Genomic DNA, 57,671 nt, shown 5'->3' with positions numbered 1-57,671 from the left:
CGAGCACGGCGGGGTAGGCGAGGTGCATCAGCGCTCCCCCTGGTCGGTGGCGTCGGCGGGTGCGGCGGCGGTGTCCGCCGTGTCCTTGCGGGAGAGCACGATGGCGCCGATGAGGGCGGCGAGGAGGAGGACGGACAGGGCCTCGAACGGCAGCACCCAGTGCCGGAAGAGGACTTCGCCGGTGACCTGGGTGGAGCCCTGGACGGGGCCGTCGAGGTCGATCCAGGTGGTGCGGAAGGCGTCCACGACCACCCAGACGAGAGCGGAGGCGGCGACCGCGGCCACGCCGAGGGCGACCCACCGGTTGCCGGAGTCGGCGTCCGGGGAGCGACCGATGGGGGCCTTGGTGAGCATGAGGCCGAAGAGGAGGAGGACGATGACGGAGCCGAGGTAGATGAGGACCTGGACCCAGGCGATGAACTCGGCGGTGAGCAGCAGGTACTCGACGGCGATCCCGCCGAGCGCCACGACCAGCCACAGGGCGGCGTGGACGAGTTGGCGGGTGGTGACGGTGACGACGGCCGCGCCGAGGGTGGCGAGGCCGACGAGGACGAAGGCGATCTCGACGCCGGTCGGGGAGAGGAAGCCGCGCTCGGCGGCGCCCGCCGCCGCGGTGGCGAGGGCCGTGGATGCGGGGGTCACGCGTCCGCCTCCCCGGGGGTGCCGGTGCCGGGGGCGGTGCCGCCGGAGGCGGGACCTCCGGCGGCCTGCTCGGCTGCGGCGGCCGCCGCTGCGGCAGCGGCTTCGGCCTTGTCCGCCGCCTTGCGCGCCGCGGCGAGCTCCTTGGGCTCCTCCGCGGCGGGGTCGAGGGCGGGCGGGGCGGGCACCGTCCACATCCACTGGCGGAGCTTGTCGCGCTCGTGGGTGAGGTCGAGGATGTCCGTCTCCGCGTACTCGAACTCCGGCGACCAGAAGAGGGCGTCGAAGGGGCAGACCTCGATGCAGATGCCGCAGTACATGCAGAGGGAGAAGTCGATGGCGAAGCGGTCGAGGACGTTGCGGCTGCGCTCGCGGCCGCCGGGGGTGGCGGCGGGCACCGTCTCCTTGTGGGAGTCGATGTAGATGCACCAGTCGGGGCACTCGCGCGCGCACAGCATGCAGACCGTGCAGTTCTCCTCGAACAGGCCGATGACCCCGCGGGTGCGGGGCGGGAGCTCGGGCTGCACCTCGGGGTACTGGGCGGTGTGCGAGCGCTTCGTCATCGTGCGCAGGGTGACGGCGAGGCCCTTGGCCAGGCCGGATCCGGGGATGGGCATCAGTTCATCGCCACCTTCACGATGCCGGTGAGCGCGATCTGGGCGAGCGCGAGCGGGATGAGGAGGGTCCAGGCGAGCTTCTGCAGCTGGTCCTCGCGCAGGCGCGGGTAGCTCACGCGGAGCCAGATCACGACGAAGGCGAGGACGGCGGTCTTGAGGAGGGTCCACACCCAGCCGTCGGCGACGGGCCCGTGCCAGCCGCCGAGGAAGAGGACGGTGGTCAGGGCGCAGAGGACGACGATGCCGGCGTACTCGGCGAGGAGGAACAGGGCGAAGCGGAGGCCGGTGTACTCGGTGTACGCGCCGAAGATGATCTCGGAGTCGGCGACGGGCATGTCGAAGGGGGGCCGCTGGAGCTCTGCGAGTCCCGCGGTGAAGAAGACGAGCGCGCCCACGATCTGCCACGGCAGCCACCACCACTCGAAGGCGTCGACGATGCCGGGCAGGGACACGGTCCCGGCGGCCATGGCGACGGAGGCGGCGGTGAGCAGCATGGGCAGCTCGTAGGCGAGGAGCTGGGCGGCGGTGCGCAGGCCGCCGAGGAGGGAGAACTTGTTCGCGGAGGCCCAGCCGGCCATGAGGCTGCCGAGGACGCCGACGCCCATGACGGCGAGGACGAAGAACACGCCGGCGTCGATGACCTGCCCGACGGCGCCCTCGCCGGGGCCGAGGGGGATGGCGATGAGGACGAGGAGGTAGGGGAGCAGGGCGACGGCGGGGGCCAGTTGGAAGATGCGGCGGTCGGCGCCGGCCGGGACCACGTCCTCCTTCTGCGCGAACTTCACGCCGTCGGCGACGAGCTGGGCCCAGCCGTGGAAGCCGCCCGCGTACATGGGGCCGAGGCGGCCCTGCATGTGCGCCATCACCTTGTGCTCGGTCTGCCCGACGATGAGCGGGAGCACGAGGAAGACGGCGAAGACGACCAGCAGCCGCAGGGCGACGTCGAGTGCGTCGTTCACGCGTCGCCTCCGTTGTCGGGTGTCGGGTCGGGGGTGGTGGTGCCGGCGGGGCCCGGGCCGGTGTCGCCGGCGCCGTCGCTGCCGCTCCGGGGGCCGGCGGCCGGGGCGGGGCCGGGTTTGCGTTCCGGGGCGGCCGGGGGCTCGGCTTCGTCGAAGGCGGGCTTGGGGTCGTGCCAGGGGGCGTCCGAGCTGCGCCGGGCGGGGGCCTTGGGGGCGGGCCGCTCCTCCCCTGCGGCTGCCGGAGCCTCACCCTCGCGGGGCGGGGTCGCGCCCGCCGCCTGGCTCGCCGAGCCCTCCGACGCCGACCGGGTACGCCGCGCCGGACGCACCGGAGCCTGCGCACCCTCCGCCGGAGCCGGAGTGGCGGCCGCCTGGCTCGCCGAGCCCTCCGACGCCGACCGCGTACGCCGCGCCGGACGCACCGGAGCCTGCGCACCCTCCGCCGGAGCCGGAGTGGCGGCCGCGGCTGCCTGGCCCGCCGAGCCCTCGGCTGCCGTGCGGGTGCGGCGGACCGGTGCGCCCTCGCGCGGGGTGCGGGCGGGCGCGCCCGCGGCGCGCGCGGTGCGCGCCGGGCGGGCGGGGGCGGGCGGGAGCTGGCCCTTGAGGGGGCCCCAGTCGTTGGGGTCGGGGACGCCCGGCGGCAGCATCTGCCGCCGCTTGGGCCCGTCGGCCTCGGCGCCCTCGCCCGGCTCCTTGGCGCCCGGCCAGGCCTTCGCGACGCGCGCCGCGAGCACGAAGTCCTTGCGCAGCGGGTGGCCCTCGAAGTTCTCCGGCAGGAGCAGCGGCGCCAGGTCGGGGTGGTCGGTGAAGACGACGCCGAACATCTCGTGCGTCTCGCGCTCGTGCCAGCCGGCGCCCGCGTACACGGCGACGGCGGACGGCAGCGAGGCCGCCGCGTGCGGGACGGTGGTGCGCAGCAGCAGGCGGCGTACGCGCCGGTTCTCCAGCGCGACGACGTGCGCGCAGATCCGGAATCCGGTGCCCGGCTCGTCGACGGCGCTCAGCCAGTCGAAGTAGGTGCAGCCCAGCTTGTCGCGGGCGGTCTCCAGCGCGGAGATCCAGCTGCCGGCGGGGACGTCGACGGTGAGGACGCCGTACGAGGTCTCGGCGACGGCTTCGGCGCCGAAGACGGTGGCCGCGGCGTCGGGCAGCGCGTCGTACGGGTTCATGCGCCGCCTCCCGGGGCGGGCGGGGGCGTGACCAGCCCGCTGGTGAGCTGCGGCACCGACGGCGCCTGCGCGTACCGCTCGGCGAGCGACTCGCGGGCGATCTTCTCCTGGAGCTTGAGGATGCCCTGGAGCAGTGCTTCCGGGCGGGGCGGGCAGCCGGGGACGTAGACGTCGACGGGGATGATCTGGTCGACGCCCTTGGTGACGGAGTAGGAGTCCCAGTACGGCCCGCCGCAGTTGGAGCAGGCGCCGAAGGAGATGACGTACTTCGGCTCGGGCATCTGCTCGTAGAGCCGCTTGACGGCGGGGGCCATCTTGTCGGTCACCGTGCCCGAGACGATCATCAGGTCGGCCTGGCGGGGGCCCGGCGCGAAGGGGATGACGCCGAGCCGGATGAAGTCGTGGCGGGCCATCGACGCGGCGATGAACTCGATCGCGCAGCAGGCGAGGCCGAAGTTGAAGACCCACAGGCTGTAGCGGCGGCCCCAGTTCAGGACCACCTTCATGGGCTCGGGGGCCAGCCGGGAGAGGACCCCGAGGCGCCGGGGCTCCGGCAGCATCCGGGGCTCGGGTGTCACGTCCATTCGAGGACGCCCTTCTTGTACGCGTAGAGCAGGCCGACGGCGAGGAAGCCCAGGAAGACGAACATCTCCACGAGCGTCGTGGCGCCGTAGCCGGCGGCGGCGAACACCGTCGCCCACGGGAAGAGGAAGATCGAGTCGACGGCGAAGATGACGTAGAGGAACGCGTAGACGTAGTAGCGGACCTGGGTGTGTGCCCAGCCCTCGCCGACGGGGTCGACGCCGCACTCGTACGTCAGCAGCTTCTCGGGGGTCGGGACGACGGGGCGCAGCAGGCGGCCCGCGCCGAAGGCGACGGCCACGAAGAGCACGCCGAGGACCGCCAGCAGGCCGACGACCGAATAACTCCGGAAGTAGTCCGCGGCGAGCACGGTCACGGTCGACACCGTTGGTTCGGGCACGTCCGTTCCTCGCTCCTTGGCCACTGTCGACGATCTGGTACGGACGGGAGTCTAGGGCCTGCCCCGAGCGGGGTGGGGTTATCCCCCGTTCACCGCGGCCCGGCTCCCCCATGGCACCGGCCGCGGGTGTCTTGGCAGGCTGTGCGGCATGACCGCACTCCTCGCCGCCACCGACGACGACCGACCGCCTGCCGTGCGCCCCGCCCTGGGGGCGGTGGCGTGGAAGGAGATCGCCCATCTGCTGGCCAACCTGCCGGCCTCCCTCTTCGGGTTCGTGTGGACCCTGACGATGGTGGCGACGGCGGGCAGCCTGTCGATGACGGTGGTCGGTGCTCCGCTGCTGGCGGCCGGCCTGGCCGTGTCCCGGGTGGTGGGGCGGATGGAGCGGGCGCGGGCGCGGCTGCTGCTGGGTGTGCGGGTGGAGGAGCCGTCCGCGCTGCCGGGTCCGCGGCGGGCGGGCGGGTTCCTGGCCTGGCTGTGGTCCGCGGTGACGGACCCGGTGGCCTGGCGGGCGGTGCTGTACGAGCTGGTACGGCTCCCCTGGGGGGTGCTCACCTTCACGGTAGCGCTGACCGGCCTGTGCGTGCTGTGGCCGGTGCTGCCGTATGTGGCGCGTGCGCTGACGAACGTGGACCGGGTTCTCGTACGGGTGCTGCTGTCGCCGTCGGACGAGCTCGAGCGGCGGATCGCCGAGCTGGAGTCGGACCGCGGGGTGGTCGTGGACACGGCGGCCGCGGACCTGCGGCGCATCGAGCGGGACCTGCACGACGGGGCGCAGGCCCGGCTGGTGGCGCTGGCGATGGGCCTGGGCCTGGCGAAGGAGAAGCTGGAGGAGGACCCGCGGGCGGCGGCGGCCATGGTGGACGAGGCGCACGGCGAGGTGAAGCTCGCGCTGAAGGAGCTGCGGGACCTGGCGCGCGGCATCCACCCGGCGGTGCTGACGGACCGCGGCCTGGACGCCGCCCTGTCCTCGGTGGCCTCGCGCTGCACGGTGCCCGTCGCCGTCGCCGTCGACCTGCCGGAGCGGCCCGCCCCCGCCGTCGAGGGCATCGCCTACTTCACCGTCTCGGAGCTCCTTCAGAACGTCAGCAAGCACGCGCAGGCCTCCTCGGCCCGCGTCGAGGTGTGGAAGTCGGGGCCGCGGCTGCTGATACGCGTCGCCGACGACGGGCGCGGCGGGGCGTCGCCCTCCGGGGGCACCGGCATGGCGGGGCTCGCGGAGCGGCTGGAGGCGGTCGACGGGGTGTTCGCCGTGGACTCCCCGCCGGGCCGGGGGACGGTCGTGACGGCCGAGCTGCCGTGGCGGGCGCGCGGCTGACCCCGCGGGGTGGGGTTAACCCCCGGCCGGGGAGGCCGACGCACCTCATGGCCCGGCCGAGGCCCCGGCGGGCAGGGTGAAGGGGCGGATGAAGCGGACTCGACGGGAAGGCGGACGGGACATGGACGGCGGCGGCGCGGTGGCCGGCAGGGCAGGCGGGGCGGGCTGGACGGGCAGGCCCGAGGGGGCCGGACGGGAAGGCGGGACCGGCCGGGCCGGCCGGGGGTTCGGCGGTGTGCTGCTGGCCCCGGTGTCGGCGCGGGCGTGGCGGGAGTTCGCGTACGTGCTGCTGTCGCTGCCGCTGGCCGTCGCCTACTTCTCCGCCGCGATCACGGGGCTGAGCCTGGCCGCCGGGCTGCTGGTGACGTTCGTGGGGATCCCGGTGCTGGCCGGGGTGCTGCTGATGTGCCGCGGGTTCGGGTGGCTGGAGCGGGCCCGGGCGCGCGTCATGCTGGGGGCCGAGGTCGCCGACCCGGAGCCCCTGCTGACGGGCCGGCCCGGCGCGGGAGCCGGCGGCCGGCGCGGCGTGCTCGGCGCGGTGGCCGCGCTGCTGAAGAGCGGGAGCGCCTGGCGGCACGCCGTGTACGCGGTGGTGTGGTTCCCCTGGGCCGTGTTCGCGTTCTGCACCGCCCTGACGCTGTGGACGACCGCGTGGTCGCTGCTGCTGTACCCGCTGTGGTTCTGGGTGTTCCCGGTGTTCACGGACCAGCCCGGCCTCCAGCTGTTCCAGGACGGCGACCGCACCCTCCACCTGGACTCGCCGGCGGAGGTCGCGCTGGCCGGCTTCGCCGGCCTGGTGCTGGTGCTGGCCGCGCCGTGGGTCGTACGGGGCCTGGCCGCGGTGGACCTGCTGCTCGTCCGCGGGCTGCTCGGGCCGTCCCTCCTCGCGCACCGGGTCTGCGAGCTGGAGTCGGACCGGGGCGTGGTCGTGGACACGGCGGCCGCGGACCTGCGGCGCATCGAGCGGGAGCTGCACGACGGGGCGCAGGCCCGGCTCTCGGCGCTGGCGATGGGGCTGGGCCTGGCGAAGGAGAAGGCGGCCGAGGACCCGGAGGCCGCCGCCCGCCTGGTCGGCGAGGCGCACGGCGAGGTGAAGCTCGCCCTCAAGGAGCTGCGGGACCTGGCGCGCGGCATCCACCCGGCGGTCCTCACCGACCGCGGCCTGGACGCCGCCCTCTCCTCGGTGGCCTCGCGCTGCGCCGTGCCCGTCGCCGTCGCCGTCGACCTGCCGGAGCGGCCCGCCCCCGCCATCGAGGGCATCGCCTACTTCACCGTGTGCGAGCTCCTCCGGAACGTCAGCGACCACGCGGGCGCCACCGCCGCCCACGTGGACGTCTGGAAGTCGGGGCCGCGGCTGCTGGTCCGCGTCGCCGACGACGGGCGCGGCGGGGCCCGCCCGGGCTCCGGCGGTACGGGGCTCGCGGGGCTCGCCGAGCGGCTGGGCGCGGTGGACGGCGTGCTCGTCGTGGACTCGCCCGACGGCGGCCCCACCACCGTCACCGCCGAGCTGCCCTGGCGCTCCCGCTGACCGGGCGGCGGCCGCCGTCCGCGGCGGCACCGCCCCGGCACCGCCCGCCCCACCGGAATCCCCGACTCCGCTGACTGCCCCTCCCGAACGCGCCCCCAGTGCGCCCCCGTGCGCGCCCCCGGCCTGGAATGCTTGGCCGCGTCGGCACAACGGACGAGTGGACGCGGGAGCTGCGGAATCGTGGAAGACAGGGTGCGGGTGGTCATCGCCGAGGACTCGGTGCTGCTGAGGGAGGGGCTGACGCGGCTGCTGACCGACCGGGGGCACGACGTCGTCGCGGGCGTCGGGGACGCGGAGGCCCTGCTCAAGACGGTGGACGAGCTGGCGGCCGAGGGCGCGCTGCCCGACGTGGTCGTGGCCGACGTGCGGATGCCCCCGACGCACACCGACGAGGGGGTCCGGGCGGCCGTACGGCTGCGCCGCACCCACCCCGGCGTCGGGGTGCTCGTGCTGTCGCAGTACGTGGAGGAGCAGTACGCCACCGAGCTCCTGGCCGGTTCCAGCACCGGCGTGGGCTACCTCCTCAAGGACCGGGTGGCCGACGTCCGCGAGTTCCTGGACGCGGTGGTCCGCGTCGCCCGCGGCGGCACCGCGCTGGACCCGGAGGTCGTCGCCCAGCTGCTGGGGCGCAGCCGCAAGCAGGACGTGCTGGCGGGGCTGACCCCGCGCGAGCGGGAGGTGCTGGGGCTGATGGCGGAGGGCCGGACGAACTCGGCGGTGGCCAAGCAGCTCGTCGTCAGCGACGGCGCCGTCGAGAAGCACGTCGGCAACATCTTCATGAAGCTGGGCCTGTCCCCCAGCGAGGGCGACCACCGGCGCGTCCTGGCGGTCCTGGCCTACCTGCGCTCCTGACCGCCTCCGGGCCCGGCGCCTCCCCGGGGATTCACACCTTTTCCTGAACGCCGCCGAAAAAATCGGAATGGGTGAATCCCCGGGTTTGCCGCGGAATCTCGCGGAATTCTGACCGGAGGCCGCCTTGTGCGGCGATCCGGAGTATGAACGTCCCCGATATGGGCAGGCCCGGCGTCGTAGGGTGGGCTGTGGAGCGGCAACGCCACGCCTCGAAGGAGGTCCAGTTCAGTGACCAGTCAGGTCAGTAGCCCAGCCGAGCAGGCCGACGGGGCCGGCGGCGCCGAGCCGGCAGTCGTCGGCGAGCAGAGGACGCCCCCGGGCCCGGGCGGCGGCGGCAAGGAGGTGCGCCGCCTCGACCGGGTGATCATCCGCTTCGCGGGTGACTCGGGGGACGGCATGCAGCTCACCGGCGACAGGTTCACCTCGGAGACGGCGGCCTTCGGGAACGACCTCTCCACCCTGCCGAACTTCCCGGCCGAGATCCGGGCCCCCGCCGGCACCCTGCCCGGCGTCTCCTCGTTCCAGTTGCATTTCGCGGACCACGACATCCTCACGCCGGGCGACGCCCCGAACGTGCTGGTGGCGATGAATCCGGCCGCGTTGAAGGCGAACATCGCCGATGTTCCGCGCGGCGCGGAGATCATCATCAATACCGATGAATTCACCAAGCGCCCGATGGCGAAGGTCGGCTACGAGACCTCGCCGCTGGAAGACGGCTCCCTGGGCGCGTACAACATCCACCCGGTGCCGCTGACGACGCTCACGGTCGAGGCGCTGAAGGACTTCGGGCTCTCCCGCAAGGAGGCCGAGCGCAGCAAGAACATGTTCGCGCTGGGCCTGCTGAGCTGGATGTACCACCGGCCGACCGAGGGCACGGAGGACTTCCTGCGCCGGAAGTTCGCCAAGAAGCCGGACATCGCCGAGGCGAACGTCGCGGCGTTCCGCGCGGGCTGGAACTTCGGCGAGACCACCGAGGACTTCGCGGTCTCCTACGAGGTGGCCCCGGCCACCCGCGCGTTCCCGACCGGCACCTACCGCAACATCTCCGGGAACCTCGCCCTGTCGTACGGGCTGATCGCCGCGGGCCGGCAGGCCGGCCTGCCGCTCTACCTCGGCTCGTACCCGATCACCCCGGCCTCGGACATCCTGCACGAGCTGAGCCGGCACAAGAACTTCGGCGTGCGGACCTTCCAGGCCGAGGACGAGATCGCCGGCATCGGTGCGGCGCTCGGCGCGGCTTTCGGCGGTGCGCTCGGCGTCACCACCACGTCGGGTCCGGGCGTGGCGCTGAAGTCGGAGACGATCGGCCTGGCGGTCTCCCTGGAGCTGCCGCTGCTGATCGTGGACATCCAGCGCGGCGGCCCCTCCACGGGCCTGCCGACCAAGACGGAGCAGGCGGACCTGCTGCAGGCCATGTACGGGCGCAACGGCGAGGCACCGGTGCCGATCGTGGCCCCGCGCACCCCGGCGGACTGCTTCGCCGCGGCCCTGGACGCGGCCCGCATCGCGCTCACGTACCGGACGCCGGTGTTCCTGCTGTCCGACGGGTACCTCGCCAACGGCTCCGAGCCGTGGCGGATCCCCGACCAGGAGGAGCTGCCCGACCTGCGGGTCGCCTTCGCCGACGGGCCGAACCACACCCTCGGGGACGGAACCGAGGTCTTCTGGCCCTACAAGCGGGACCCCGGGACGCTGGCCCGCCCGTGGGCCGTCCCGGGCACGCCCGGCCTGGAGCACCGCATCGGCGGCATCGAGAAGCAGGACGGCACGGGGAACATCTCCTACGACCCCGCCAACCACGACCTGATGGTCCGCACCCGCCAGGCCAAGGTCGACGGCATCGAGGTCCCCGACCTGGAGGTCGACGACCCCGACGGCGCGCGGACCCTGGTCATCGGCTGGGGCTCCACGTACGGCCCGATCACGGCCGCCGTCCGCCGGCTGCGCTACTCCGGCCTGCCGGTCGCCCAGGCGCACCTGCGCCACCTCAACCCCTTCCCGGGAAACCTCGGGGAGGTGCTGCGGCGCTACGACACGGTCGTGGTGCCGGAGATGAACCTCGGGCAGCTCGCGACCCTGCTGCGGGCCCGCTACCTGGTCGACGCCCGCTCGTACACGCAGGTCAACGGCATGCCGTTCAAGGCGGAGCAGCTCGCGAAGGTACTGGAGGAGGCCATCAATGACTGAGGCGACCGACACGGCGGGCCTGCTCTCGCTGGTCCCCCGGGCCGAGGCCCGCCAGTCGATGAAGGACTTCAAGTCCGACCAGGAGGTCCGCTGGTGCCCCGGCTGCGGCGACTACGCCGTGCTGGCCGCGGTGCAGGGCTTCATGCCGGAGCTCGGGCTGGCGCGGGAGAACATCGTCTTCGTCTCCGGCATCGGCTGCTCCTCGCGCTTCCCGTACTACATGAACACCTACGGGATGCACTCCATCCACGGCCGCGCCCCCGCCATCGCGACGGGGCTGGCCACCTCCCGGCGCGACCTGTCGGTGTGGGTCGTCACCGGCGACGGCGACGCGCTGTCCATCGGCGGCAACCACCTGATCCACGCGCTGCGGCGGAACGTCAACCTCAAGATCCTGCTGTTCAACAACCGGATCTACGGGCTGACGAAGGGGCAGTACTCCCCCACCTCCGAGCTCGGCAAGATCACCAAGTCGACGCCGATGGGCTCCCTCGACGCGCCCTTCAACCCGGTGTCGCTGGCGCTGGGCGCGGAGGCGTCGTTCGTGGCGCGCACGGTCGACTCCGACCGCAAGCACCTCACCGAGGTGCTGCGGGCGGCCGCGGACCACCCGGGCACGGCGCTGGTGGAGATCTACCAGAACTGCAACATCTTCAACGACGGCGCCTTCGACGCCCTGAAGGACAAGGACCGGGCCGAGGAGGCGGTGATCCGCCTGGAGCACGGGCAGCCGATCCGCTTCGGGGCGGGCGGCCGCAAGGGGGTCGTACGCGATCCGGCGACCGGGGACCTGGAGGTCGTCGAGGTCACCGCGGAGAACGAGGCGCGCGTCCTCGTCCACGACGCCCGGACGGCGAGCCCGACCACCGCGTTCGCCCTGTCCCGGCTGGCCGACCCGGACACGCTGCACCAGACGCCGATCGGCGTCTTCCGCAGCGTGGAGCGGCCCGTGTACGACACGCTCATGGCCGAGCAGCTGGAGACGGCCGCCGCGGCCAAGGGCGAAGGCGACCTCGCCGCGCTGCTCGCGGGCAACGACACCTGGACCGTCGTCGGCTGAACCGTCGGCACGCCGCTCCCCCGGCCCGGGGCTCCCTCCCAGGAGCTCCGGGCTTCGTCGTGGGCGGCGCCCGCCGCGTGCCCGATCGGGCTCACCACGCGTTGCACTTTCAAAAAGTTAGCGCTTTCCGTAAGGTGGTGTGTGAGCCGGGGAGACGCCCCGCGCCCCACTGCAAGGGAGCACCCGCCATGAGCATCGTCGTCACCGGAGCCACCGGAGCCCTCGGCCGCCTCGTCGTCGAGGAGCTGCTGCGCCGGGTCCCCGCGGCCGAGGTGGCCGCCGTCGTCCGGGATGCGGCGAAGGCCGCCGACCTGGCCGGGCGCGGGGTGGAGATCCGCATCGCCGACTACGACTCCCCCGAGAGCCTGGCCGGCGCCTTCCGCCGGGGCGACCGCGTCCTGCTGATCTCCGGCAGCGAGGTGGGCCGCCGCATCCCGCAGCACACCGCCGTCATCGCCGCGGCGAAGGCCGCCGGCGTGTCCCTCCTCGCCTACACCGGCATCCTCGGCGGCCCGGAGGCCGACTTCGAGCTGGCGGCGGAGCACAAGGCCACGGAGCAGGCCATCCTCGACTCGGGCCTGCCCCACACCTTCCTGCGCAACGGCTGGTACCACGAGAACTACACGGGCCACCTGGCCGGGGTCCTGGAGCACGGCGCCGTCGTCGGCAGCGCGGGCGACGGGCGCGTCGCCTCCGCGGCCCGCGCCGACTACGCCGCCGCAGCAGCGGCCGTCCTGACCGGCGACGGCCACGAGAACAAGGTCTACGAGCTCTCGGGCGACACCGCCTGGAGCCTCGCCGAGTACGCGGCCGAGGTCGCCGCCCAGTCCGGCCGCGAGGTCGCGTACGCCGAGCTGCCGGCCGACGCCCACCTTTCGGTCCTGACCGGCGCAGGCGTACCCGAGGGCTTCGCGGCGCTCCTCGTCGACGTGGACGCGGCGATCTCCCGCGGCCGCCTCGCCCACACCGGCGGCGACCTGTCCCGGCTGATCGGCCGGCCCACCACGCCGATCTCCGCCGCGATCTCCGCCGCCCTGGCGGGCTGACCCGCCGCGCGCACCGCGCAGGCCGGCCTCCGCCGGGCGGAATTCGTGAGTCCGCCCGGCGCCGGCCGCACAAGGCCCCGGATCTGTCATGAGTATCTCGCCCTTACGGGCATGACATCCGGGCTCCGCGGCGTTAAGTTCGTCGTGAGGTTGGCCGGAATGCGACGGGAGGCCTTCGTGAAGGCGGAAAGCGAGCAGCGCACGGGTCTGCTCTACGGATTCGGCGCGTACGGACTATGGGGCCTGGTGCCCCTCTTCTGGCCGCTCCTCAAGCCCGCCGGGGCGGTCGAGATCCTGGCCCACCGCATGGTGTGGTCACTGGCCGTGGTCGGCGTACTGCTGCTGGCCCTGCGCCGCTGGGGGTGGATACGCGACCTCGCGCGGCAGCCCCGCAAGCTCGGCCTGACCGCGCTCGCCGCCTCGGTGATCTCCGTGAACTGGGGCCTGTACATCTGGGCGGTCAACAACGGCGCGGTCGTCGAGTCCAGCCTCGGCTACTTCATCAACCCGCTCGTCACCATCGCCATCGGCGTCATCCTCCTCGGCGAGCGGCTGCGCCGCGCCCAGTGGGCAGCGGTCGGGATCGGCTTCGCCGCCGTGGTGGTGCTCGCGGTCGGATACGGGCGCCCGCCGTGGATCTCCCTGGTCCTCGCCTTCTCCTTCGCCGCGTACGGTCTGATCAAGAAGAAGCTCAACATGGGCGGCGTCGAATCGCTGGCCGCCGAGACCGCCCTGCTCTTCCCGCCCGCCCTCGCCTACCTGGTCTGGCTCGGCCTGCAGGGGCAGGCCGCCTTCGGCTCCGAGGGCTTCGCGCACTCGGCGCTCCTGGCCTCGACGGGGCTCGTGACCGCTGTGCCGCTGGTGTTCTTCGGGGCGGCCGCGATCCGCGTCCCGCTGTCCACGCTCGGCCTGCTCCAATACCTCGCACCCGTCTTCCAGTTCGCCCTCGGCGTCCTCTACTTCCACGAGGCCATGCCGACGGAGCGCTGGATCGGCTTCTCCCTCGTCTGGGCCGCGCTCGCCGTGCTGACCTGGGACGCCCTGCGCACGGCCCGCGCCTCGCGAGCCCGCCTGATGGCCGCCGGGGCGGCGGCCGCCGATTCCGCGCCCCTGCCGGCCCCCGCGCCCGCGCCTTCCGCTTCCGCGGCCGCGGCGGCGCCGGCCGCCCCGGCACCCGAGCGCGCGTAGGACCGCGCCCCCCGCGCCCCACGGCTCCCGCGATCCCCGTCACGCCACCCGCGTGACGGGGATCGTCCGTTTTCCGAACGACCCTGACCGGATCGCGGTCTTGACGGATGGTCATACCCTCACTCAACATCGGGCTCGCACTGACGCACGACTGCTCACTCGCGCCATCCCCGCACGTTCCGTTCAATCCCCAACGGAATTCCCGGAGCCCCCACATGAGCCTGTCCGTCTCCAGGCGTCTTGCCGCCGCGACCGCGCTCGCGCTCGCCGGCCTGTTCGCCGCCACCGCGCCGGCCGCACAAGCCGTCCCGACCGCGGCGGCCGCGGCCCCCACGCCGCCCGACATCCCGCTGGCCAACGTCAAGGCCCACCTGTCGCAGTTCCAGACGATCGCCACCAACAACGGCGGCAACCGCGCCCACGGCAGGGCCGGCTACAAGGCCTCGATCGACTACGTGAAGGGCAAGCTGGACGCTGCCGGCTTCACCACGACGGTGCAGACCTTCACGTACAACGGCACCACCGGCTACAACCTCATCGCCGACTGGCCGGGCGGCGACCCGGAGTCGGTGCTGATGGCCGGCGCGCACCTGGACTCGGTCAGCTCGGGCCCCGGCATCAACGACAACGGCTCCGGTTCCGCGGCCGTCCTGGAGGCCGCCCTGGCCGTCTCGCGCGCCCAGCTGCAGCCCACCAAGCACCTGCGGTTCGGCTGGTGGGGTGCGGAGGAGCTCGGCCTCGTCGGGTCGAAGCACTACGTCAACAACCTGCCCTCCGCCGAGCGCGCGAAGTTCTCCGGCTACCTGAACTTCGACATGATCGGCTCCTCGAACGCGGGCTACTTCGTCTACGACGACGACCCGGCGATCGAGCAGACCTTCAAGAACTACTTCTCCGGCATCGGCATCCCCACGGAGATCGAGACCGAGGGCGACGGGCGCTCCGACCACGCCTCCTTCAAGAACGTCGGCATCCCGGTCGGCGGCCTGTTCACCGGCGCCAGCCGCACCAAGACGTCGGCGCAGGCGCAGAAGTGGGGCGGCACGGCCGGCCAGGCCTTCGACCGCTGCTACCACTCCTCCTGCGACACCACCTCGGCCATCAACGACACCGCCCTGGACCGCAACAGCGACGCCATCGCCTACGCGATCTGGCACCTGGGCGCCTCCACCCCGGTCCCGCCGGGCCCGTCGTTCGAGAACACCGCCGACGTGAACATCCCGGACTACCCGGGCTCCGCGGCGAACTCGCCGATCACCGTGTCGGGGGTCACGGGCAACGCGCCGGCCACCACGAAGGTGGACGTCAACATCGTCCACACCTACCGCGGCGACCTCGTCGTCGACCTGGTCGCCCCGGACGGCAGCGTCTACAACCTGCACAACCGCAGCGGCGGCGGCACCGACAACATCGTCGGCTCCTACACGGTCAACGCCTCCTCCGAGACGGCCAACGGCGTGTGGAACCTCCGGGTCAGGGACGCCGCCGCGCAGGACGTCGGCTACATCAACAGCTGGAAGATCACCTTCTGACGGCGCCCCCTCGCTCTACGCCTCCCCGCCGCGCGGTCCCGGGGAGGCGTCGAGCGGCTCCCGGATGAGGGCGCGCAGCTCCTCGGCCACGGCCGCGACGTCGGCCCGGCCGAGCTTCGCCGCCTCCACGAGGTCGCCGAGCTCCTCGGGCGAGGGCAGCTGCTTCGCCCCGGCGACGCGCAGGTAGGAGCGGGTGGCGGCGGCCGCGTAGAACTCGTTCATCGGTGATTCGAGCGCCGGGCACACCGCGAGGGTGTGCAGGAACGCAGCGGCCCGCCACGCGGTGTCCGGGGCGGGCTGTTCGGGCACCAGGACGAGGTCGTTCTGGTGGCGGGCGACGGCGGCGGCCACCCCTGAGGGATCCCACACGGCGGGATCCGACGGCAGATGGTGGGCCAGAGCGGTCCAGGCCCACTCCATGGTGATCTTCAATTGCCGAACCGCTCCTGGAAGTAGCCCCAGTGGACGGCGAACTCCTCTATCCCGGAGAGGAAGTTGCTCCGGTCCTCGTCGAGCTCCCGCTCCGTGACCTCGGTGATCAGGGCGGTGACCGTCGTCCCCATGGCCGCCGCTCGCGCCTTCAGGCGGTCGTGGAACTCCTCGTCCAGGCGGATGGTGACGTGTCTCGACATGCCTGACACGGTACAGCGGCCCCGCTGTACGCGGGGCCGGAACGGGCCAGGGGTGGGCGGGGACACAAGCCCCCGCCCACCCCTGGTGTGCGCCCCGCGGCCCGTACGGCTGCCGCTTCCGGTTACTTATCGGCGTTCGCGGCCTTCAGCAGCGCGTCCTTGGTGACGGCGCCCGCGTAGACGCGGCCGTCGTCGGTGATCAGGGCGTTGACCACGCGGGTCTTGAAGATGCGGCCCTCACCGAAGGAGCCCTTCACCTTGTCGCCCAGGGAGTCCAGGAACTGCTTGGCCTCCTTCGGCGCGTTCTTGTCGTTCTCGATGTCCTTCAGGCCCTTGCCCGCGCCGGTGTCGATCCGGGCGATCGCCGACCAGCCCTCGCCTATCACCTTCGAGGGGCCGGCGGCGCCGGCGCCGCCGGTGACGGCCTCCAGGCCGGGGAAGGACTCCAGGCCCTTGAACTCCTTCTCGTGGCCCGGTCCGCGGCCGCCGGGCGCGCCCTCGGTGACCTTGGCGCCCTTGGGCGCGGTGAAGGCGAAGGTGTCCGCGGCGGGCTTGGCGAAGTCGACCTTCGTGAAGCCGGCGTCCAGGATCGGCTTGCCGCCCTCGACCGAGAGCACCTGGACGCGCAGCGGCACGCCGTTCTGCGCGTCGACCGCGATCTTGGCGGAGGAGAGGGTCGAGCCGCCGTGCTTGGGCTTGAGAACCAGCTGGTAGGCGTCGCGGCCGGCGACCTGGGCGCTCTCGCCGACGCTGACCTCGGTGGTCGGGCCGGCGGCCTCCAGCACCTCCTTGGCCACCTGCTGCGGAGAGGCGCCGGCCCGGTCGGCCGTCTTGCGGTGGTCCCGGCCGGACGCCCCGCCCGCCCCGGCGTCCTTCTCGTGCCAGACCTCGTTGGCCTTGCTGTCGTAGGCCCAGACCTCGGCGCCGTTGTGGATCAGGCTGTACTCGTCCTTGCCGTCGACGAACGTCAGCTTCTGGCGGTCGGGGCCGTCGGCCGCGACGCGCAGCGTGTGCGTGCCGTTCGCCAGCTGCGCGAGCTTCTCCTGCGGGTCGGCCGAGCCGCCCGCGACGCCACCGCCGCCGCCGAGCAGGCCGCTCGCGAAGGACGGCAGCCCCAGGTCCGTGGTGATCTTCGCGCTGCCGGAGAACTGCTGCACGTCGGACGCGGCGATCTTCTCGATCAGCTGCTGGGCCGTCACCTGCGGCAGCTCGGGGCTGCCGGCGTTCGCGAAGGCCGGGACCATCGCCACGGTCGCGGCGGCCACACCCGCCACCGCGACCGGTACGGCGTACCGGGCGGCCTTGCGGGTCTTGTCGTTCGTTGCCATGTCTGCCCTGCCTCTTCGTCTACGGGGGCTCTTCGTCGCTGCCGGTGGGGTGTCTCCATATGACCAAACGGGCGGGGTCCGGGGCGTCACCCCTCGGACTCAACTGCGCGTACGCCCAGGGGATGACACGGCGCGGGCTCCCCCTCCCCCACCCGTAGGGGACGGGGGCCGCGGTACTCCACGTGGGTGCTGATGATCCGTTTATGTGTCATATGCCTTCTTCACGGCTTATGGCGTGAGTAAATCTCCACCGGCCCCCGGCGGACGGCGGGTCCGGCGCGACGCCGACGCGGCGCCGCAGTGAGATGTGGAGGACTGATGACCCTGCTCCCACGAGGTGCCTCGCGGCACCGGCTGACGGCTGCGGCCGTCGCCCTGGTCCTGGGGATGACGGGCACCGGAGTGCTGCTGGGCTCTCAGGCCGCCGCCCGGCCGGCCCCGGCGCGGCATGCGGTGGCGGGCACCCCGGCCGACGGCGCCCGGGCGGCGCTGGCGGACTGTCCGCCCAGCCCGCTGTGGGCGAACACCGGCGGCGCCGCCCGCCGGCTCATCCAGTACGACACGGAGGGCAACGTCCTCTCCTCCACCGCGGCGGTCCGCGACTACGGCGACATCGCCTTCAGCGCGGACGGCACCAGGCTGTACGGGGTCGACTTCCCCGGAGCCGGCTCGACCACGCTCCACACCCTCGACCCGGTGACCGGGGCGGAGACCGCGAGCGTCCCGGTCACCGGCCCGATCGCGGACCTGAGCGCGCAGGGCTCGTCCGCGGTCAACGGGCTCACCGCGCGGGCGGACGGCCTGCTGATCGCCGGCTCCTTCGGGACCAGCCGGATCTTCCTCATCGATCCGGCCACCGGCGCGAGCAGCGCGGCGCCGTACGCGTTCCCCGCCGGATTCGTCTCCGCGGGCGACTTCCTGACGCTGGAGGACGGCGACGTCCTGGCCTTCGCCTCGCCCGCGGGCCGCCCGAGCGCGCCGTCCGCGGTGTTCCGCATCCACCCCGACAACACCGTGACCCAGATCGGGACGATCCCCCAGATGTTCGGGGGCGCACTGTCCGGCGGCAGCGTGTACGCGTTCGGCTCGGCCGGGGACGTCTACCGGCTCACCGGCCTGCCGACGGCGGAGTCGGCGGAGCCGCTGCCGGTCACCGTCGTCGAGGCCACCGGCAACCCCTTCTACGGGGCCACCGCGTTCCAGGACGCCGGGCAGTGCCCCGAGCCCGCGTACACGGTGGAGAAGGCCGCGTCGACCGCCGGGCCCGTGGACCCCGGCGACACCGTCGCCTACACCGTCACGGTGACCAACACCGGCGGTGTCCTGGCCAACGCCGCCTTCGGCGACGACCTGTCCGGAATCCTCGACGACGGCGCCGTCGTCCCGGGTTCGGTGACCGCGTCGACGGGGACGGCCGCGCTGAACGGCCAGGCGCTGACCTGGAGCGGGCTGCTGGCCCCGCAGGCCACGGCCACGGTGACCTACCAGGTCCGGGTCGACTCGCCGACCGCCGGCGACCACGGCCTCCGCAACACCGTCACCCCCACCGCCCAGGGCGGCACCTGCACCGCGGCGGGCAGGTGCACGGTCACCGTGCCCGTCACGTCCGCCGAGCCGAGGCTGCGGATCCGCAAGGACGTCGAGGAGACCGCCTTCACGAAGGCCGGCGAGGTCCTGCACTACACCTTCGAGGTGACGAACACGGGCACCGTGCCGGTCGGCGACATCCACCTCACCGACGACGGCCCCGGCACCCCGCCGGTCACCTGCCCCGCCACCACCCTGGCCCCGGGGGCGTCGATGACCTGCACCGCCACCTACACGACGACCGGGGCCGACGTGAAGGCCGGCCGCATCAGGAACACGGCGACCGCCACCGGCCGGGGCCCCGACGGCACGACGGTGACCGCGACGAGCAACCGGGTCACCCTGGTGGCCTGCCCCTGCAAGGACGACTGCTCGCACGTCGAACGCCACAAGGTGAAGATCGCGTCCAAGAAGCCGGTGCAGATCCACAGCGGCCCGGGCACCGACCAGGAGCCCACCGGCACGCTCAAGGCGCACGCCCACACGTCGGTGGTCTGCCGGACGGAAGGCGAGGACGTCGAGGGCGACCCGGTCTGGTACCGCCTCGCCGACGGCCGCGGCTGGATCCCCGCCCGCCACGCCCAGGCCGACTCCGCGATCCCGCCCTGCAGCTGACACCCCGCCGAGCCCCCCCGGACCGCCCCCGGCGGCCCGGGGGGCCGTCCCTGTCAGGACGTCAGATTCAGCACCCGAACCGCCTCACCACTCCACCGTCCGGGCTCGGCCGTGGCGATGAGCGCCCCGTCAGGACGACCGGGCCAGGCGGCGTCCGACTCGCTGTCGGGGCCCGCCCGCGCCTGAGCCTCAGCCCGCGCGGTGGACCACCGCGTCGCAGAGTTCCTCCAGGGCCGACTTCGCGAAGCACTCCGGCAGGGGCGCGAGCGTGGCCCGGGCCTCCTGCGCGTAGCGGACGGTGTCGCGGCGTGCCTGCTCCAGCGCGGGGTGGACCCGCAGCCGGGCGAGGACCTCGGCGTGCCGGGCGTCGTCGGCGAGGTCGCCGTCGAGGAGGCGTACGAGGTCCAGGTCGGCGGGGTCGCCGCCCTGCTCGGCCCGCTCGCGCAGCAGCAGCACGGGCAGCGTCGGGATGCCCTCGCGCAGGTCGGTCCCCGGAGTCTTGCCGGACTCGTGCGAGTCGGAGGCGATGTCGAGGACGTCGTCGGCGAGCTGGAACGCGGTGCCGAGGCGCTCGCCGTACTGGGTGAGGATGTCGACGACGGAGTCGTCGGCGCCGGACATCAGCGCGCCGAACCGGCCGGAGACGGCGATCAGGGAGCCGGTCTTGCCGGCGATGACGTCGAGGTAGTGGGCGACCGGGTCGCGGCCGTCGCGCGGGCCGGCCGTCTCCAGGATCTGGCCCGTCACGAGGCGCTCGAAGGCCTCGGCCTGGATGCGCACGGCCTCGGGGCCGAGGTCGGCGAGGATGTGCGAGGCGCGGGCGAAGAGGAAGTCACCCGTGAGGACGGCGACGGAGTTGCCCCAGCGGGCGTTGGCGCTGGGCACGCCGCGGCGCACGTCCGCCTCGTCCATCACGTCGTCGTGGTAGAGCGTGGCCAGGTGGGTCAGCTCGACGACGACCGCTGAGGGCACGACCCCGGGCGCGTACGGGTCGCCGAACTGGGCGGCGAGCATCACCAGCAGCGGCCGGAACCGCTTGCCGCCGGCCTTGACCAGGTGCTGCGCGGCCTCGGTGATGAAGGGGACTTCGCTCTTGGTGGCCTCCAGCAGACCCGCCTCGACGGCGGCCAGTCCGGCCTGGACATCGGCCTCAAGAGCCTGGTCCCGCACGCTCAGTCCGAACGGCCCGACGACGGTCACGAGGGGTACTCCTGTCTGCTGACGATCACGCTGACGATCACCTGGATTGTCGATGTGTCGCTGCCATCACTCAAGCCAGCGTATCCGGTCTGATTTCGATCACGGAGAGCACCCGTCGCGCCGCCGTCCCCACACTGTCCGATCCGCCCCGGTATGTTCGGAAAAAGCCGAAAGAACCGGAGCGCACGCCTTGCCCAGACCCGTGATCGACACGGCGGAGCCCGCGGAGCCGGCGCCCGCCGGAGCCGGACACCCCGGCCGCCTCCGCCCCCATGGTCCCGCGCGCCCGCGCCCCCGGCGGACGGCTCGCCGACCGGACCGCGGTCCCGCACCGGCCGGGAGCCCGGCGGAGGCCCCCGTATGAGCGTCCGCACCGACTTCCCCTACGGGACCGCGCGCGAGGATGTCCGGATCCCGATGCCCGACGGCATCGCCCTGTACGCCCGCATCTGGCGTCCGGTGACCCCGGAGGCCGTGCCCGCCCTGCTGGAGTACGCGCCCCACCGGCTGACCGACCGCACCGCTCCCCGCGACGCCCGCCGCCACCCCTGGTACGCCGGCCACGGCTACGCCTCGGTCCGGGTGGACGTCCGCGGCCACGGCTGCAGCGGCGGCGTGCCCGGCAGCCCGTACGCGCCGTACGCCAGGGGCGGAGACGGCCCGGAGGCCGCCGACGGGGTCGCGGTGGTGCGCTGGCTGGCGGCGCAGCCGTGGTGCACGGGGGCCGTGGGGATGTTCGGCATGTCCTGGGCCGGCGCGCTGGCCCTGCGGATCGCCGCCCTCGCGCCCGACGCGCTGCGCGCCGTGGTCGCGGTGTGCGCTGCGGACGACGGCTTCGGCGGCGCCGCGCCCTACCTGGGCGGCTCGGTCGTCGCCGCGGACGGGCACGCCGGGTCGGCGGCGCTGCTCGCCCTGGCCGCCCGGCCCCCGGACCCGCTGTACGCCGGCGGCGACTGGCGCGAGCAGTGGCTGACGCGGCTGGACGCGCTCGAACCGCCCTCCGGCAGCTGGCTGGCCCACCAGACCCGGGACGCCCACTGGGCGCACGGCGGGCTCTGCGAGGACCCCGCCGCCGTCCGGGCGGCCGTCCTCGCCGTGGGCGGCCTGCACGACCCGTACCGGGACAGCGTGCTGCGGCTGGTGGCCCGCCTGCCCGCCGACCGGGTGCGCGGTCTGCTCGGCCCCTGGCCGCATGCCTACCCCGACCGCGGGCTGCCGCCGGGGCCGGCGATCGGCTTCCTGCAGGAGACCCTGCGCTGGTGGGACCACTGGCTGCGGGACACACCCAACGGGGTGATGGACGAGCCGCTGCTGCGGGCCTGGATCTGCGCCTCCCGCCCGCCGGCCACCGCGTACGGGGAGCTGCCGGGGAGGTGGGCGGGCGAGTCCGCCTGGCCGCCGCCGGCCGTCACGCCGGTCACGTACGCGCTGCGGGGCGAGCCGGTGGAGGTGGCCTCGCCGCAGCACACCGGGCTGGACGCGGGCCGGTTCGTCCCGCGCGGCGACGACGCCGACCTGCCGCCCGACCAGCGGGAGGAGGACGCGAAGTCCGCGTGCTTCGAGTTCCCGGTCGCGGCCGGGGAGCCGGTGGAGGTGCTGGGCCGGCCGCAGGTGACGCTGCGGCTGCGGATGGACGTCCCGCACGGGCAGGTCGCGGCCCGGCTGTGCGACGTCGCCCCGGACGGCTCCTCGACGCTGGTCACCCGCGGCGCGCTGAACCTGTCCGCGCGGCTAGGGCCGGAGAAGGCGGTGCCGTGGCCGGCGGGGGCGTACGAGGACGTCGTCTTCGAACTCGGCGCGGCCGCGTACGCGTTCCCGCCGGGGCACCGCATCCGGCTCGCCCTCTCCTCCGCGTACTGGCCGTGGCTGTGGCCGCGGGCCGGTTCGGAGGCGGGCTGGACGCTGGACCCGGCGGGCAGCGCGCTGGTCCTGCCGGTCCGCGGCCCGTCGCCGCACACCGACGCCGGCGTCGGTTTCGCGCCGCCCGAGCAGGCGCCGCCGCTCGGGGCCGTCGTCCCGGAGACCCTCGACCCGCCGCGCCCGCCGCGGCTGATCGTCCGGGACGTCGCGGCCGGGACGTGGCGGCTCCAGGCGGCGCCCCGGCCGGAGTGGCGCAGGATCCACCCGGACGGGCTGGAGTACGCGGAGGACGCGGACGAGGAGTACGCGATCCGCGACGGCGACGCCCTGTCGGCCCGCGTCCGCTGCACGTGGCGGATCCGGCTGCACCGGCCCGACCTCGGCTGGGACACCGTGGTGGAGGCCCGCTCGGAGACGTCCTGCGACGCGGAGGCCTTCCACACGGAGGACGAGCTGCTGTGCCGGGAGGGCGGGGAGGCCGTCTTCCACCGCACCTGGCGCCGGAGCCACCCGCGCACGGCGGGCTGAAGCCGTGCGCCCGGCGGCGCCCGGGGCCCGCCGGGCCCCGGCCCGCGCGCCGGCTTTCTGCGCGCCCCCGGCGCGCACCGGCCTCCGGCGCGCGTCACGCGGGCCGCGCGCCGCCCGCCGGAGGATCAGCCGTAGAGGCGCTCCAACACCACCGCGATGCCGTCCTCCTCGTTCGACAGCGTCACCTCGTCGGCGACGGCGACGAGTTCGCGGTGGGCGTCGGCCATGGCCACGCCGTATCCGGCCCACTCGAACATGGGGACGTCGTTCGGCATGTCGCCGAAGGCGATCGTGCCCGGCCCCCCGACCCCCAGCAGCTCCGCCGCCAGCGCCAGCCCGCTCGCCTTGCTGACCCCCGGCGGCTGCAGCTCGACCGTGTGCTCCCCCGCCATCGTCACGTTGACCATGTGCCCGACGACCCCGCGGGCGAGCCGCGTCAGCTCGTCGTCGTCCAGCTCCGGGTGCTGGAGCAGCACCTTGGTGATCGGCGCCGCCCACAGGTCCGCGCGCCGCGGCACCCGGACCGTCGGCAGGTGCGGGTGCGGCATCCGGTAGCCGGGCCCTATCAGCATCGCCGCGTCGACCCCCTCCTGGTCGACGGCCGCGTACACCTCGCCGATCTCGGCCTCGATCTTGCCGAGCGCCACCTCCGCGAGCTCCCGGTCCATTTCGACGGAGTGCAGCAGGGCACCTCGCGCCGTGTCGTACAACTGCGCGCCCTGCCCGCACACCGCGAGCCCCGTATATCCCAACCTGTCAAGAACATGGCGTACCTGCGGTACGGGGCGCCCGGTGACGATGATGTGCTGCGCGCCCGCAGCGCGCGCCGTCGCGAGCGCCGTGTACGAGCGGGCGGAGACGGTGTCTCCGGCGCGCAGCAGGGTCCCGTCCAGATCAGTGGCGACCAAAGAGAAGGGGAGGGCCGAAAGCGGGGCGGAAGTCACGGCGCAAGGATACGGACCCCGTTGGACAAGTCCTACAAATAGCGCCCGAATCCGGCCTCCCGCAGGCCCCACCAGCCACGTAACGTGTCAACCAGCCCCCGGGACACCCCCCGGGCCGCATCGAAAGCGAGGCAGTACCCCATGCCCCAGCAGAGCCCCCTCGATGTCCCCGAGGGCGACCCGTTCGGGCCGCACAACCTCCCGTACGGCGTCTTCTCCACCGGCGGCGACAGCCGCCGCCGGATCGGCGTGCGCATCGGCGGGCACGTGCTCGACGCCGGGGCCGCCGCCGAGGCGCTCGGCTCCCCGTACGCCGGCCTGCTCGGCCACCCCTCGCTGAACCCGCTGCTGGCCGCCGGCCGCACGGCCTGGCGCGACGTACACCGCGCCCTGACGGCCTGGGTGACCGACCCCGGCCACCGGGAGGCCGTGGAGCCGCACCTGCTGCCGCTGGACGCGGTCACCCTGCACCTGCCGTACGAGGTCGCCGACTACGTCGACTTCTACGCCAGCGAGCACCACGCCACCAACGTCGGCCGCATGTTCCGCCCCGACGGCGAGCCGCTGACCCCCAACTGGAAGCACCTGCCGATCGGCTACCACGGCCGCTCCGGCACCATCGTGGTCTCCGGCACGGACGTCGTCCGCCCCTCCGGGCAGCGCAAGGCCCCCTCCGACCCGGCGCCGGTCTTCGGCCCGTCCGTCAAGCTCGACATCGAGGCCGAGGTCGGCTTCCTGGTCGGCACCCCCTCCGAGCTGGGCAGCCCCGTCGCGCTGGGCGACTTCGAGGACCACGTCTTCGGCCTCTTCCTCCTCAACGACTGGTCCGCGCGCGACATCCAGGCCTGGGAGTACGTCCCGCTGGGCCCCTTCCTCGGCAAGTCCTTCGCCACCTCCGTCTCGGCGTGGGTGACCCCGCTGGAGGCCCTGGACGCGGCCCGCACCGCGCCGCCGGCCCGCGACTTCCCGCTGCTGCCCTACCTCGACGACGCCGACGCCGACCGGCCCGGCGGCTTCGACCTGCACATCACCGTCTCCATCAACGGGCAGGAGGTCGCGCACCCGCCGTTCGCGACGATGTACTGGACCGCCGCCCAGCAGTTGGCCCACATGACGGTGAACGGCGCCTCCCTGCGCACCGGCGACGTGTACGGCTCCGGCACCGTCAGCGGCCCCGAGGTCGCCCAGCGCGGCTCCCTGCTGGAGCTGACGTGGAACGGCCGCGACGCCATCGAGCTGGCCGAGGGCAAGCGGACGTTCCTGGAGGACGGCGACACGGTCACCCTCACGGCCTGGGCCCCCGGCCCCGGGGGCACCCGCGTGGGCCTGGGCGAGGTCACGGGCCGCGTGGTGGCCTCCCGCTAGCCCGTCTCCACCGGCCCGCACGGCTGCGGCGGGGCGGCGGCCCGCCCCGCCGCCCCGCCGATTCCGCCGGGAACGGATCCCGCTTGACGCGGCATATGCCGTCCACCCATGACAACGGCACATGGTCAACACGCGGCCGCCCGCTCACACGTGCGGCCGGTCCCACGCCGTTCCCCGGCGATACGCTGGACGGACTGGCGAGACTCCGTCGCATGGGAGCACTACCTATGAGCGTCGACCCCGAGGACTTCGAGCCGACGTATCGCTGGCCCGTCCCGCCCGAGGGCGGTTGGACGGCTGACGACCTCGACCGGCTTCCCAACCTGCCTCCGCACACGGAGCTGATCGACGGGAGCCTCGTCTTCGTGAGTCCGCAGACTCGATTCCACATGCGCGCGGTCAACTTCTTCACCTGGCAGTTGCAGGATCAGCAGCCACCGGGTCTGGAAGTCTTCCGCGAGTTCACGATCGACATCGACCGTCACAACCGTCCCGAACCCGATGTCATCGTCGTGGACGAGAGCGCGATCGGCGATCTGAACCAGACTCGGCTCCCTGCGGAGTCCGTCTGCCTGGCCATCGAGGTCGTCTCCCCCGAGTCCTCCGGCCGAGACCGTGGCGTCAAGCCGGTCAAGTACGCAGGCGCCGGCATCACCCACTTCTGGCGGGTGGAGAACAAGGACGGTCGCGCCGTGGTCTACGTCTACGAACTGGACCCGTCGACGGGAAGTTACGGAACTGCGGGCATCTTCCACGAACGACTGAAGGTGGCCGTCCCGTTCCCCATCGACCTTGACCTCACCGAGATCACCTCGAAGCGTCGCGGCGCCGAATAGACCAGACACACCGGGGCCCGGCTCCCCCGAAGGGAGCCGGGCCCCGGCGCGGCCACCCGACCGGTCAGCGCACGAACGTGCTCGCCTGTCCCGCCAGGTCCAGGAAGTACTGCGGCGCGAGGCCCAGCACCAGCGTGACCGCCACGCCGACCGCGATCGTCGTCATCGTCAGCGGCGACGGCACGGCCACCGTCGGCCCGTCCGCCTTCGGCTCGCTGAAGAACATCAGGACGATCACCCGGATGTAGAAGAACGCGGCGATCGCGGACGAGATGACGCCGACCACGACCAGCGCTCCCGCGCCGCCCTCCGCCGCCGCCTTGAACACCGCGAACTTCCCGGAGAACCCGGAGGTCAGCGGAATGCCCGCGAAGGCCAGCAGGAACACCGCGAAGACCGCCGCCGTCAGCGGCGAACGCCGCCCCAGCCCGGCCCACTTCGACAGGTGGGTCGCCTCGCCGCCCGCGTCGCGGACGAGCGTGACCACCGCGAACGCGCCGATCGTGACGAACGCGTACGCGCCCAGGTAGAAGAGCACCGACTGGACGCCCTCCGCCGACGTCGCGATGACACCGGCCAGGATGAACCCGGCGTGCGCGATCGACGAGTACGCCAGCAGCCGCTTGACGTCGGTCTGCGTCACCGCGATCACCGCGCCGGCCAGCATCGTCACGATCGCCACGCCCCACATCACCGGCCGCCAGTCCCAGCGCAGCCCCGGCAGCACCACGTACAGCAGCCGCAGGAGCGCGCCGAACGCGGCCACCTTGGTCGCCGCGGCCATGAAGCCGGTCACCGGCGTGGGGGCGCCCTGGTAGACGTCCGGGGTCCACATGTGGAACGGCACGGCGCCCACCTTGAACAGCAGCCCCATCAGCACCAGCGCCCCGCCGATCAGCAGGAGCGCGTCGTTGCCCATGGTGTCGGCGAGCGCCGGGTCCATGTGGGCCGTGGTGCCGTCGACCACGTCGGCGATGGCCGCGTACGAGACGGAGCCCGCGTAGCCGTAGAGCAGGGCGATGCCGAAGAGGAGGAACGCCGACGAGAAGGCGCCCAGCAGGAAGTACTTCACCGCGGCCTCCTGCGACATGAGCCGGTGGCGGCGGGCCACGGCGCAGAGCAGGTACAGCGGCAGCGAGAAGACCTCCAGGGCCACGAACAGCGTCAGCAGGTCGTTGGCCGCCGGGAAGATCAGCATGCCGGCGACCGCGAACATCGCCAGCGGGAACACCTCGGTGGTGGTGAAGCCCGCCTTCACGGCGGCCTTCTCGCTGTCGCTGCCCGGTACGGACGCCGCCTGCGCGGCGAAGGAGTCCACCCGGTTGCCGTGCGCGGCCGGGTCCAGGCGCCGCTCGGCGAACGTGAACACCGCGACGAGCGACGCCAGCAGGATCGTCCCCTGGAGGAAGAGGGCCGGGCCGTCGACGGCGACGGCCCCCATCGCCGCGATCTGCGCCTTCTCCCCCGCGTGCCCGCTGACGGCGAGCCCGACGACCGCCGCGAAGGCGGAGGCGAGCGCGGCGACGGCGAGGAACACCTGGACCGGATAGCGGCCGCGGCGCGGCACGAACGCCTCGACGAGGATGCCGAGGATCGCCGCGCCCACCACGATCAGCGTGGGCGACAGCTGCGCGTACTCGATGTGCGGGGCCGGGATCCGGTCCACCGGCGCCTGCGCGGCGAGCGCCCACAGGCCGTGGGCAGCAGTTGCGGTGCTCACTGGCCCGCCTCCCCGTTCTCGGACCCGACCGCCACCTCGGGCTTGGGGTCCTTCTGCTTCACGTCGGACATGGTGTGCTCCACCGCCGGGTTGACGATCTCGGTCAGCGGCTTCGGGTACACGCCCAGCCCGATCAGCAGGGCGATCAGCGGGGCGACCACGAGGAGCTCGCGCGGCCGCAGGTCCGGCATGCGGCGGACCTCCTCCTTCACCGGCCCGGTCATCGTCCGCTGGTACAGCACCAGCGTGTACAGCGCGGCGAGGACGATGCCGAGGGTGGCGACGATGCCGGCGACCGGGTACCGGGAGAACGTGCCGACCAGGACGAGGAACTCGCTGACGAACGGCGCGAGTCCGGGCAGCGACAGCGTCGCCAGGCCGCCGATCAGGAACGTGCCCGCCAGCACCGGCGCCACCTTCTGCACACCGCCGTAGTCGGCGATGAGCCGCGAGCCGCGCCGGGAGATCAGGAATCCGGCGACCAGCATCAGCGCCGCCGTCGACAGCCCGTGGTTGACCATGTACAGCGTCGCGCCCGACTGCCCCTGGGAGGTCATCGCGAAGATGCCCAGGATGATGAAGCCGAAGTGCGAGATCGACGCGTACGCGATCAGCCGCTTGATGTCCCGCTGCCCGACCGCGAGGAGCGCGCCGTAGACGATGCTGACCAGCGCCAGGACGAGGACGACCGGGGTGGCCCACTTGCTCGCCTCGGGGAACAGGCCGAGGCAGAAGCGGAGCATCGCGAAGGTGCCGACCTTGTCGACGACCGCGGTGATCAGCACGGCGACCGGGGCGGTGGCCTCGCCCATGGCGTTCGGCAGCCACGTGTGCAGCGGCCACAGCGGCGCCTTCACCGCGAACGCGAAGAAGAAGCCGAGGAACAGCAGCCGCTCGGTGTTGGTCGCCATGTCCAGGGTGCCCGCGGCGCGGGCGGCGGTGATCTCCTGGAGGGAGAAGTTCCCCGCGACGACGTACAGGCCGATGACCGCGGCCAGCATGATCAGGCCGCCGGCCAGGTTGTAGAGGAGGAACTTGACCGCCGCGTACGAGCGCTGCGCGGCGGCCTTCTCGTCGGTCCCGGCGTGCGCCCGGTCCCCGAAGCCGCCGATGAGGAAGTACATCGGGATGAGCATGGCTTCGAAGAAGATGTAGAAGAGGAAGACGTCGGTGGCCTCGAACGAGATGATCACCATCGCCTCGACCAGCAGGATCAGGGCGAAGAAGCCCTGGGTGGGCCGCCACCTCGGCGACCGGGTCTCCAGCGGGTCGGCGTCCTTCCAGCCGGCGGCGATGACGAACGGCACCAGCAGGGCGGTCAGCCCGATCAGTGCGACGCCGATGCCGTCGACGCCCAGCTCGTAGCGGACCCCGAAGTCGGCGATCCACGCGTGGGACTCGGTGAGCTGGTAGCGCTCGCCGCCCGGGTCGAAGCGGGCCGCGACGAGCCCCGCCAGGGCGAGCGTGGCCAGCGAGAACAGCAGCGCCAGCCATTTGGCGGCGGTCCGGCGGGCGGCCGGGACGGCCGCCGTGAGGACCGCGCCGGCCGCGGGCACCGCGGCCGTCACCGTCAGAAGCGGGAAATCCATCTCACACCGCCCTCATCAGCAGGGTCGCGGCGATGAGGATCGCCGTCCCTCCGAACATCGAGACCGCGTAGCTGCGGGCGTAGCCGTTCTGGAGCTTGCGGAGCCGGCCCGACAGGCCGCCGACCGAGGCCGCCGTCCCGTTGACCACGCCGTCGACCAGGCTGTGGTCGACGTACACGAGGGAGCGGGTCAGGTGCTCCCCGCCGCGCACCAGCACGACGTGGTTGAAGTCGTCCTGGAGCAGGTCGCGGCGGGCGGCCCGGGTGAGCAGGCTGCCGCGCGGGGCGGTCACGGGGACCGGCCGGCGGCCGTACATCGCCCAGGCGATCGCGACGCCCACGGCGAGGACCGCCATGGTGGCCAGGGTGACCGTGAGGGCGCTGACCGGGGGATGCCCGTGCTCGTACCCGGTGACCGGCTCCAGCCAGTTCAGGAACCGGTCGCCGATGGCGAAGAACCCGCCGGCGAAGACGGACCCGAAGGCCAGCACGATCATCGGGACGGTCATGGACTTCGGGGACTCGTGCGGGTGCGGCATCTCGCCGGGGCGGTGCCCGGCGGACGGCTCCACGTCCGCGGCGGCGTCCGCGTCGGGCGCGGGCTGCCAGCGCTTCTCGCCGAAGAAGGTCATCAGCATGACCCGCGTCATGTAGAACGCGGTGATCGCCGCGCCGAGCAGGGCGACCGAGCCGAGGATCCAGCCCTCGGTGCCGCCCTTGGCGAAGGCCGCCTCGATGATCCGGTCCTTGGAGAAGAAGCCGGACAGGCCGGGGAAGCCGATGATGGCGAGGTAGCCGAGGCCGAACGTGACGAAGGTGACCGGCATGTAGCGGCGCAGGCCGCCGTACTTGCGCATGTCGACCTCGTCGTTCATGCCGTGCATGACGGATCCGGCGCCGAGGAAGAGGCCGGCCTTGAAGAAGCCGTGCGTCACCAGGTGCATGATCGCGAAGACGTAGCCGATCGGGCCGAGGCCGGCCGCGAGCACCATGTAGCCGATCTGGGACATGGTCGAACCGGCCAGCGCCTTCTTGATGTCGTCCTTCGCGCAACCGACGACGGCACCGAAGAGCAGCGTGACCGCTCCGACGATCGCCGTGACGAGCTGCGCGTCCGGCGCGCCGTTGAAGATCGCGCCGGAGCGGACGATCAGGTACACGCCGGCGGTGACCATCGTCGCCGCGTGGATGAGGGCCGAGACGGGCGTCGGGCCCTCCATCGCGTCCCCGAGCCAGGACTGCAGCGGCACCTGCGCCGACTTGCCGCACGCTGCGAGCAGCAGCATCAGCCCGATCGCGGTCAGCATGCCCTCGGAGGTCTCGCCGGCAGAGGCCAGCACCGGCCGGAACGCGAACGTGCCGAAGGTGGTGAACATCAGCATGATCGCGATGGAGAGGCCCATGTCGCCGACCCTGTTGACCAGGAAGGCCTTCTTCGCGGCGGTCGCCGCGCTGGGCTTGTGCTGCCAGAAGCCGATGAGCAGGTACGAGGCGAGGCCGACGCCCTCCCAGCCGACGTACAGCAGCAGGTAGTTGTCGGCGAGGACCAGCAGCAGCATCGCCGCGAGGAAGAGGTTGAGATAGCCGAAGAAGCGGCGGCGGCGCTCGTCGTGCTCCATGTACCCGATCGAGTACACGTGGATCAGCGTGCCGACCCCGCTGATGAGCAGGACGAACGTCATCGACAGCTGGTCCAGCTGGAATGCGATGTCGGCCTGGAAGCCCTCCACCGGGATCCAGCTGTACAGGTGCTGCCGCATGGTCCGGTCGTCGGCGCCGCGGCCCAGCATGTCGGCGAACAGGGCGGCGCCGATGCCGAAGGAGGCGGCCGCGAGCAGGGTGCCGAGCCAGTGCCCGGCCCTGTCGAGGCGCCGGCCGCCGCACAGCAGCACCGCCGCTCCGAGCAGGGGCGCCGCCACGAGCAGCGCAATCAGATTCTCCACTGTGTACGCCCCTTACAGCTTCATCAGGCTGGCGTCGTCGACCGAGGCCGAGTGGCGGGTACGGAACAGCGACACGATGATCGCGAGGCCCACCACGACCTCGGCGGCGGCGACGACCATCGTGAAGAACGCGATGATCTGGCCGTCGAGGTTGCCGTGCATCCGGGAGAACGCGACGAACGCCAGGTTGCAGGCGTTGAGCATCAGCTCGACGCACATGAACAGCACGATCGTGTTGCGCCGGATCAGCACGCCCGCGGCGCCGATGGTGAACAGCAGGGCCGCGAGGTAGAGGTAGTTGACCGGGTTCACTTCGAGGCCTCCTCACGGCCGAGCCGCTCCGCCGAGCGCCGCTCCAGCGCCTTGAGGTCGGCGAGCGCCTCGCCGGAGACGTCGCGGACCTGGCCGCGGGCGCGGAGCGTCTTGCTGACGGTGAGCTCCGAGGGGGTGCCGTCGGGCAGCAGGCCGGGCACGTCGACCGCGTTGTGCCGGGCGTACACGCCGGGCGCGGGCAGCGGCGGGAGCTGGACGCCCTCGCGGACGCGCCGCTCGGACAGCTCGCGCTGCGTCGCGGCCCGCTCGGTGCGCTCGCGGTGGGTGAGCACCATCGCGCCGACGGCGGCGGTGATCAGCAGCGCGCCGGTGACCTCGAAGGCGAAGACGTACCGGGTGAAGATCAGCTGGGCGAGGCCCTCCACGTGCCCGGCCGAGTTGGCCCGGCCCAGCCCGTTGAAGTGCTGCAGGGAGGCGTTGCCGATGCCCGCGATCAGCAGGATGCCGAAGCCCAGCCCGCACAGGACGGCGAGCCAGCGCTGGCCCTTGATGGTCTCCTTCAGGGAGTCGGCGGCGGTGACGCCGACCAGCATGACCACGAAGAGGAACAGCATCATGATCGCGCCGGTGTAGACGATCACCTGGACGACGCCCAGGAAGTACGCCCCGTTCGCGAGGTAGAACACCGCCAGAATGATCATGGTCCCGGCGAGGCTCAGCGCACTGTGCACGGCCTTCTTCATCAGGATCGTCGCCAGCGCGCCGATCACGGCGACCGTGCCGAGGATCCAGAACTGGACCGCCTCGCCCGTGGAGGTGGCCGAAGCCGCGGCGGCGACCGCGCTCATGCCCCCACCCCCTCGGCGGGGCCCCGGTCCTGCGGGGCCTCGCCCTTGGAGACGGCCGGCTGCCGCTCGGTGCCGGGGGCCGCCCCCGTCACCTGCCCGCGGTAGTAGTCCTGCTCGTCCGTGCCCGGGTACATCGCGTGGGGCGCCTCGACCATGCCCTCGGTCAGCCCGGCGAGCAGCTCCTCCTTGGTGTAGATGAGCGACTCGCGGCTGGCGTCGGCCAGTTCGAACTCGTTCGTCATCGTCAGCGCCCGCGTCGGGCACGCCTCGATGCACAGCCCGCACAGGATGCAGCGGGCGTAGTTGATCTGGTAGACGCGGCCGTAGCGCTCGCCCGGGGAGTAGCGCTCCTCCTCCGTGTTGTCCGCGCCCTCCACGTAGATGGCGTCCGCGGGGCAGGCCCACGCGCACAGCTCGCACCCGATGCACTTCTCCAGGCCGTCCGGGTGCCGGTTGAGCTGGTGCCGTCCGTGGAAACGCGGTGCGGTCGTCTTCTGCTGCTCGGGGTACTGCTCGGTGAGGCGCTTCTTGAACATGGCCTTGAAGGTCACGCCGAAGCCGGCCACCGGGTTCTGCCACTGTTCGTCAGGCATTCTCCGCACCCTCCTCTCGGTCGCTGTCGTTGTTCGCCCCGCCGCTGGCGATCAGCTCGCGCTCCCGGCGGGGCCGCCGGCGCGGTACGGGGGGCAGGTGCTGGCCGGGCTTGGGCGGTACCGGGAACCCGCCCGCGAGCGGGTCGAACGGCTCGGCCCCGGGGGCGTCGGCCTCCGCGGCCCCGGCGGCCTTCTCCCGCCGGTCGCGGAAGAAGTCCGCGACGAAGGACAGCAGCAGGACCGCGACGACCGCGCCACCGACGTACAGGACGATCTGGGAGAAGTCGTACGCCTCGTTCCGCAGCGCCCGCACGGTCGCCACGAGCATCAGCCACAGCAGCGAGACGGGGATGAGGACCTTCCAGCCGAGCTTCATCAGCTGGTCGTAGCGGACGCGGGGCAGGGTGCCGCGCAGCCAGATGAAGAAGAACAGCAGCAGCTGCACCTTGACCACGAACCAGAGCAGCGGCCACCAGCCGTGGTTGGCGCCCTCCCAGAAGCTGCTGATCGGGTAAGGGGCCCGCCAGCCGCCCAGGAACAGGGTGACCGAGACGGCCGAGACGGTGACCATGTTGACGTACTCGGCCAGCATGAACATCGCGAACTTGATGGACGAGTACTCGGTGTTGAAGCCGCCGACGAGGTCGCCCTCGGACTCCGGCATGTCGAACGGCGCCCGGTTGGTCTCGCCGACCATCGTCACCACGTAGATGATGAACGACACCGGCAGCAGCACGATGAACCAGCGGTCCGCCTGCGCCTCCACGATCGCCGAGGTCGACATCGACCCGGAGTAGAGGAACACCGAGGCGAACGCCGCGCCCATCGCGATCTCGTAGCTGATCATCTGGGCGCAGGAGCGCAAGCCCCCGAGCAGCGGGTACGTCGAGCCCGAGGACCAGCCGGCGAGCACGATGCCGTAGATGCCGACGGAGGCGACGGCGAGGATGTACAGCATCGCGATCGGCAGGTCGGTCAGCTGCATCGTGGTGCGCTGCCCGAAGATCGACACCTCGTTCCCGGCGGGCCCGAAGGGGATCACCGCGATCGCCATGAAGGCGGGGATCGCCGCGACGATCGGCGCCAGCACGTAGACGACCTTGTCTGCGCGCTTGACGACGATGTCCTCCTTCAGCATCAGCTTCACGCCGTCGGCGAGCGACTGGAGCATGCCCCACGGGCCGTGCCGGTTGGGGCCGATGCGCAGCTGCATCCAGGCGACGACCTTGCGCTCCCACACGATGGAGAACAGGACGGTCACCATCAGGAAGGCGAAGCAGAACACCGCCTTGACGAGGACCAGCCACCAGGGGTCCCTGCCGAACAGCGACAGGTCCTCGGCAGCGAGCAGTACCGCGTTCACGCTCCCACCTCCGCAGTGGTGCCGCCTGCGCCGGCCGGGGTCGCCGGGCCGATCCGTACGAGGGTGCCCGGCAGGGCGCCGGTGTCGGCGCGGACGCCGGAGCCGGTGGAGTTCAGCGGGAGCCAGACCACCCGGTCGGGCATCTCGGTGATCCTCAGCGGCAGTGCGACCGTCCCGGTCGGGCCGGTCACCGCGAGGAGGTCGCCGTCCTTGACGCCCGTCTCGGCCGCGGTGGCCGCCGACAGCCGGGCGCTCGCCTCGTGCCGGGTGCCGGCCAGGGCGTCGTCGCCTTCCTGGAGCCGGCCGAGGTCGAGGAGCAGCCGGTGCCCGGCGAGGACCGCCTCCCCGGCCGCGGGCCGGGGCAGCGCCGCCGGGGAGCCGGGCTGCGCCGCGGGGCGCTCGCCGGCCCACCGGCCGAGCCGGTCGATCTCGCGGCGCACGGCGTGCACGTCGGGCAGGCCGAGCGGCCGGTCGGCGGCGTCGGCCAGCATGTGCAGGACGCGCGCGTCGGCCGGGGCGAGCGGGCGGGTCATCTGGTCGGGCTTGAGCGCGGCCTCGAACGGCCGGACGCGGCCCTCCCAGTTGACGAAGGTGCCCGCCTTCTCGGCGACGGCCGCGACCGGCAGGACCACGTCGGCGTGGTCGGTGACCTCGCCGGGCCGCAGCTCCAGGGAGACCGTGAACGCCTCCCTCAGCGCGGTCCGCGCCCGCTCCGGGTCGGGCAGGTCGGTGACCTCCACTCCCGCGACGAGCAGCGCGGTCAGCTCGCCGGCGGCCGCGGCCTCGACGATCTGCCCGGCATCGCGGCCGTAGCGGTGCGGCAGCTCCTGGAGCCCCCACGCGGCCGCCACCTCCCCGCGCGCACGCGGGTCCGTCGCCGGGCGGCCGCCGGGCAGCAGTGACGGCAGGGCGCCCGCCTCGATCGCGGCGCGCTCCCCGGCCCGCCGCGGGATCCACACCAGCCGGGCCCCGGTCGCCGCGGCCGCCCGGACCGCCGCGGTCAGCCCGCCGGGCACGCCCCCGAGGCGCTCCCCGACGACGATGACCGCACCGGGCTGGCGCAGTGCTTCGGCGGCTGCCTCGCCGCCCTGCTCCAGGCCGGTGCGGGAGGCGAGCGCGTCCAGCCACTCGGGCTCGGTGCCCGGTGCAGCGGCGAGCAGGGTGCCGCCCGCCTTGGCCAGGCCGCGGGTGGTGAACGGGGCCAGGGCGAAGGTCTGCTGGCGGCGCTTGCGGAAGGCCTTGCGCAGCCGCAGGAAGACCCCGGGGGCCTCCTCCTCCGCCTCGATGCCGACGAGCAGCACCGCGGGCGCCGCCTCCAGCGCGGCGTACGAGACCCCCTGCCCGTCCAGGTCGACGCCGCGGCCCGCGACCTCCGCGGCCAGGAAGTCGGCCTCCTCCGCGCTGTGCACGCGGGCCCGGAAGTCGATGTCGTTGGTGTCGAGGACGACCCGCGCGAACTTGGCGTACGCGTACGCGTCCTCGACGGTCAGCCGCCCGCCGGTCAGCACGCCGGCGCGGCCGCGCGCCGCGGCCAGCCCGGCTGCTGCGGCGGCGAGCGCCTCGGGCCAGCTCGCCGGCTCGAGGACCCCCTCGGCGCTGCGGACCAGCGGCGTGGTCAGCCGGTCGGGGCGCTGCGCGTACCGGAACGCGAAGCGGCCCTTGTCGCAGATCCACTCCTCGTTGACCTCGGGGTCCTCGGCGGCCATGCGGCGCATCACCTTGCCGCGCCGGTGGTCGGTGCGGGTCGCGCAGCCGCCCGCGCAGTGTTCGCACACGCTCGGGGAGGAGACGAGGTCGAAGGGGCGGGAGCGGAACCGGTACGCCGCCGAGGTGAGCGCGCCGACCGGGCAGATCTGGATGGTGTTCCCGGAGAAGTACGACTCGAACGGGTCGCCCTCGCCGGTGCCGACCTGCTGGAGCGCGCCCCGCTCCAGCAGTTCGATCATCGGGTCGCCTGCGACCTGGGTGGAGAAGCGGGTGCAGCGGGCGCACAGCACGCACCGCTCCCGGTCGAGGAGGACCTGCGTGGAGATCGGCACCGGCTTCTCGTAGGTGCGCTTGCGGCCCTCGAAGCGGGAGTCGGCGTTGCCGTGCGACATGGCCTGGTTCTGCAGCGGGCACTCGCCGCCCTTGTCGCAGACCGGGCAGTCCAGCGGGTGGTTGATGAGCAGCAGCTCCATCACGCCGCGCTGCGCCTTCTCCGCGACGGGGGAGGTCAGCTGCGTCCGGACGACCATCCCGTCGGTGCAGGTGATGGTGCAGGACGCCATCGGCTTGCGCTGGCCCTCCACCTCGACGATGCACTGCCGGCAGGCGCCGACCGGGTCGAGCAGGGGGTGGTCGCAGAAGCGGGGGATCTCCACCCCGATCTGCTCGGCGGCGCGGATGACGAGGGTCCCCTTGGGCACCGACAGCTCGACGCCGTCGATGGTCAGCGAGACCAGGTCCTCCGGGGGCACGGCGGCCCCTCCGCCACCGGTGGGGGCATTCGTGGTGACGGTCATGCGTTCACCTCCGTGTCGGCCCAGAGGACCGACTTCCTGGGGTCGAAGGGGCAGCCCTTGCCCGTGACGTGCTGCTCGTACTCGTCGCGGAAGTACTTCAGCGAGGAGAAGATCGGGCTGGCGGCGCCGTCGCCGAGCGCGCAGAACGACTTGCCGTTGATGTTGTCGGCGATGTCCTGGAGCTTGTCGAGGTCGGCCATGGCGCCCTTGCCGGCCTCGATGTCGCGCAGCAGCTGGACCAGCCAGTAGGTGCCCTCGCGGCAGGGGGTGCACTTGCCGCACGACTCGTGGGCGTAGAACTCGGTCCACCGGGTGACGGCGCGCACCACGCAGGTCGTCTCGTCGAAGCACTGCAGGGCCTTGGTGCCGAGCATCGAGCCGGCCGCGCCGACGCCCTCGTAGTCGAGCGGGACGTCGAGGTGCTCGTCGGTGAACATGGGGGTGGAGGAGCCGCCGGGGGTCCAGAACTTCAGCCGGTGGCCGGGGCGCATGCCGCCGCTCATGTCGAGGAGCTGGCGCAGGGTGATCCCGAGGGGGGCCTCGTACTGGCCGGGGCCGGCGACGTGCCCGGACAGCGAGTAGAGGGTGAAGCCGGGGGACTTCTCGGTGCCCATCGACTTGAACCAGTCCTTGCCCCGGTTCAGGATCGCGGGGACCGAGGCGATGGACTCGACGTTGTTCACGACGGTGGGGCAGGCGTAGAGGCCTTCGACTGCGGGGAAGGGCGGCCGCAGCCGGGGCTGGCCGCGGCGGCCTTCGAGGGAGTCCAGGAGCGCCGTCTCCTCGCCGCAGATGTAGGCGCCCGCCCCGGCGTGGACGGTGATGTCGAGGTCCATCCCGCTGCCGAGGACGTCCTTGCCGAGGTAGCCCGCCTCGTACGCCTCGCGGACCGCCTCGTGCAGGCGGCGCAGGACGGGCACGGCCTCGCCGCGCAGGTAGATGAACGCGTGCGCGGAGCGGATCGCGTAGCAGGCGATGACCATGCCCTCGATGAGGGAGTGCGGGTTGGCGAAGAGGAGCGGGATGTCCTTGCAGGTGCCCGGCTCGGACTCGTCGGCGTTGACGACGAGGTAGTGCGGCTTGCCGTCGCCCTGCGGGATGAACTGCCACTTCATCCCGGTGGGGAAGCCGGCGCCGCCGCGGCCGCGGAGCCCGGAGTCCTTCACGTAGGCGATGACCTCGTCGGGGGTCATCGCGAGGGCCTTGCGCAGCCCCTCGTAGCCGTCGTGGCGCCGGTAGGTCTCCAGCGTCCACGACCGCGGCTCGTCCCAGAACGCCGACAGGACGGGGGCCAGCAGCTTCTCCGGGCTCGTTCCGTTCTCGTGCATGGCGGTCGCCACCGTCATCACTCCCCCTCCTCGCCGGTCGCAGCGGCCCGCGGGTGCACGATGCGTCCCTGGTGCGGGGCTTCGCCGCGCGCGATGCGCAGTCCGATCAGCGAGGCGGGTCCGGCGCCGCCGCTCGCCTCCACGGCGCCGGGCCGCTCGTCGGGGAAGCCGGCGAGGATCCGGGCGGTCTCCTTGTACGTGCACAGCGGCGCGCCGCGGGTCGGCTCGACGGGGCGGCCGGCGCGGAGGTCGTCGACGAGGGCCTTGGCGGACTCGGGGGTCTGGTTGTCGAAGAACTCCCAGTTCACCATCACGACGGGCGCGTAGTCGCAGGCCGCGTTGCACTCGATGTGTTCGAGGGTGACCTTGCCGTCGGGGGTGGTCTCGTTGTTGCCGACGCCGAGGTGCTCCTGGAGCTCCTCGAAGATGGCGTCGCCGCCCATGACCGCGCACAGGGTGTTGGTGCAGACGCCGACCTGGTAGTCGCCCGAGGGCCTGCGCCGGTACATCGTGTAGAAGGTGGCGACGGCGGTGACCTCGGCGGTGGTCAGGCCGAGGGTCTCCGCGCAGAACCGGATGCCGGTGCGGGAGACGTGGCCCTCCTCGGACTGCGTGAGGTGCAGCAGCGGCAGGAGGGCGGAGCGGCTGTCGGGGTAGCGGGCGATGATCTCCGCGGCGTCCGCGGCGAGCCGCTCGCGCACCTCGGCCGGGTAGTCGGGGGCGGGCGGCTGGGGCATGCCCAGGCTCACCTCTCGACGGGCGGGGCTGGCTGTCATCGGTCGACGCCTCCCATCACGGGGTCGATGGAGGCGACGGCGACGATGACGTCGGCGACCTGGCCGCCCTCGCACATCGCCGCCATGGCCTGGAGGTTGGTGAAGGACGGGTCGCGGAAGTGGACCCGGTAGGGGCGGGTCCCGCCGTCGGAGACGACGTGGACGCCGAGTTCGCCCTTGGGGGACTCGACGGCGGCGTAGGCCTGGCCCGCGGGGACGCGGAAGCCCTCGGTCACCAGCTTGAAGTGGTGGATGAGGGCCTCCATGGAGGTGCCCATGATGTTCTTGATGTGGTCGAGGGAGTTGCCGAGCCCGTCGGGGCCGAGCGCGAGCTGCGCCGGCCAGGCGATCTTCTTGTCGGCGACCATGACGGGGCCGGGCTCCAGCCGGTCCAGGCACTGCTCGATGATCCGCAGGGACTGCCGCATCTCCTCCAGGCGGATCAGGAACCGCCCGTACGAGTCGCACGTCTCCGTGGTGGGGACGTCGAACTCGTAGGTCTCGTAGCCGCAGTAGGGGTCGGCCTTGCGCAGGTCGTGCGGCAGGCCGGCGGAGCGGAGGATGGGGCCGGTGGCGCCGAGGGCCATGCAGCCGGTGAGGTCGAGGTAGCCGACGTCCTGCATGCGGGCCTTGAAGATGGGGTTGCCGGTGGCGAGCTTGTCGTACTCCGGCAGGTTCTTCTTCATGGTCTTCAGGAAGTCGCGGAGCTGGTCGACGGCGCCGGGGGGCAGGTCCTGGGCGAGGCCGCCGGGGCGGATGAACGCGTGGTTCATGCGCAGGCCGGTGATCAGCTCGAAGATGTCGAGGATCAGCTCGCGGTCGCGGAAGCCGTAGATCATGATCGTGGTGGCGCCGAGCTCCATGCCGCCGGTGGCGATGCACACCAGGTGCGAGGAGAGCCGGTTGAGCTCCATCAGCAGGACGCGGACGACGGTGGCGCGGTCGGGGACCTGGTCGGTGATGCCGAGGAGCTTCTCGACGCCGAGGCAGTACGCCGTCTCGTTGAAGAACGGCGTGAGGTAGTCCATGCGCGTCACGAAGGTGGTGCCCTGCGTCCAGTTCCGGAATTCGAGGTTCTTCTCGATGCCGGTGTGCAGGTAGCCGATGCCGCAGCGGGCCTCGGTGACCGTCTCGCCGTCGATCTCCAGGATGAGCCGGAGCACGCCGTGGGTGGAGGGGTGCTGCGGGCCCATGTTGACGACGATGCGCTCGTCGTCGGCCTTGGCCGCGGAGCGGACGACCTCGTCCCAGTCGCCGCCGGTGACGGTGTAGACGGTGCCCTCGGTGGTCTCGCGGGACGCCGCGTGGTGGTTCGTGGACATCAGCTGTACGACCTCCGCTGGTCGGGAGCCGGGATCTGGGCGCCCTTGTACTCGACGGGGATGCCGCCGAGGGGGTAGTCCTTGCGCTGCGGGAAGCCCTGCCAGTCGTCCGGCATCATGATCCGCGTGAGGGCCGGGTGGCCGTCGAAGACCAGCCCGAAGAAGTCGTACGCCTCGCGCTCGTGCCAGTCGTTGGTCGGGTAGACGGAGACCAGCGAGGGGACGTGCGGATCGGCGTCCGGGGCGCAGACCTCCAGCCGCACGGTGCGGCCGTGCGTGATCGAGCGCAGGTGGTAGACGGCGTGCAGTTCGCGGCCGCGGTCGCCGGGGTAGTGCACGCCGCTGACCCCGGTGCACAGTTCGAAGCGCAGGGCGGGGTCGTCGCGGAGGGTGGACGCCACCCGGACGAGGTGCTCGCGGGCGATGTGGAACGTGAGCTCGCCGCGGTCCACGACCGTCTTCTCGATCGCGTTGGAGGGCAGCAGCCCCTGCTCCTCCAGGGCGCCTTCGAGCTCGTCGGCGACCTCGTCGAAGTAGGAGCCGTAGGGGCGGTGGCTCGGGCCGGGCAGGGCGACGGTGCGCACCAGGCCGCCGTAGCCGCTGGTGTCGCCGCCGCCGCGGGCGCCGAACATGCCCTTGCGGACGCCGATCACCTCGGGGCCGGCGGACTCGCGGGGGGCGGGGACGGCGCCGTCGTCGCCCGGGGTGGTGCCGGGGGTGGTGTCGCTCACCGGAGCAGCCCCTTCATCTCGATGGTGGGCAGGGCCTTGAGGGCCGCGGCCTCCGCCTCGCGGGCCGCCTCTTCCCGGTTCACGCCGAGCTTGGAGCTCTGGATCTTCTGGTGGAGCTTGAGGATCGCGTCCATGAGCATCTCGGGGCGGGGCGGGCAGCCGGGGAGGTAGATGTCCACCGGGACGATGTGGTCGACGCCCTGCACGATCGCGTAGTTGTTGAACATGCCGCCCGACGATGCGCAGACGCCCATGGAGATGACCCACTTGGGAGCGGGCATCTGGTCGTAGACCTGCCGCAGCACCGGCGCCATCTTCTGGCTGACCCGGCCGGCGACGATCATGAGGTCGGCCTGGCGCGGCGAGCCGCGGAAGACCTCCATGCCGAAGCGGGCGAGGTCGTAGCGGCCGGCTCCGGTGGTCATCATCTCGATGGCGCAGCAGGCCAGGCCGAAGGTCGCGGGGAAGACGGACGACTTGCGCACCCATCCCGCGGCCTGTTCGACGGTGGTCAGCAGGAAGCCGCTCGGCAGCTTTTCTTCCAGTCCCATGGGAATTCAGCCCCTCAGTCCCATTCCAGGCCGCCGCGGCGCCAGACGTAGGCGTAGGCGACGAAGACGGTGAGCACGAAGAGCAGCATCTCGACGAGCCCGAAGATCCCCAGGGCGTCGAAGGTGACGGCCCAGGGGTAGAGGAAGACAACTTCGATGTCGAAGACGATGAAGAGCATCGCCGTCAGGTAGTACTTGATCGGGAAGCGACCGCCGCCTGCCGGCGTGGGAGTCGGCTCGATGCCGCACTCGTACGCCTCCAGCTTGGCGCGGTTGTACCGTTTCGGGCCGATCAGCGTGGCCATGACCACGGAGAAGATCGCAAACCCTGCGCCTAGGGCGCCGAGCACGAGGATGGGCGCGTAGGCATTCACGCTCCTCGCTCCTTCCAGTCGTCCTTGACCGTTGGACCGCTGCGCCGGCGCCTGGTGCCCCGCCCCTCGGGGATCTTGTGCATGTGAGGCAGTTCACAAGCCGGGCTGGTGCGCATCCTATGCCCGTCGATCTGTGATCTGCGACACGGGTGACAACACCGAGTTTGTGATCTCCACCACCTGACGAACGATCATGAACCGCAATGAGCGGTGATCTTCGTACGCGAAGCAGCCAGTCGATCACCAACCGTGACATCGCGGTGTGTTACCCCAGGTAGAAGCGGGGTCGCCCTATCAAACGATGAGCTGTGCAGGCAAATTTGGCCGGATGTCGACCTGCGTGATAAAGGGATCCGCGTCGCTCGACCGGGGGACTCGGTGCGGACGGGAGTGGACGCGTGCATCCGTTCACGAGCTCCGGGAGGTCCGGCCCGCCGCCCGCGGACGATCTTTCGGCCGCCCTTCGGTGCGCGGCGGGTCACGGACAGGCCACGGGCGCCTCTCGGCGCGATTTCGGTGTGACCTGCGTCACGCGGGAATCGGAGGTTCCGAAACCGGGCTTGGCCAACGGTGCACCGGGATGGTAGGCCCCGGATCAATTCGGACTTATTGCTGAAACGCCTTGATCACAGCCTTGTGAAGGGCTGTCTGTTTTGTCCGTTACGGCGTCAATAAGGCCCGCGCCGCGCCCGGTTCGCGCCCCTCCCGGCGCAACTGTGGCGCACACCACGTTTCTTGAAGGGAGACCGGGCCCCCTGATAGCGGTTGTCCTCATGTCCCACACCGCTCACATACCCAGCCACCGGAAGCCCCGTCGCAGCGCCTCGAAGCTCGCGGTCCGCGCCGGAGTTGCCGGTGGCGTCCTCAGCACGCTGGCGATGGCCGGCACGGCGAGCGCGTCCCCCGCCGCCGAGCCGGTGACCGAGACGATGGAGATGCCGGTCCTCGACATGGACCTGGCCTCCGAGGTCTCCACCGCCGTCGCCACCGCCGCCGAGAACACCCAGGCGGCCGCCGTCGACGGCGAACTGAACGCCCAGGAGGAGAGCGCCCGCACCGGCGCCGCCGCCGAGGCGAAGAAGGCCAAGGAGGCCGCGGAGAAGAAGGCGAAGGAGGAGGCGGACCGCAAGGCCGAGGCCGAGCGCGCCACCCGCAACGCCGAGCGCACCGCGCTCAAGAGCGCCTCCGCCGCCGCCTCGACCGACGGCCAGGGCGTGGGCACCGTGACCGCCCCGAAGGGCTCCGCCGCGGCCATCATCAGCTTCGCCCGCGCGCAGGTCGGCAAGGCCTACGTCATGGGCGCCACCGGCCCGTCCGCGTTCGACTGCTCCGGCCTCGTCCAGGCCGCGTACCGGCAGGCCAACGTGTCCCTGCCGCGCACCTCGCAGGCGCAGTCCTCGTACGGCACCTCGGTCTCGCTGAGCGCCCTGCAGCCGGGCGACATCCTGTACTGGGGCTCCAAGGGCAGCGCCTACCACGTCGCGCTGTACGTCGGCGGCGGCAAGTTCGTCGGCGCGCAGAACCCCAGCACCGGCATCGTCGAGCGCAGCCTGAGCTACGACCGTCCGACGGGCGCCGTCCGCGTCCTCTGACGCCCGACACCCCGTCACCCGCCGTCCCGCACCCCGCGGTCGGCACCCCGTACGGCGAAGAGCCGGCACTCCCCCGCTCGGGGGAGGAGTGCCGGCCCTTCGGCATGCCCGTACGCGCGTTCGCCGCGTCACCCCCGCCCCGCAGGCCCCGGCGGTCGCGGGAGGCCGCCACAGGGCCGTCCAGCCCCCTTCCCGGGCCCGCCCCGGCCGGCCGCCGACCGCGGACCTCCGCAAAACGCCGGAGCGGGCCGCCGCGGGGAGTTCCGCGGCGGCCCGCTCCGGGCCGGGACCCGTCCGGTGTCAGGCCTTCGGGGCCACCTTCGACAGGCCGTTGATGATGCGGTCCATCGCGTCCCCGCCCGTCGGGTCGGTCAGGTTCGCCAGCATCTTCAGCGTGAACCGCATCAGCACCGGGTGGGTCAGGCCGCGCTGCGCGGCGACCTTCATGACGGCCGGGTTGCCGATCAGCTTCACGAAGGCGCGGCCCAGCGAGTAGTAGCCGCCGTAGGTCTCCTTCAGCACCTTCGGGTACTGGTGCAGCGCCCGCTCCCGCTGCAGCGGCGTCGCCCGCGCGGCCGCCTGCACCACGACGTCCGCCGCGATCTTCCCGGACTCCATCGCGTAGGCGATGCCCTCGCCGTTGAACGGGTTGACGAGTCCGCCCGCGTCGCCGACGAGCAGCAGGCCCTTGGTGTAGTGCGGCTGCCGGTTGAACGCCATCGGCAGGGCCGCCCCGCGGATCGGCTGCGTCATGTTCTCCGGGGTGTAGCCCCAGTCCTCCGGCATGGACGCGCACCACGCCTTGAGGACCTCGCGCCAGTCCAGCTCCCGGAAGGCGGAGGAGGAGTTGAGGATGCCGAGGCCGACGTTGGAGGTGCCGTCGCCCATGCCGAAGATCCAGCCGTAGCCGGGCAGCAGCCGGTCCTGCGGGCCGCGCCGGTCCCACAGCTCCAGCCAGGACTCCAGGTAGTCGTCGTCGTGCCGCGGCGAGGTGAAGTACGTGCGCACCGCGACGCCCATCGGGCGGTCCTCGCGCCGGTGCAGGCCCATCGCCAGCGACAGGCGGGAGGAGTTGCCGTCCGCGGCGACGACGAGCGGGGCGTGGAAGGTGACCGGCGTCTTCTCCTCGCCGAGCTTCGCCTGCACGCCCGTGATGTGGCCGGTGCGCGGGTCGCGGACCGGCTCGCCGACGTTGCAGCGCTCGTACAGGCGGGCACCCGCCTTCTGCGCCTGCCGGGCCAGGGTCTCGTCGAAGTCGTCGCGCTTGCGGACGAGCCCGTAGTCGGGGAAGGAGGCGAGTTCCGGCCAGTCCAGCTGGAGCCGCTGCCCGCCGCCGATGATCCGCAGGCCCTTGTTGCGCAGCCAGCCGGCCTCTTCGGAGATGTCGATGCCCATCGCGACCAGCTGCTTCGTGGCGCGCGGGGTCAGGCCGTCCCCGCAGACCTTCTCGCGCGGGAACGCCGTCTTCTCCAGCAGCAGGACGTCCAGTCCGGCCTTGGCGAGGTAGTAGGCGGTCGTCGAGCCGGCGGGCCCGGCCCCGACGACGATCACGTCCGCGGAGTGTTCGGAGAGGGGCTCGGTCACTGCGGGGTCTCCCGAAGGCTCGATAAGGGGTGCCCATGGGCACAGGACATGTGCAGTCTATGCAGCGAGAGAGATCGTGAATCCGAAGGGTTACCCGATGACAAGCTCGCCGACCACGCCGACCACGCCGCTCCCGGCCGCCGCCCGGCCGCTCCCGGCGGTCCGGCTGCGCGTGCCCACCGACGAGGACGCCCACGCCTGGCACCGCGTCTTCGCCGACCCCGACGTCATGGAGTTCCTCGGCGGGCCCGCCGAGCTGTCCGCGTACGAGGAGATCACCGCCCGGCAGCGGATGCACGACGCCCGGCTCGGCTACTGCCTGTGGACCCTGCTGGACGGGGACGGCGAGGTCATCGGCTTCACCGGCGCCCAGCCGTGGCCCGAGGACAAGGCGTGGGGGCCGGTCGGCGAGATCGAGATCGGCTGGCGCCTCGCCCGCCCCGCGTGGGGCAGGGGATACGCCTACGCCGCCGCGCTGACCACCCTGGAGCGGGTCCGCGCGGCGGGCGTCCCCCGCGTCGTGGCCATGGTGGACGACGCGAACACCCGCTCGGCCGCGGTCGCCGAACGCCTCGGGATGACCCTGGAGGAGGTCTTCCCCCTCCCCGGCGGCCGCCGCACCGGCCGCCGGTACGCCCTCGCGCTGTGAGCCGGCCGCCGGACGGTCAGAAGACGGACAGTCCGGTCAGGGTCGTGAACCGGTCGAGCGCGGCCACGCCCGCAACCGAGTTGCCCCGGCTGTCCAGGCCGGGGCTCCACACGGCGAGCGCGCACCGGCCCGGCACGACCGCGACGATCCCGCCGCCCACCCCGCTCTTGCCGGGCAGGCCCACCCGGTAGGCGAACTCCCCGGCCGCGTCGTACGTCCCGCAGGTCAGCATCACCGCGTTGACCTGCTTGGCCTCGCTGCGGGTCAGCAGCCGCGACCCGTCCGCGCGCAGGCCGTGCCGGGCCAGGAACAGGCCCGCGCGGGCCAGGTCGGCGCAGCTCATCGCGATCGAGCACTGCCAGAAGTAGTGGTCGAGCAGGGCGGGCACGGGGTTGTCGATGTTCCCGTACGAGGCCATGAAGTGGGCCAGCGCCGCGTTGCGGTCGCCGTGCTCGTGCTCGGAGGCGGCGACCTCGGCGTCGAAGGAGACGTCCGGATTGCCGCTCTCCGCGCGCAGGAACTCCAGCAGCTCGCTGCTGGCGTCGCCGGTCAGGGTCTGGAGCCGGTCGGTGACGACGAGGGCGCCCGCGTTGATGAACGGATTGCGGGGGATTCCGTTCTCGTGCTCCAGCTGCACCAGCGAGTTGAACGGGTTGCCCGACGGCTCCCGCCCGACCCGCCGCCACAGGCTGTCGCCGCCCTCGGCGAGCGCCAGGGCCAGCGCGAACACCTTGGTGATCGACTGGGCGGAGAACGGCACCCGCCAGTCCCCCACCCCGTGGACGTTCCCGTCGAGGTCGGCGACCGCCATGCCGAAGTGGCGCGGGTCCACCTCGGCGAGGGCCGGGATGTACTCGGCGGGCGTGCCGCTGCCGATCAGCGGGGCGACGTCCGCCGCGATCCGCTCCAGCAGTCCCGCGAGGTCCGGGGCTCCGCCGTCCACCGCCGCCGCCACCGCCGGCTCAGGCCTTGAAGCCGCGGTGCAGGGCGACGATGCCGCCGCTGAGGTTGCGCCAGGCCACCCGGGACCAGCCGGCCTTCTGCAGCAGCGCCGCCAGCGCGGACTGCTCGGGCCACTCGCGGATCGACTCGGCGAGGTACACGTACGCGTCGGGGTTGGAGGACACGGCCCGCGCCACCGGCGGCAGCGCGCGCATCAGGTACTCCGTGTACACGGTGCGGAAGGGCGCCCACGTCGGCTGGGAGAACTCGCAGATGACGACCTGCCCGCCGCGCTTGGTCACCCGGTGCATCTCGCGGAGCGCGCCCTCGGTGTCCTGGACGTTGCGCAGCCCGAAGGAGATCGTCACGGTGTCGAAGACGCCGTCGGCGAAGGGCAGCCGGGTCGCGTCGCCGGCGGTCAGCGGCAGCCAGGCGTGGCGCTTCTTGCCCTCGCGGAGCATGCCGAGGGAGAAGTCGCAGGGGACGACGTACGCACCGGTCGCGGCGAACGGCAGGGAGGACGTCGCCGTTCCGGCGGCGAGGTCCAGCACCTTCTGGCCGGGGCGGGCGGCGACCGCCCGGGCGACCTCCTTGCGCCAGAGGCGGGCCTGGCCGAGGGAGAGCACGTCGTTGGTGAGGTCGTAGTTCGCCGCCACCCCGTCGAACATGGAGGCGACTTCGTGCGGCTGCTTGTCCAGGGATGCGCGGGTCACTGGCGTGGGCCCCTCAGATGGTCCGGAGTACGTACTCCCCCATCCTCTCAGGCCGCCCGCCCCGGCCGCGGCGGGGCCACCCGCGCTTCCGGCGGCCGGCGGCCGGACGCCCGGCTCCTCGCGCGCGGTGCGGGCCGACTGTGCGCCGCCGACGCGGCGTTACCGGCAAGTACTGGCCCGGAGGACAGTTATGCGGAGGCGGTGCGACAGGGTTTACTGGGGCGGCGCGGCCCGGTGACGGTCACCACCCGCGGGTCCAGGGCCGCCCGGCGCGGCCCGCAAACCATGCGGCAGCCGCGAGCAAAGGGCTACAGCATGCCGGCAGGCCGCAGCGCCACGGGCCGCACCACCACCCGACGCCGCACCTCCGCGGCGGCATCCGCACCCCGCGGGCCGCGCGCCCGCCGCCGCGCCGAGCGGCGCAGGCGGCTCCGCCGCACCCTCCTCGTCTCGGCCACCTCCGTCGCCGCCGCGGCCGCCCTGTGGACGGCCTGGCCGTCGCCGGAGACGGCGGCCGTCGCGAACGGCCGGGGCGCCGCGGCCAAGGCGTCCGGCGAACCCGACACCTCCGCCCACACCGAGGACGGCGGCGCCTCCCGCTCCTCCGGCTCGGGCGGGCGCAGCCCCGCCGCGTCCCCCTCGCCGTCCTCCTCCCCCTCGCCGCAGCCCTCCGGCAAGGCCGGCGCCGTCCCGGCGACCGGCGACGGCGTCTTCACCGCCTCCACCCGCACGGGGCAGCCGCAGGGCAAGGGCACCGCCCGACGCTGGCGCGTCGAGGTCGAGGGCGGCAGCGGCATCGACCCGAACACCGCCGCGCAGGCCGTGGAGGCGATACTCGGCGACAAGCGCGGCTGGATCCGGGACCCCGCGTACGGCTTCCAACTCGTCGGCCCCGGGCAGCCGGTGGACTTCACCGTGAAGATCGCCACCCCGAAGACCACCGACCGGCTGTGCGAGGTCGTCACGCCCGAGCTCGTCGGCGAGACCAACTGCCGCGCCGGGCACGACGTGATCGTCAACCTCAAGCGCTGGCAGGAGGGTTCGCCGCAGTTCAAGGGCCCGGTGGAGGAGTACCGGGCGCTGATCGTCAACCACGAGGTGGGGCACGAGCTGGGCCGCGGGCACGAGTCCTGCCCCGCCCCCGGCAAGCCGGCGCCGGCGATGATGCAGCAGATCAGGGGACTGTTCGGCTGCGTCGCGAACGCATGGCCGTACACCGAAAATGGAACCTACTTGTCCGGTCCAGCCGTCCCCTAGAGCGGGGAGAGTCGGTGAGTCGACCGTCCGGGCCGTGACGGCCGGGGGCGAGGAGTGGAAACGTGCGTGTCGTCAGCTTCAGCGTCCCGGCCTGGTTCCCGGCGTACGGGAGGGAGACGACGGCCCGCCGCCCCGAGGTCCAGCTGACCGAGCAGGAGTCGGCCGTCTTCCTGTGCCTGGCGACCGGCGCGTCGAACGCCGAGCTCGCGGGCGAACTCCACCTCTCCGTCAGCACGGTGAAGTTCCACGTCCACAACATACGGGCCAAGCTGGGCGGGATCAGCCGCCTCCAGGCCTGCCTGCTGGCCGCCCTGGCCCGCGAGGAGGGGACGCTCAGCGCCGGCGGTGCAGCAGCCGTCCGCCGATGACGGTGGCCACGCACGCCGCGGACCCGGCCTCGCGCAGGGAGCCGGCCGCGGCCGCGAACACCGCGAAACGGGCGGGGCCGCCCGCCGCCACGACCCCGTGGAAGGCGTCCTGAACGTCGGCCAGGCCCTCGAACGGATCCGCCGACACCGCACGCCGCCCCCCGGGCGCCCCCTCGCCGGCGGCCGGAGGCAGCAGTTCCAGGCCCGAGCGGGCCACCGCCGTCCGCACCGCCGCGACCGTCAACCGCCCCGACACCGCCACCACCCCGCGGGCCAGCAGCTTCTGCGCGGCGCGCCGCGCGCTGTTGCCGCGGCGGGCCTCCGTCAGCCCCAGCGCGGCCAGCTCCGCAGCGCCGGCGATCGGCTCGGTGCCGAGCGCGTCCGCCTCGAACTGCCCGTCCGGGTGGTAGGCCTCCTCCAGCAGCTCCCGCGCCCCGTGCAGCACGAGCCCCGGGGTGAGCAGACCGGGCCAGCGCCGCACCCGCGCCTGCGGGGCCCGCGCGCCGAGCTCCTCGTACGGGCCGACCGCGGTGATCCGCCCGCCGTCGACGAGGACCGCCCCGCCGGGCAGCGGATCGGCCCCCCGCCCGGTGAGGAGGACGTCGGCGCGGTGCAGCGTCAGCACGGGCGGGTCACTCGGCGGAGATGAGCTTCAGCTCGGGGTGGGCGGTGCCGCCCTCGATCGCGACGGACGAGATGTGCGAGACGACGCGGTGGTCGACGGGGTCGTCCGCCGGGTCCGTGTGCACCGCGAGGTGCTCGTACGTCGTGGCGCGCTGGGCGGGGACGCGGCCCGCCTTGCGGATCAGGTCGATGATCTCGTGCCGGTTCGAGCGGTGCTTGGCTCCCGCCGAGGAGACGACGTTCTCCTCCAGCATGATCGAGCCGAGGTCGTCCGCGCCGTAGTGCAGCGACAGCTGCCCGGCCTCCTTGCCGACGGTCAGCCAGGAGCCCTGGATGTGGGCGACGTTGTCGAGGAACAGGCGCGCGACCGCGATCATCCGCAGGTACTCGAAGACGGTCGCCTGCGTGCGGCCCTTCAGGTGGTTGTTCTCCGGCTGGTACGTGTACGGGATGAACGCCCGGAAGCCGCCCGTCCGGTCCTGGACGTCGCGGATCATCCGCAGGTGCTCGATCCGCTCGGCGTTGGTCTCGCCGGTGCCCATCAGCATGGTGGAGGTCGACTCGACGCCCAGGCCGTGCGCCAGCTCCATGATCTCCAGCCAGCGCTCGCCGGACTCCTTCAGCGGGGCGATGGCCTTGCGCGGCCGCGCCGGCAGCAGTTCCGCGCCGGCGCCGGCGAAGGAGTCCAGGCCCGCCGCGTGGATGCGGCGGATGGCCTCCTCGGCGCTCACCCTGGAGATGCGGGCCATGTGCTCGACCTCGGACGCGCCGAGGGAGTGGATGACCAGCTGCGGGAACGCCTTCTTGATCGCGGAGAAGTGCTCCTCGTAGTACTCCACCCCGAAGTCCGGGTGGTGGCCGCCCTGGAACATGATCTGCGTGCCGCCGAGCTCCACGGTCTCCGCGCAGCGGCGCAGGATGTCGTCGAGGTCGCGGGTCCAGCCCTTCTTCGTGTCCTTCGGGGCCGCGTAGAAGGCGCAGAACTTGCAGGCCGTCACACAGACGTTGGTGTAGTTGATGTTCCGCTCGATGATGTACGTCGCGATGTGCTCCGTGCCCGCGTAGCGGCGGCGGCGGGCGGCGTCGGCGGCGGAGCCGAGGGCGTGCAGCGGGGCGTGCCGGTAGAGGTCGAGCGCCTCCTCGGCGGAGATCCGGCCCCCTTCGGCGGCGCGGTCGAGGACAGACTGGAGAGCGGCCTGGTCGGTCACCGGTGCGTCACCCTTCGGCGGTGTGTCAAGAGGTCCGGACCGATCCAGCCTACGCCAGGGCCCGGGGCGGGAAATCACCGGATGCGCGTCAGGTCCCCCTCGGGGTTTCCGGCGGCAGCGTCGCCCGACTTGTAGTGCAGGGTGCCGTTGTCGTTGAGGGAGAAGCGCTCCTCGGAGGAGCCGTTCGAGCAGATGCCGGGAGCCGGGTTGGGGCCGCCCGACGTGTCGAGGACCAGCGAGTGGTCGGTCGCGGAGACGAGCTTCCAGTCGCCGCTGCAATCGGTGCCGATCAGCGGCAGCACGGACTTGTCCCGGCCGACGACCTCGCCGGTGCGGCCCGCCTTGATGGTGATCTCGAACTCGGCCGGGACGCCCATGCGGGCCGTGGTCACCGTCCCCTTCCACGTCCCGACCAGCTCCTTCGGGACGTCGGCGCGCGCCTTCGGCGCCGACGGGCCGGGCGTGGCAGGGCTCTCGCCGGAGGCGGACGGCGGGCGGGCGCCCGCGTCCTGGCCGCTGCCGCCGCCTCCCGGCAGGAGCCCGAGCCCGTACAGCCCGCCGGAGAGCGCCGAGACGACGGCGGCCGCGGCGAGGACCACGGTGCAGCTGACGCGCCGCCCGGCCGCGGTGAAGGCCAGCCGGCGCCCGGCCCCGGCGGCCCCGGTGGCCCGGCCGTCGCCCTCGCCGCCCGCGCCGCCGCCCGTACCGGAGTCGCCGGGGGCGGGGCGCGGCCCGGGCAGGGCGCCGCCCGCGGTCTGCGTCGGCGCGCCGTACGGGCCCGCCGGCCCGGCGTACCCGGAGCCGGCCGGGCCGCCGTACGACGGGTCCGGCGCCCCGAAGACGCCCGCGGCGGCCCCGTACGCGGGCGTGGTGAACGGGACCGGGCCCGAGGCGGCCTCCTGCTGCGCGGCGGGCTCCCCCGCCTCCAGGTCGAGCAGGGCGACGGCCGCCCGGCTCGCGTCCTCCAGCACGGCCGCGGGGAGCCGCCCGGGGGCGAGCAGCGCGCCGTCGAAGGCGTCCGCGACGGCCTGCGGTGCGGGCCGGTCCGCGGCGTCCTTCGCCAGGCAGGCGGCGACCAGGTCGCGCAGCGGGCCGGCCGGGACGGCGTCGAGGTCCGGCGGCTCGTGCACCACCTTGTAGAGGAGGGTCGCCGAGTGGTCCCCGCTGAACGGCGGCCGGCCCGTCGCGGCGAACGCCAGCACCGCGCCGAGGGAGAACACGTCGGAGGCGCCGGTGACGCCGCGGCCGAGGATCTGCTCGGGGGACATGTAGCCGGGCGAGCCGACGGAGACCCCGGTGGAGGTGAGGGAGGCGGTGCCGTCCGTGGCCCGCGCGATGCCGAAGTCGATCAGGCGGGGGCCGTCGAGGGTGAGCATCACGTTCGACGGCTTCACGTCGCGGTGGACCAGGCCCAGCGCGTGGACGGCGCACAGGGCGCGGGCCAGGCCCTCGCCGAGGGCGCGCACGGCCGGCTCGGGCAGCGGCCCGTGTGCGGCGACCGCCGCGCCGAGGGACGGCCCCGCGACGTACCCGGTGGCCACCCACGGCACCGGCGCGTCGGGGTCGGCGTCGAGGACGGGCGCGGTCCACTCGCCGCCGACCCGGCGGGCGGCCTCCACCTCGCGGCGGAACCGGGCGCGGAACTCGGTGTCGGCGGCGAAGTGCGGGTGCACGACCTTGACGGCGACCGTACGGCCGCCCGCGCTGCGGCCCAGGTAGACGCGGCCCATGCCGCCCGCCCCGAGCCTCCCCAGCAGCCGGTACGCCCCGATGGTCCGCGGTTCGCCGGCTTCGAGCGGCTGCAACACGTCCCCTCCCCCGTGGTCCGGGCCCGCCGGGGCCCTCTGCTCGCTGCGTGTGTGATCGCCAGCCGCCACCTTAGGCGGGCCGGGCCGCCGCCGGGGCGGATCCGCCGGGCCCGGAGCCGGCAGGGCGGCCGGTATTCCCGTCCGGGCGGGACGGTGAGGGCCGCCCGGATTAACCGGGGCGGGCGCGCCGCGTGAATGAAGGCGGAATTCCCGATAAACGGATCATGTGGAGGAGATCGCGGATCGCGACCGCCGGGGAGGCCCGGAGCGGAACGGGAGCGGAACCGGGACGGCCGCCCGAAAAATCGATCACGCCAACCGGTCAGACTTTCAGCAGCTCCACCGCCACGTCCGCCGGATAGCCCGTCGCGGAACCCGTACGGCGCGCGAATTCCCGTACGCCCGCCAACTGCTCCGGACCGAAACGGAAGTCGAGCGTGGTGAAGTACCGCTCCAGCAGGGCGGCGTCGAAGGCCTCCCAGCGCGCCGCCTGCTCGGCGACCTTGGCGACCTCCTCCAGGGAGATGTCCCGCGAGTCGAGGAACGCCTCGTGCACCTGCCGGACCACGGCCGGCTCGCGCTCCAGGTAGTCCTTCCGGGCCGCCCACACGGCGAAGACGAACGGCAGCCCGGTCCACTCCTTCCACATCTGCCCCAGGTCGTGGACCTCCAGCCCGAGCCGCGGCGCGTCGTGCAGCGAGGCCCGCAGCGCGGCGTCCCCGATCAGCACCGCCGCGTCCGCCTCCTGCATCATCAGCCCCAGGTCGGGCGGGCAGGTGTAGTAGTCGGGGCGCACCCCGTACTGCTCGGCGAGCAGCAGCTGCGCCAGGCGCACGGACGTGCGGGAGGTCGAGCCGAGCGCGACGCGCGCCCCGTCCAGCCGCTCCAGCGGCACCTGCGAGACGATCACGCAGGACATGACCGGACCGTCGCAGCCGACCGCGAGATCGGGGAACGCGACGAGGTCGTCCGCGTTGCGGAGGAACTCGACCAGGGTGATCGGCGCGATGTCGAGGCGGCCGCGGACGAGGTGCTCGCTCAGCTTCTCCGGCGTGTCCTTGGTCAGCTCCAGGTCCAGCAGCGTGCCGGTTCTGGCCAGCCCCCAGTACAGGGGAAGGCAGTTCAGGAACTGAATGTGGCCCACCCGGGGCCGGCTGCGATACACGTCCACATCGCGAGACTAGCTGGCGGCCCCGCGTCAGCCTTCGCGCGGGTCTCAAACGTCCGGGTGACGTGATCTTTCCCTCTGGTCTCGGCCGCGGTGTGCGTGCTAGGCTCGACGCAAGTTGCAGTTTGGTTTCCCTTGCAGTACGAGGCCTGCGGAGAATGTGACCCGCGGGCTTTTGTAGTTTTCAGACTTCTTAGCAGGTTCTGGAGCAGGGCGACCCTTTGGCCCATATAGGAGGGCTCATGGCTACCGGAACCGTGAAGTGGTTCAACGCTGAAAAGGGCTTCGGCTTCATCGCCCAGGACGGCGGCGGCCCGGATGTCTTCGTCCACTACTCCGCGATCAACGCGTCTGGCTTCCGCTCCCTCGAGGAGAACCAGACCGTGAACTTCGACGTCACCCAGGGTCCGAAGGGCCCGCAGGCGGAGAACGTCACCCCGGCCTAATCGCCCGGGGCCAACCATCGCGGTTGGAAAGCACCACCCAAGGAGCCCTGCCTCCTCCGCACGAGCGGAGAGAGGCGGGGCTCCTGCCTTTTCCGGGCCCCGGGGCCCGAGCGGGGCCCGCGGAGGGAAGCGAAACGGCGGCCGCCCGCCACCGTCACGGGGACGGGGCGGGCGGCCGCCGCTCGTACTACGGTCCGCTTACCGCCGGGCGGAGGTCACCGCCGGGGTCTCCGGGGCCTTCGGCTCCGGGCTCTCGCCGGAGCCGGCCTTGGCGGTCACCTTGAGCTCCAGCAGCAGCACCACGTTCTCCTTCGTGGTCAGCCGCAGGTGGTAGGTGCCGGGGGCGACGTCGGCCGTGAGCAGCTCGGGCAGCGCGATCACACCGTCGGCGCCCGACGGGTCGAGCTCCACCCGGAACAGCTTCGCGCCGTCCTCCGCGCCCTTGAAGTACGGGCCCTTCGCCTTCGCCGGGTCCACCGGAACCCACGCGCCGGCCGCGTCCTTCTCGACCAGCGCGGCGGTGGCCCGCGTACCCGCAACCGGCTGGCCGGCGGCCGCGGCCTTCACCTTGACGCCCGTCAGCGGCGTCCCGGCGACGACCTCCAGCGGCTTGTCCGCGCCCGCGCCGGTCCGCACCAGCAGGTCGGCCACCGGGGCCGGCTTCGCGGTGACGGTACCGGTGAGGTTCACCGTGAACTGGCGGGTGGTGTCGTAGCCGGAGGCGCGCAGCGTGAACGTGCCGCCCTTCGGGCCGGCCTTCAGGCCCGGCGCGGCCGCGATGCCCTGGGCGTCCGTCCGGACCACCAGGTGCGAGCGGCCCTCCGTGCCGAAGCGGGTGCCGCCGGTGGTGTCCTCCTCGACGGCGAACAGCACGTGCTGGCCGACGGCCGGCTTGCCGTCGCTGAGCAGCGCCTTGACGCGCGGCACCGCGGTGAACTCCGTACCGGCCTCCGCCTTCAGGGCGGCGCCGTCGACGACCTCCAGCTTGGCCAGCTGCGCCGGCGCGGGCTTCTCCGGCTCCGGCTTCGGCTTCTCGGGCGTCGGCTGCGGGGTCGGCGTCGACGGCTTCGCCGGGGTGGTCGTCGGCGTGGACGGCTTCGTCGGCGTGGTGGGCCGCGGGGTCGGCAGCACCGGCGTCGTCGGCGTCGGGTACGTCCCGACGGGCGGGTTCGCGACCTCGGTCGCGCCGCTCTGGTACTGGCGCATGTAGCCGAGCACCGTGTTCACGTACTCGCGCGAGTTGTTGTAGCTGAGGATCGCGCGGTCGAGCTGCGCCTGGTCGGACAGGTTGCGGTCGCCGGCGCACAGGTAGAGCCCGGCGCCGAGCGCCGCGTCGTAGATGTTGTTCGGGTCGCGCTTGGAGTCGCCGCTGCCGTCGGCGCCCCAGGTGGCCCAGGTCGAGGGGATGAACTGCATCGGGCCGACGGCCCGGTCGTAGGCGGTGTCGCCGTCCCACTCGCCCTTGTCGGTGTCCTTGATCTCGGCGAAGCCCTGCCCGTTGAGCTGGGGGCCGCGGATCGGCTTCTCGGTGTAGCCGTCGGCCTTGAGCCCGTACCCGGATGCGTGCACGGACTCCACACGGCCGATGCCGGCGAGCAGCTGCCAGGGCAGCTTGCAGTTCGGCAGTGCGGCGGCGACCGCCGTCTCGGCGCGCTTGTACGCGTCGAGGGCGGTCGCGGGTATCCCGCTGGCCCCCTCGCCGGCGACCACCCCGCCGGCCGGCGGCACGGCCGGGTCGGCGACGTCCTGCGGCAGGTCGAGCCGGGCGTCACCGCGGTCGGTGGCCTGGGGGCTGTCCGGAGTTGGCTCGGACTCCCCCGCATCGGCGGTCGGCGGGTTGGTCACGACGGCGGCGGTCGTGAGACTGGCCGCGAGCGCGGCCGTGCACAGTACCTTGCGCGAGGTGTTGACGAGGTGGCGGTGAAGCGGCTTCACAGTGCGGCGATCCCCCCAAGGCGGCCGGCAAGTTGTACGGCGGGTCGAGCCGTGAATATTCACTGTCTATCAGGTATTCCAAGACGACTCACCGCCGCCCCGGCACTTCCGCCACACCATTCGTCTCGCCTTCCGCCCCAGAACCGACAGAACGCCCAGGGGACGGCACGGTGGGGGGATTTGGGAGGATTCGGGGGTGGGGGGGGGAGGACGGGAGCCGAGCACTCGGGGACGGGGACGGACCGGGGCAGGGGTGGCGGGAGCCGACAAGCCGCGCCGGAGACGCCCCGCCGAAGCCGGCGAAGGCGGCGGCCACGCGGGCGGCGTCGGAGACGAACGGGGGGCGCGGCTCCGGCAGAGGCCGATGAGGCACCATCGACAAGGCGACGACGGAAACGGCGACGGCGGCCACGCGGGGCGGCGTCGGAGACGAACGGGGAGGCGCGGCCCCAGCAGAAGCCGATGAGGCACCACCGACAAGGCGACGACGGAAACGGCGGAAGCAGGAGCCGACGACTCGGGGTCGGCGTGCTCCGGGGGTGTCCCGGCAGCCCATTGTCCTTCCGGGTCGGGCCGCCCTGTAAAGGGCGCTCCCTGCGGTCGCGTCGCTGCGCGATGGCCCTTGCGGGCCACCCTTGACAGGACGACCCGCCCCGGAATGCCAACAAGCTGCCGGGAAGCCCCCAGGGGAATGGCCTGGAGGGAACGAGGGGCATGAGGGGTCATCAGAGAGCCTTCTCTCCCGCCCCGGCCGCCGCGTCCCGCCCTACCGGCATCAGCAGCCCCGTCGGCAGAGACCCGGCCGGCTCTGACCGCACGAAACGACGCCCAGAGCATCATCCGGAGACAGAAGCGCCCCAGATCGCTACGTGGGCCTCCTCTGCTCGGCGGCTGGCGGCCGTCAGCACCGCAACATCGCGTCAGATGGGCCAGATGGGCCAGATGGCTGCATACTCCCGTATTTCGGCGGCTGGCTGCCGTCATGGGCGGGAGACGCATCAGATCACTACACGTGTCCCTCATCTCGGCGGCTGACGGCCGTCATGGGCGGCGAAGCGCACCTACTCGCTCCGCGCTCCTCATATCTCGGCGGCAGACGGCAGGTAGACGGCCTCCGCCCTCCCAGCGCCTGCGAGCCGGCGGTCAGCCGCCGAGCCGACGGCGCCCCTGTAGCGATCTGACGCGCTCCCGGCCCCTGACGGCCGCCGGACGCCAAAGGCACAGCGCCCCTGTAGCGATCTGACGCGCTCCCGGCCCCCGACGGCCGCCGGACGCCAAACCTGGGGCGCCCACGTAGCGATCAGCCGCGCTCCTGTCTCCGGATGATGCTCTGGGCGTCGTTTCGTGCGGTCAGAGCCCACCCGGCTCCCGCCGACGGGGCAGCTGATGCCGGTGGGACGAAAGGGGCCACTGAGGCGGGGGAGCAAGCTCCCTGATCCGGCTTGTAGGCCCAAGTACCTCCAGGCCATTCCCCCGGGGGCGGCCCCGGCA

51 protein-coding genes (1 of these 51 running past the window's edge) are annotated in these 57,671 nt (G+C 72.9%); 17 read left to right on the top strand and 34 right to left on the bottom strand.

The window, feature by feature from the left end; genetic code table 11:
- The 7 genes in view from nuoK (IE170_RS04290) to IE170_RS04260 are tightly spaced (each overlapping or abutting the next) and all read right to left on the bottom strand, a layout consistent with a single transcriptional unit that may run on beyond the window.
- On the bottom strand, positions 1-28 hold the 5' end (the start) of the coding sequence (gene nuoK, locus IE170_RS04290) for an NADH-quinone oxidoreductase subunit NuoK (RefSeq protein ID WP_189807970.1). It extends 335 nt beyond the left edge of the window; only the first 28 of its 363 coding nucleotides appear in the window; it begins with the start codon at positions 26-28; the stop codon falls past the left edge of the window.
- Positions 28-642, bottom strand: a complete 615-nt coding sequence (locus tag IE170_RS04285) for an NADH-quinone oxidoreductase subunit J family protein (protein WP_189807969.1) — start codon at positions 640-642, stop codon at positions 28-30. The genes nuoK (IE170_RS04290) and IE170_RS04285 overlap by 1 nt, the downstream gene beginning before the upstream one ends.
- A complete protein-coding gene (locus tag IE170_RS04280; protein ID WP_223856165.1) occupies positions 639-1,256 on the bottom strand; it encodes a NuoI/complex I 23 kDa subunit family protein in 618 nt (205 codons plus the stop codon). The genes IE170_RS04285 and IE170_RS04280 overlap by 4 nt, the downstream gene beginning before the upstream one ends.
- Positions 1,256-2,215, bottom strand: coding sequence for a complex I subunit 1/NuoH family protein (locus IE170_RS04275; RefSeq protein WP_189807968.1), 960 nt, complete (start codon positions 2,213-2,215; stop codon positions 1,256-1,258). The genes IE170_RS04280 and IE170_RS04275 overlap by 1 nt, the downstream gene beginning before the upstream one ends.
- Positions 2,212-3,384, bottom strand: a complete 1,173-nt coding sequence (locus IE170_RS04270; RefSeq protein ID WP_189807967.1) for an NADH-quinone oxidoreductase subunit C — start codon at positions 3,382-3,384, stop codon at positions 2,212-2,214. The genes IE170_RS04275 and IE170_RS04270 overlap by 4 nt, the downstream gene beginning before the upstream one ends.
- On the bottom strand, positions 3,381-3,968 hold the full coding sequence (locus IE170_RS04265; RefSeq protein WP_189807966.1) for an NADH-quinone oxidoreductase subunit B: 588 nt from the start codon (positions 3,966-3,968) through the stop codon (positions 3,381-3,383). The genes IE170_RS04270 and IE170_RS04265 overlap by 4 nt, the downstream gene beginning before the upstream one ends.
- A complete protein-coding gene (locus IE170_RS04260) occupies positions 3,959-4,366 on the bottom strand; it encodes an NADH-quinone oxidoreductase subunit A (RefSeq protein ID WP_189807965.1) in 408 nt (135 codons plus the stop codon). Before IE170_RS04260 ends, IE170_RS04265 begins: the two co-directional genes overlap by 10 nt.
- A gap of 148 nt (positions 4,367-4,514) precedes the next feature.
- On the opposite strand from IE170_RS04260, the gene IE170_RS04255 reads away from it, so the two are divergent.
- The 8 genes from IE170_RS04255 (at position 4,515) to IE170_RS04220 (ending at position 15,077) form a co-directional block, all read left to right on the top strand.
- Positions 4,515-5,684, top strand: coding sequence for a sensor histidine kinase (locus tag IE170_RS04255; RefSeq protein WP_189807964.1), 1,170 nt, complete (start codon positions 4,515-4,517; stop codon positions 5,682-5,684).
- Positions 5,685-5,805: 121 nt separating this feature from the next.
- Positions 5,806-7,212 carry a sensor histidine kinase gene (locus IE170_RS04250; RefSeq protein WP_189808207.1) on the top strand — a complete coding sequence of 469 codons (1,407 nt, stop codon included), beginning with the start codon at positions 5,806-5,808 and terminating at the stop codon, positions 7,210-7,212.
- 192 nt (positions 7,213-7,404) lie between these two features.
- Positions 7,405-8,064: a response regulator transcription factor gene (locus IE170_RS04245; RefSeq protein ID WP_308428366.1), complete on the top strand. Its 660-nt coding sequence runs from the start codon at positions 7,405-7,407 to the stop codon at positions 8,062-8,064.
- A 228-nt stretch (positions 8,065-8,292) separates the two neighbouring features.
- A complete protein-coding gene (locus IE170_RS04240) occupies positions 8,293-10,251 on the top strand; it encodes a 2-oxoacid:acceptor oxidoreductase subunit alpha (RefSeq protein WP_189807963.1) in 1,959 nt (652 codons plus the stop codon).
- Positions 10,244-11,311: a 2-oxoacid:ferredoxin oxidoreductase subunit beta gene (locus IE170_RS04235; RefSeq protein ID WP_189807962.1), complete on the top strand. Its 1,068-nt coding sequence runs from the start codon at positions 10,244-10,246 to the stop codon at positions 11,309-11,311. Before IE170_RS04240 ends, IE170_RS04235 begins: the two co-directional genes overlap by 8 nt.
- 188 nt (positions 11,312-11,499) lie before the next feature.
- On the top strand, positions 11,500-12,357 hold the full coding sequence (locus IE170_RS04230) for an NAD(P)H-binding protein (protein ID WP_189807961.1): 858 nt from the start codon (positions 11,500-11,502) through the stop codon (positions 12,355-12,357).
- A 177-nt stretch (positions 12,358-12,534) separates the two neighbouring features.
- On the top strand, positions 12,535-13,545 hold the full coding sequence (rarD, locus tag IE170_RS04225) for an EamA family transporter RarD (RefSeq protein ID WP_189807960.1): 1,011 nt from the start codon (positions 12,535-12,537) through the stop codon (positions 13,543-13,545).
- Between the two features lie 215 nt (positions 13,546-13,760).
- Positions 13,761-15,077, top strand: a complete 1,317-nt coding sequence (locus tag IE170_RS04220; RefSeq protein ID WP_189807959.1) for a M28 family metallopeptidase — start codon at positions 13,761-13,763, stop codon at positions 15,075-15,077.
- Between the two features lie 15 nt (positions 15,078-15,092).
- Here IE170_RS04220 and IE170_RS04215 read toward each other — a convergent pair whose 3' ends face one another.
- The 3 genes from IE170_RS04215 to IE170_RS04205 form a co-directional block, all read right to left on the bottom strand.
- Positions 15,093-15,509: a hypothetical protein gene (locus IE170_RS04215; RefSeq protein ID WP_223856169.1), complete on the bottom strand. Its 417-nt coding sequence runs from the start codon at positions 15,507-15,509 to the stop codon at positions 15,093-15,095.
- Positions 15,506-15,709, bottom strand: coding sequence for a plasmid partition protein ParG (locus IE170_RS04210; RefSeq protein WP_114053686.1), 204 nt, complete (start codon positions 15,707-15,709; stop codon positions 15,506-15,508). The genes IE170_RS04215 and IE170_RS04210 overlap by 4 nt, the downstream gene beginning before the upstream one ends.
- Positions 15,710-15,831: 122 nt before the next feature.
- Positions 15,832-17,037, bottom strand: a complete 1,206-nt coding sequence (locus tag IE170_RS04205; RefSeq protein WP_189807958.1) for a LolA family protein — start codon at positions 17,035-17,037, stop codon at positions 15,832-15,834.
- A 318-nt stretch (positions 17,038-17,355) separates the two neighbouring features.
- Between IE170_RS04205 and IE170_RS04200 the strand changes: the two genes are divergently transcribed.
- Entirely contained in the window at positions 17,356-19,239 is a 1,884-nt protein-coding gene (locus IE170_RS04200; protein WP_189807957.1) for a CLIPPER-2 domain-containing protein, read from the top strand.
- A gap of 189 nt (positions 19,240-19,428) precedes the next feature.
- Here the strand turns inward: IE170_RS04200 and IE170_RS04195 are convergent, their stop codons facing one another.
- Positions 19,429-20,439, bottom strand: coding sequence for a polyprenyl synthetase family protein (locus IE170_RS04195; RefSeq protein WP_114053681.1), 1,011 nt, complete (start codon positions 20,437-20,439; stop codon positions 19,429-19,431).
- Positions 20,440-20,799: 360 nt separating this feature from the next.
- Between IE170_RS04195 and IE170_RS04190 the strand changes: the two genes are divergently transcribed.
- The gene (locus tag IE170_RS04190; protein WP_189807956.1) at positions 20,800-22,827 is read left to right on the top strand and encodes a CocE/NonD family hydrolase; all 2,028 of its coding nucleotides are present in this window, start codon (positions 20,800-20,802) and stop codon (positions 22,825-22,827) included.
- A 125-nt stretch (positions 22,828-22,952) separates the two neighbouring features.
- Here the strand turns inward: IE170_RS04190 and IE170_RS04185 are convergent, their stop codons facing one another.
- Positions 22,953-23,771 (bottom strand): HAD family hydrolase, encoded by an 819-nt coding sequence (locus tag IE170_RS04185; RefSeq protein WP_189807955.1) that lies wholly within the window; start codon positions 23,769-23,771, stop codon positions 22,953-22,955.
- 141 nt (positions 23,772-23,912) lie between these two features.
- Here IE170_RS04185 and fahA point away from each other — a divergent pair, with 141 nt between their 5' ends.
- Both fahA and IE170_RS04175 read left to right on the top strand, forming a co-directional pair.
- Entirely contained in the window at positions 23,913-25,136 is a 1,224-nt protein-coding gene (gene fahA / locus IE170_RS04180; protein ID WP_189807954.1) for a fumarylacetoacetase, read from the top strand.
- 227 nt (positions 25,137-25,363) lie between these two features.
- A complete protein-coding gene (locus IE170_RS04175) occupies positions 25,364-25,972 on the top strand; it encodes a Uma2 family endonuclease (RefSeq protein ID WP_189808204.1) in 609 nt (202 codons plus the stop codon).
- Positions 25,973-26,036: 64 nt separating this feature from the next.
- Here the strand turns inward: IE170_RS04175 and nuoN are convergent, their stop codons facing one another.
- Genes nuoN through IE170_RS04105 form a run of 14 tightly spaced genes read right to left on the bottom strand, consistent with a single transcriptional unit; the run spans position 26,037 to position 41,886 of the window.
- Positions 26,037-27,692: an NADH-quinone oxidoreductase subunit NuoN gene (gene nuoN, locus IE170_RS04170; RefSeq protein ID WP_189807953.1), complete on the bottom strand. Its 1,656-nt coding sequence runs from the start codon at positions 27,690-27,692 to the stop codon at positions 26,037-26,039.
- Entirely contained in the window at positions 27,689-29,281 is a 1,593-nt protein-coding gene (locus tag IE170_RS04165; protein WP_189807952.1) for an NADH-quinone oxidoreductase subunit M, read from the bottom strand. The genes nuoN and IE170_RS04165 overlap by 4 nt, the downstream gene beginning before the upstream one ends.
- 1 nt (position 29,282) lies before the next feature.
- Positions 29,283-31,223 (bottom strand): NADH-quinone oxidoreductase subunit L, encoded by a 1,941-nt coding sequence (gene nuoL, locus IE170_RS04160; RefSeq protein ID WP_189807951.1) that lies wholly within the window; start codon positions 31,221-31,223, stop codon positions 29,283-29,285.
- 12 nt (positions 31,224-31,235) lie between these two features.
- Entirely contained in the window at positions 31,236-31,535 is a 300-nt protein-coding gene (gene nuoK, locus IE170_RS04155; RefSeq protein ID WP_189807950.1) for an NADH-quinone oxidoreductase subunit NuoK, read from the bottom strand.
- Positions 31,532-32,344 carry an NADH-quinone oxidoreductase subunit J gene (locus IE170_RS04150; RefSeq protein WP_189807949.1) on the bottom strand — a complete coding sequence of 271 codons (813 nt, stop codon included), beginning with the start codon at positions 32,342-32,344 and terminating at the stop codon, positions 31,532-31,534. Before IE170_RS04150 ends, nuoK (IE170_RS04155) begins: the two co-directional genes overlap by 4 nt.
- Positions 32,341-32,937, bottom strand: coding sequence for an NADH-quinone oxidoreductase subunit NuoI (gene nuoI, locus IE170_RS04145; protein WP_189807948.1), 597 nt, complete (start codon positions 32,935-32,937; stop codon positions 32,341-32,343). The genes IE170_RS04150 and nuoI overlap by 4 nt, the downstream gene beginning before the upstream one ends.
- Entirely contained in the window at positions 32,930-34,300 is a 1,371-nt protein-coding gene (gene nuoH / locus IE170_RS04140) for an NADH-quinone oxidoreductase subunit NuoH (RefSeq protein ID WP_189807947.1), read from the bottom strand. Before nuoH ends, nuoI begins: the two co-directional genes overlap by 8 nt.
- Positions 34,297-36,804, bottom strand: a complete 2,508-nt coding sequence (locus tag IE170_RS04135) for an NADH-quinone oxidoreductase subunit G (RefSeq protein WP_189807946.1) — start codon at positions 36,802-36,804, stop codon at positions 34,297-34,299. Before IE170_RS04135 ends, nuoH begins: the two co-directional genes overlap by 4 nt.
- Entirely contained in the window at positions 36,801-38,150 is a 1,350-nt protein-coding gene (gene nuoF / locus IE170_RS04130) for an NADH-quinone oxidoreductase subunit NuoF (RefSeq protein ID WP_189807945.1), read from the bottom strand. Before nuoF ends, IE170_RS04135 begins: the two co-directional genes overlap by 4 nt.
- Positions 38,150-38,908: an NADH-quinone oxidoreductase subunit NuoE gene (gene nuoE / locus IE170_RS04125; protein WP_189807944.1), complete on the bottom strand. Its 759-nt coding sequence runs from the start codon at positions 38,906-38,908 to the stop codon at positions 38,150-38,152. The genes nuoF and nuoE overlap by 1 nt, the downstream gene beginning before the upstream one ends.
- Positions 38,905-40,230 (bottom strand): NADH-quinone oxidoreductase subunit D, encoded by a 1,326-nt coding sequence (locus IE170_RS04120; protein WP_189807943.1) that lies wholly within the window; start codon positions 40,228-40,230, stop codon positions 38,905-38,907. Before IE170_RS04120 ends, nuoE begins: the two co-directional genes overlap by 4 nt.
- Entirely contained in the window at positions 40,230-40,961 is a 732-nt protein-coding gene (locus tag IE170_RS04115) for an NADH-quinone oxidoreductase subunit C (RefSeq protein ID WP_189807942.1), read from the bottom strand. The genes IE170_RS04120 and IE170_RS04115 overlap by 1 nt, the downstream gene beginning before the upstream one ends.
- Positions 40,958-41,512: a NuoB/complex I 20 kDa subunit family protein gene (locus IE170_RS04110; RefSeq protein WP_189807941.1), complete on the bottom strand. Its 555-nt coding sequence runs from the start codon at positions 41,510-41,512 to the stop codon at positions 40,958-40,960. Before IE170_RS04110 ends, IE170_RS04115 begins: the two co-directional genes overlap by 4 nt.
- A gap of 14 nt (positions 41,513-41,526) precedes the next feature.
- Positions 41,527-41,886 carry an NADH-quinone oxidoreductase subunit A gene (locus IE170_RS04105; protein ID WP_114053663.1) on the bottom strand — a complete coding sequence of 120 codons (360 nt, stop codon included), beginning with the start codon at positions 41,884-41,886 and terminating at the stop codon, positions 41,527-41,529.
- Positions 41,887-42,659: 773 nt separating this feature from the next.
- Here IE170_RS04105 and IE170_RS04100 point away from each other — a divergent pair.
- The gene (locus IE170_RS04100) at positions 42,660-43,478 is read left to right on the top strand and encodes a C40 family peptidase (RefSeq protein WP_189807940.1); all 819 of its coding nucleotides are present in this window, start codon (positions 42,660-42,662) and stop codon (positions 43,476-43,478) included.
- Between the two features lie 300 nt (positions 43,479-43,778).
- Here IE170_RS04100 and IE170_RS04095 read toward each other — a convergent pair whose 3' ends face one another.
- Positions 43,779-45,062 carry a geranylgeranyl reductase family protein gene (locus IE170_RS04095; RefSeq protein WP_125540761.1) on the bottom strand — a complete coding sequence of 428 codons (1,284 nt, stop codon included), beginning with the start codon at positions 45,060-45,062 and terminating at the stop codon, positions 43,779-43,781.
- Between the two features lie 97 nt (positions 45,063-45,159).
- Between IE170_RS04095 and IE170_RS04090 the strand changes: the two genes are divergently transcribed.
- The gene (locus tag IE170_RS04090) at positions 45,160-45,711 is read left to right on the top strand and encodes a GNAT family N-acetyltransferase (protein WP_189807939.1); all 552 of its coding nucleotides are present in this window, start codon (positions 45,160-45,162) and stop codon (positions 45,709-45,711) included.
- A 16-nt stretch (positions 45,712-45,727) separates the two neighbouring features.
- Here IE170_RS04090 and IE170_RS04085 read toward each other — a convergent pair whose 3' ends face one another.
- The gene (locus IE170_RS04085; RefSeq protein ID WP_189807938.1) at positions 45,728-46,654 is read right to left on the bottom strand and encodes a glutaminase; all 927 of its coding nucleotides are present in this window, start codon (positions 46,652-46,654) and stop codon (positions 45,728-45,730) included.
- Between the two features lie 19 nt (positions 46,655-46,673).
- The gene (locus tag IE170_RS04080) at positions 46,674-47,366 is read right to left on the bottom strand and encodes a demethylmenaquinone methyltransferase (RefSeq protein ID WP_189807937.1); all 693 of its coding nucleotides are present in this window, start codon (positions 47,364-47,366) and stop codon (positions 46,674-46,676) included.
- A 315-nt stretch (positions 47,367-47,681) separates the two neighbouring features.
- Between IE170_RS04080 and IE170_RS04075 the strand changes: the two genes are divergently transcribed.
- Both IE170_RS04075 and IE170_RS04070 read left to right on the top strand, forming a co-directional pair.
- The gene (locus tag IE170_RS04075; RefSeq protein WP_189807936.1) at positions 47,682-48,623 is read left to right on the top strand and encodes a DUF3152 domain-containing protein; all 942 of its coding nucleotides are present in this window, start codon (positions 47,682-47,684) and stop codon (positions 48,621-48,623) included.
- Between the two features lie 62 nt (positions 48,624-48,685).
- Positions 48,686-48,991: a response regulator transcription factor gene (locus tag IE170_RS04070; protein ID WP_189807935.1), complete on the top strand. Its 306-nt coding sequence runs from the start codon at positions 48,686-48,688 to the stop codon at positions 48,989-48,991.
- Here IE170_RS04070 and IE170_RS04065 read toward each other — a convergent pair.
- The 4 genes from IE170_RS04065 to IE170_RS04050 all read right to left on the bottom strand — a co-directional run bounded on the left by IE170_RS04065 (position 48,957) and on the right by IE170_RS04050 (position 53,802).
- Complete coding sequence (locus tag IE170_RS04065; protein ID WP_189807934.1) at positions 48,957-49,616, bottom strand: imidazolonepropionase-like domain-containing protein; 660 nt, start codon at positions 49,614-49,616, stop codon at positions 48,957-48,959. The two genes, IE170_RS04070 and IE170_RS04065, sit on opposite strands and share 35 nt — an antisense overlap.
- Before the next feature lie 7 nt (positions 49,617-49,623).
- Positions 49,624-50,823, bottom strand: a complete 1,200-nt coding sequence (gene mqnC / locus IE170_RS04060) for a cyclic dehypoxanthinyl futalosine synthase (protein WP_189807933.1) — start codon at positions 50,821-50,823, stop codon at positions 49,624-49,626.
- 74 nt (positions 50,824-50,897) lie between these two features.
- Positions 50,898-52,628 carry a serine/threonine-protein kinase gene (locus IE170_RS04055; RefSeq protein ID WP_189808203.1) on the bottom strand — a complete coding sequence of 577 codons (1,731 nt, stop codon included), beginning with the start codon at positions 52,626-52,628 and terminating at the stop codon, positions 50,898-50,900.
- 325 nt (positions 52,629-52,953) lie between these two features.
- Positions 52,954-53,802 carry a menaquinone biosynthetic enzyme MqnA/MqnD family protein gene (locus IE170_RS04050; protein ID WP_189807932.1) on the bottom strand — a complete coding sequence of 283 codons (849 nt, stop codon included), beginning with the start codon at positions 53,800-53,802 and terminating at the stop codon, positions 52,954-52,956.
- A gap of 239 nt (positions 53,803-54,041) precedes the next feature.
- On the opposite strand from IE170_RS04050, the gene IE170_RS04045 reads away from it, so the two are divergent.
- The gene (locus IE170_RS04045; protein ID WP_030012116.1) at positions 54,042-54,245 is read left to right on the top strand and encodes a cold-shock protein; all 204 of its coding nucleotides are present in this window, start codon (positions 54,042-54,044) and stop codon (positions 54,243-54,245) included.
- Positions 54,246-54,443: 198 nt separating this feature from the next.
- On the opposite strand, the gene IE170_RS04040 is transcribed toward IE170_RS04045, so the two are convergent.
- Positions 54,444-56,180: a lytic transglycosylase domain-containing protein gene (locus IE170_RS04040; RefSeq protein WP_229884590.1), complete on the bottom strand. Its 1,737-nt coding sequence runs from the start codon at positions 56,178-56,180 to the stop codon at positions 54,444-54,446.
- Positions 56,181-57,671 lie beyond the last annotated feature (1,491 nt).

Source organism: Streptomyces toxytricini, from assembly GCF_014649915.1.
Taxonomy (GTDB): Bacteria; Actinomycetota; Actinomycetes; order Streptomycetales; family Streptomycetaceae; genus Streptomyces; species Streptomyces toxytricini.
The sequence above is the reverse complement of the archived record's forward strand: the minus strand, read 5'-3'. Positions and strand labels throughout refer to the sequence as shown.

Coding starts and splice junctions, on each gene's coding strand:
- IE170_RS04280 (WP_223856165.1), bottom strand. CDS start 1,256: ATGCCCATCCCCGGATCCGGCCTGGCCAAGGGCCTCGCCGTCACCCTG.
- IE170_RS04270 (WP_189807967.1), bottom strand. CDS start 3,384: ATGAACCCGTACGACGCGCTGCCCGACGCCGCGGCCACCGTCTTCGGC.
- IE170_RS04265 (WP_189807966.1), bottom strand. CDS start 3,968: ATGGACGTGACACCCGAGCCCCGGATGCTGCCGGAGCCCCGGCGCCTC.
- IE170_RS04255 (WP_189807964.1), top strand. CDS start 4,515: ATGACCGCACTCCTCGCCGCCACCGACGACGACCGACCGCCTGCCGTG.
- IE170_RS04250 (WP_189808207.1), top strand. CDS start 5,806: ATGGACGGCGGCGGCGCGGTGGCCGGCAGGGCAGGCGGGGCGGGCTGG.
- IE170_RS04235 (WP_189807962.1), top strand. CDS start 10,244: ATGACTGAGGCGACCGACACGGCGGGCCTGCTCTCGCTGGTCCCCCGG.
- IE170_RS04230 (WP_189807961.1), top strand. CDS start 11,500: ATGAGCATCGTCGTCACCGGAGCCACCGGAGCCCTCGGCCGCCTCGTC.
- IE170_RS04220 (WP_189807959.1), top strand. CDS start 13,761: ATGAGCCTGTCCGTCTCCAGGCGTCTTGCCGCCGCGACCGCGCTCGCG.
- IE170_RS04210 (WP_114053686.1), bottom strand. CDS start 15,709: ATGTCGAGACACGTCACCATCCGCCTGGACGAGGAGTTCCACGACCGC.
- IE170_RS04205 (WP_189807958.1), bottom strand. CDS start 17,037: ATGGCAACGAACGACAAGACCCGCAAGGCCGCCCGGTACGCCGTACCG.
- IE170_RS04200 (WP_189807957.1), top strand. CDS start 17,356: ATGACCCTGCTCCCACGAGGTGCCTCGCGGCACCGGCTGACGGCTGCG.
- IE170_RS04190 (WP_189807956.1), top strand. CDS start 20,800: ATGAGCGTCCGCACCGACTTCCCCTACGGGACCGCGCGCGAGGATGTC.
- fahA (WP_189807954.1), top strand. CDS start 23,913: ATGCCCCAGCAGAGCCCCCTCGATGTCCCCGAGGGCGACCCGTTCGGG.
- IE170_RS04175 (WP_189808204.1), top strand. CDS start 25,364: ATGAGCGTCGACCCCGAGGACTTCGAGCCGACGTATCGCTGGCCCGTC.
- IE170_RS04165 (WP_189807952.1), bottom strand. CDS start 29,281: ATGGATTTCCCGCTTCTGACGGTGACGGCCGCGGTGCCCGCGGCCGGC.
- IE170_RS04150 (WP_189807949.1), bottom strand. CDS start 32,344: ATGAGCGCGGTCGCCGCCGCGGCTTCGGCCACCTCCACGGGCGAGGCG.
- nuoI (WP_189807948.1), bottom strand. CDS start 32,937: ATGCCTGACGAACAGTGGCAGAACCCGGTGGCCGGCTTCGGCGTGACC.
- IE170_RS04135 (WP_189807946.1), bottom strand. CDS start 36,804: ATGACCGTCACCACGAATGCCCCCACCGGTGGCGGAGGGGCCGCCGTG.
- nuoF (WP_189807945.1), bottom strand. CDS start 38,150: ATGACGGTGGCGACCGCCATGCACGAGAACGGAACGAGCCCGGAGAAG.
- nuoE (WP_189807944.1), bottom strand. CDS start 38,908: ATGACAGCCAGCCCCGCCCGTCGAGAGGTGAGCCTGGGCATGCCCCAG.
- IE170_RS04120 (WP_189807943.1), bottom strand. CDS start 40,230: ATGTCCACGAACCACCACGCGGCGTCCCGCGAGACCACCGAGGGCACC.
- IE170_RS04110 (WP_189807941.1), bottom strand. CDS start 41,512: ATGGGACTGGAAGAAAAGCTGCCGAGCGGCTTCCTGCTGACCACCGTC.
- IE170_RS04100 (WP_189807940.1), top strand. CDS start 42,660: ATGTCCCACACCGCTCACATACCCAGCCACCGGAAGCCCCGTCGCAGC.
- IE170_RS04090 (WP_189807939.1), top strand. CDS start 45,160: ATGACAAGCTCGCCGACCACGCCGACCACGCCGCTCCCGGCCGCCGCC.
- IE170_RS04075 (WP_189807936.1), top strand. CDS start 47,682: ATGCCGGCAGGCCGCAGCGCCACGGGCCGCACCACCACCCGACGCCGC.
- IE170_RS04045 (WP_030012116.1), top strand. CDS start 54,042: ATGGCTACCGGAACCGTGAAGTGGTTCAACGCTGAAAAGGGCTTCGGC.